The 57671-nt window shown below is 35.6% G+C and carries 49 protein-coding genes and 1 tRNA gene (2 of these 50 only partly in view); 20 read left to right on the top strand and 30 right to left on the bottom strand.

The features are described from left to right. Positions 1–1456, top strand: partial view of an acetyl-CoA carboxylase biotin carboxylase subunit gene (locus IPJ53_11805; GenBank protein ID MBK7799788.1) — the 3' portion only. It extends 20 nt beyond the left edge of the window; only the last 1456 of its 1476 coding nucleotides appear in the window; its start codon lies off the left edge, out of view; the stop codon is at positions 1454–1456. Between the two features lie 36 nt (positions 1457–1492). Then, a complete protein-coding gene (gene scpA, locus IPJ53_11800; protein MBK7799787.1) occupies positions 1493–3586 on the top strand; it encodes a methylmalonyl-CoA mutase in 2094 nt (697 codons plus the stop codon). On the opposite strand, the gene IPJ53_11795 is transcribed toward scpA, so the two are convergent. Next, complete coding sequence (locus IPJ53_11795; protein ID MBK7799786.1) at positions 3579–5348, bottom strand: T9SS type A sorting domain-containing protein; 1770 nt, start codon at positions 5346–5348, stop codon at positions 3579–3581. The genes scpA and IPJ53_11795 overlap by 8 nt on opposite strands. Positions 5349–5469: 121 nt before the next feature. After that, positions 5470–6648 carry an acetyl-CoA C-acyltransferase gene (locus IPJ53_11790; protein ID MBK7799785.1) on the bottom strand — a complete coding sequence of 393 codons (1179 nt, stop codon included), beginning with the start codon at positions 6646–6648 and terminating at the stop codon, positions 5470–5472. 1295 nt (positions 6649–7943) lie between these two features. Between IPJ53_11790 and IPJ53_11785 the strand changes: the two genes are divergently transcribed. The 4 genes from IPJ53_11785 to typA all read left to right on the top strand — a co-directional run bounded on the left by IPJ53_11785 (position 7944) and on the right by typA (position 13157). Beyond that, the gene (locus tag IPJ53_11785) at positions 7944–10013 is read left to right on the top strand and encodes a tungsten formylmethanofuran dehydrogenase (protein ID MBK7799784.1); all 2070 of its coding nucleotides are present in this window, start codon (positions 7944–7946) and stop codon (positions 10011–10013) included. An 8-nt stretch (positions 10014–10021) separates the two neighbouring features. Then, the gene (locus tag IPJ53_11780; protein ID MBK7799783.1) at positions 10022–10915 is read left to right on the top strand and encodes a sterol desaturase family protein; all 894 of its coding nucleotides are present in this window, start codon (positions 10022–10024) and stop codon (positions 10913–10915) included. Continuing rightward, the gene (locus IPJ53_11775; protein MBK7799782.1) at positions 10908–11129 is read left to right on the top strand and encodes a hypothetical protein; all 222 of its coding nucleotides are present in this window, start codon (positions 10908–10910) and stop codon (positions 11127–11129) included. Before IPJ53_11780 ends, IPJ53_11775 begins: the two co-directional genes overlap by 8 nt. 213 nt (positions 11130–11342) lie before the next feature. Then, positions 11343–13157 carry a translational GTPase TypA gene (typA, locus tag IPJ53_11770; protein ID MBK7799781.1) on the top strand — a complete coding sequence of 605 codons (1815 nt, stop codon included), beginning with the start codon at positions 11343–11345 and terminating at the stop codon, positions 13155–13157. Positions 13158–13183: 26 nt separating this feature from the next. Here typA and IPJ53_11765 read toward each other — a convergent pair whose 3' ends face one another. The 11 genes from IPJ53_11765 to trxA form a co-directional block, all read right to left on the bottom strand. Beyond that, positions 13184–13951 (bottom strand): class I SAM-dependent methyltransferase, encoded by a 768-nt coding sequence (locus IPJ53_11765; GenBank protein MBK7799780.1) that lies wholly within the window; start codon positions 13949–13951, stop codon positions 13184–13186. A 1-nt stretch (position 13952) separates the two neighbouring features. After that, on the bottom strand, positions 13953–14846 hold the full coding sequence (locus tag IPJ53_11760) for a class I SAM-dependent methyltransferase (GenBank protein MBK7799779.1): 894 nt from the start codon (positions 14844–14846) through the stop codon (positions 13953–13955). A gap of 103 nt (positions 14847–14949) precedes the next feature. Further along, on the bottom strand, positions 14950–16737 hold the full coding sequence (locus IPJ53_11755) for an OmpA family protein (protein MBK7799778.1): 1788 nt from the start codon (positions 16735–16737) through the stop codon (positions 14950–14952). A gap of 116 nt (positions 16738–16853) precedes the next feature. Further along, the gene (locus tag IPJ53_11750) at positions 16854–17234 is read right to left on the bottom strand and encodes a LysM peptidoglycan-binding domain-containing protein (GenBank protein MBK7799777.1); all 381 of its coding nucleotides are present in this window, start codon (positions 17232–17234) and stop codon (positions 16854–16856) included. A 217-nt stretch (positions 17235–17451) separates the two neighbouring features. Then, positions 17452–19113, bottom strand: a complete 1662-nt coding sequence (locus tag IPJ53_11745; protein MBK7799776.1) for a L,D-transpeptidase family protein — start codon at positions 19111–19113, stop codon at positions 17452–17454. A 65-nt stretch (positions 19114–19178) separates the two neighbouring features. Beyond that, positions 19179–19838, bottom strand: coding sequence for a murein L,D-transpeptidase catalytic domain family protein (locus tag IPJ53_11740; GenBank protein ID MBK7799775.1), 660 nt, complete (start codon positions 19836–19838; stop codon positions 19179–19181). A 63-nt stretch (positions 19839–19901) separates the two neighbouring features. After that, positions 19902–19975: transfer RNA gene (locus IPJ53_11735), tRNA-Ala, on the bottom strand. A gap of 89 nt (positions 19976–20064) precedes the next feature. After that, positions 20065–20463, bottom strand: coding sequence for an RNA-binding S4 domain-containing protein (locus IPJ53_11730; protein ID MBK7799774.1), 399 nt, complete (start codon positions 20461–20463; stop codon positions 20065–20067). Next, entirely contained in the window at positions 20460–21209 is a 750-nt protein-coding gene (locus IPJ53_11725; GenBank protein MBK7799773.1) for a polyphosphate kinase, read from the bottom strand. The genes IPJ53_11730 and IPJ53_11725 overlap by 4 nt, the downstream gene beginning before the upstream one ends. Positions 21210–21236: 27 nt before the next feature. Continuing rightward, a complete protein-coding gene (locus IPJ53_11720; GenBank protein MBK7799772.1) occupies positions 21237–22163 on the bottom strand; it encodes a DUF58 domain-containing protein in 927 nt (308 codons plus the stop codon). Between the two features lie 70 nt (positions 22164–22233). Next, the gene (trxA, locus tag IPJ53_11715; GenBank protein ID MBK7799771.1) at positions 22234–22551 is read right to left on the bottom strand and encodes a thioredoxin; all 318 of its coding nucleotides are present in this window, start codon (positions 22549–22551) and stop codon (positions 22234–22236) included. A gap of 84 nt (positions 22552–22635) precedes the next feature. On the opposite strand from trxA, the gene IPJ53_11710 reads away from it, so the two are divergent. Further along, on the top strand, positions 22636–23700 hold the full coding sequence (locus tag IPJ53_11710) for a DUF3810 family protein (protein ID MBK7799770.1): 1065 nt from the start codon (positions 22636–22638) through the stop codon (positions 23698–23700). 51 nt (positions 23701–23751) lie between these two features. Here IPJ53_11710 and IPJ53_11705 read toward each other — a convergent pair whose 3' ends face one another. From IPJ53_11705 to IPJ53_11695, 3 genes are all read right to left on the bottom strand, one after another. Continuing rightward, positions 23752–24003 (bottom strand): DNA-binding protein, encoded by a 252-nt coding sequence (locus tag IPJ53_11705; protein ID MBK7799769.1) that lies wholly within the window; start codon positions 24001–24003, stop codon positions 23752–23754. Positions 24004–24089: 86 nt separating this feature from the next. Next, on the bottom strand, positions 24090–25202 hold the full coding sequence (gene ald / locus IPJ53_11700) for an alanine dehydrogenase (GenBank protein MBK7799768.1): 1113 nt from the start codon (positions 25200–25202) through the stop codon (positions 24090–24092). Positions 25203–25693: 491 nt separating this feature from the next. Then, on the bottom strand, positions 25694–26539 hold the full coding sequence (locus tag IPJ53_11695; protein MBK7799767.1) for a 1,4-dihydroxy-6-naphthoate synthase: 846 nt from the start codon (positions 26537–26539) through the stop codon (positions 25694–25696). On the opposite strand from IPJ53_11695, the gene IPJ53_11690 reads away from it, so the two are divergent. Then, entirely contained in the window at positions 26538–27230 is a 693-nt protein-coding gene (locus tag IPJ53_11690; GenBank protein MBK7799766.1) for an RNA pseudouridine synthase, read from the top strand. The two genes, IPJ53_11695 and IPJ53_11690, sit on opposite strands and share 2 nt — an antisense overlap. A 135-nt stretch (positions 27231–27365) precedes the next feature. Further along, positions 27366–28028, top strand: coding sequence for a fructose-6-phosphate aldolase (fsa, locus tag IPJ53_11685; protein MBK7799765.1), 663 nt, complete (start codon positions 27366–27368; stop codon positions 28026–28028). On the opposite strand, the gene ribB is transcribed toward fsa, so the two are convergent. The 3 genes from ribB to IPJ53_11670 all read right to left on the bottom strand — a co-directional run bounded on the left by ribB (position 28029) and on the right by IPJ53_11670 (position 31574). Continuing rightward, positions 28029–29126, bottom strand: coding sequence for a 3,4-dihydroxy-2-butanone-4-phosphate synthase (gene ribB, locus IPJ53_11680; GenBank protein ID MBK7799764.1), 1098 nt, complete (start codon positions 29124–29126; stop codon positions 28029–28031). After that, complete coding sequence (locus IPJ53_11675) at positions 29127–30254, bottom strand: glycosyltransferase (protein ID MBK7799763.1); 1128 nt, start codon at positions 30252–30254, stop codon at positions 29127–29129. A gap of 99 nt (positions 30255–30353) precedes the next feature. Next, entirely contained in the window at positions 30354–31574 is a 1221-nt protein-coding gene (locus IPJ53_11670; GenBank protein MBK7799762.1) for a glycosyltransferase, read from the bottom strand. Positions 31575–31785: 211 nt separating this feature from the next. On the opposite strand from IPJ53_11670, the gene IPJ53_11665 reads away from it, so the two are divergent. Next, positions 31786–32439: an ABC transporter ATP-binding protein gene (locus IPJ53_11665; protein ID MBK7799761.1), complete on the top strand. Its 654-nt coding sequence runs from the start codon at positions 31786–31788 to the stop codon at positions 32437–32439. Here the strand turns inward: IPJ53_11665 and IPJ53_11660 are convergent. Genes IPJ53_11660 through IPJ53_11645 form a run of 4 tightly spaced genes read right to left on the bottom strand, consistent with a single transcriptional unit; the run spans position 32411 to position 35696 of the window. Then, positions 32411–32779 carry a divalent-cation tolerance protein CutA gene (locus tag IPJ53_11660; GenBank protein MBK7799760.1) on the bottom strand — a complete coding sequence of 123 codons (369 nt, stop codon included), beginning with the start codon at positions 32777–32779 and terminating at the stop codon, positions 32411–32413. The two genes, IPJ53_11665 and IPJ53_11660, sit on opposite strands and share 29 nt — an antisense overlap. A 6-nt stretch (positions 32780–32785) precedes the next feature. Then, positions 32786–34867: a polyphosphate kinase 1 gene (ppk1, locus tag IPJ53_11655; GenBank protein ID MBK7799759.1), complete on the bottom strand. Its 2082-nt coding sequence runs from the start codon at positions 34865–34867 to the stop codon at positions 32786–32788. After that, positions 34860–35207 carry a DUF72 domain-containing protein gene (locus IPJ53_11650; protein ID MBK7799758.1) on the bottom strand — a complete coding sequence of 116 codons (348 nt, stop codon included), beginning with the start codon at positions 35205–35207 and terminating at the stop codon, positions 34860–34862. Before IPJ53_11650 ends, ppk1 begins: the two co-directional genes overlap by 8 nt. Before the next feature lie 45 nt (positions 35208–35252). Further along, positions 35253–35696 carry a DUF72 domain-containing protein gene (locus tag IPJ53_11645; protein ID MBK7799757.1) on the bottom strand — a complete coding sequence of 148 codons (444 nt, stop codon included), beginning with the start codon at positions 35694–35696 and terminating at the stop codon, positions 35253–35255. Positions 35697–35753: 57 nt separating this feature from the next. Here IPJ53_11645 and IPJ53_11640 point away from each other — a divergent pair, with 57 nt between their 5' ends. The 7 genes from IPJ53_11640 (at position 35754) to IPJ53_11610 (ending at position 42382) form a co-directional block, all read left to right on the top strand. Beyond that, positions 35754–36515 (top strand): triose-phosphate isomerase, encoded by a 762-nt coding sequence (locus IPJ53_11640; protein ID MBK7799756.1) that lies wholly within the window; start codon positions 35754–35756, stop codon positions 36513–36515. A 189-nt stretch (positions 36516–36704) separates the two neighbouring features. Beyond that, positions 36705–37514, top strand: coding sequence for an outer membrane protein assembly factor BamD (gene bamD, locus IPJ53_11635; GenBank protein MBK7799755.1), 810 nt, complete (start codon positions 36705–36707; stop codon positions 37512–37514). Next, a complete protein-coding gene (locus IPJ53_11630) occupies positions 37501–37845 on the top strand; it encodes a DNA-directed RNA polymerase subunit omega (GenBank protein ID MBK7799754.1) in 345 nt (114 codons plus the stop codon). The genes bamD and IPJ53_11630 overlap by 14 nt, the downstream gene beginning before the upstream one ends. Before the next feature lie 31 nt (positions 37846–37876). Then, positions 37877–39073 carry a bifunctional phosphopantothenoylcysteine decarboxylase/phosphopantothenate--cysteine ligase CoaBC gene (gene coaBC / locus IPJ53_11625; protein MBK7799753.1) on the top strand — a complete coding sequence of 399 codons (1197 nt, stop codon included), beginning with the start codon at positions 37877–37879 and terminating at the stop codon, positions 39071–39073. A 10-nt stretch (positions 39074–39083) separates the two neighbouring features. Further along, entirely contained in the window at positions 39084–39992 is a 909-nt protein-coding gene (locus IPJ53_11620; GenBank protein ID MBK7799752.1) for a DUF4835 family protein, read from the top strand. A 27-nt stretch (positions 39993–40019) separates the two neighbouring features. Next, a complete protein-coding gene (locus IPJ53_11615; GenBank protein ID MBK7799751.1) occupies positions 40020–40604 on the top strand; it encodes a phosphoribosylglycinamide formyltransferase in 585 nt (194 codons plus the stop codon). A 23-nt stretch (positions 40605–40627) separates the two neighbouring features. Further along, the gene (locus IPJ53_11610; GenBank protein ID MBK7799750.1) at positions 40628–42382 is read left to right on the top strand and encodes a dynamin family protein; all 1755 of its coding nucleotides are present in this window, start codon (positions 40628–40630) and stop codon (positions 42380–42382) included. 23 nt (positions 42383–42405) lie between these two features. On the opposite strand, the gene priA is transcribed toward IPJ53_11610, so the two are convergent. Continuing rightward, positions 42406–44850 carry a primosomal protein N' gene (gene priA, locus IPJ53_11605; protein MBK7799749.1) on the bottom strand — a complete coding sequence of 815 codons (2445 nt, stop codon included), beginning with the start codon at positions 44848–44850 and terminating at the stop codon, positions 42406–42408. Between the two features lie 12 nt (positions 44851–44862). Then, positions 44863–45231, bottom strand: coding sequence for a DMT family protein (locus IPJ53_11600; protein ID MBK7799748.1), 369 nt, complete (start codon positions 45229–45231; stop codon positions 44863–44865). 138 nt (positions 45232–45369) lie between these two features. Here IPJ53_11600 and IPJ53_11595 point away from each other — a divergent pair, with 138 nt between their 5' ends. Then, a complete protein-coding gene (locus IPJ53_11595) occupies positions 45370–48636 on the top strand; it encodes a gliding motility-associated C-terminal domain-containing protein (GenBank protein MBK7799747.1) in 3267 nt (1088 codons plus the stop codon). Here the strand turns inward: IPJ53_11595 and IPJ53_11590 are convergent. Continuing rightward, entirely contained in the window at positions 48629–49384 is a 756-nt protein-coding gene (locus IPJ53_11590) for a hypothetical protein (protein ID MBK7799746.1), read from the bottom strand. The genes IPJ53_11595 and IPJ53_11590 overlap by 8 nt on opposite strands. 13 nt (positions 49385–49397) lie before the next feature. Further along, a complete protein-coding gene (gene lpdA, locus IPJ53_11585) occupies positions 49398–50795 on the bottom strand; it encodes a dihydrolipoyl dehydrogenase (protein MBK7799745.1) in 1398 nt (465 codons plus the stop codon). 88 nt (positions 50796–50883) lie between these two features. Here lpdA and IPJ53_11580 point away from each other — a divergent pair, with 88 nt between their 5' ends. Beyond that, a complete protein-coding gene (locus IPJ53_11580) occupies positions 50884–51402 on the top strand; it encodes a hypothetical protein (GenBank protein ID MBK7799744.1) in 519 nt (172 codons plus the stop codon). Here IPJ53_11580 and IPJ53_11575 read toward each other — a convergent pair. Together IPJ53_11575 and IPJ53_11570 are read right to left on the bottom strand one after the other, a co-directional pair. Continuing rightward, positions 51394–51879 (bottom strand): acyl-CoA thioesterase, encoded by a 486-nt coding sequence (locus tag IPJ53_11575; GenBank protein MBK7799743.1) that lies wholly within the window; start codon positions 51877–51879, stop codon positions 51394–51396. The genes IPJ53_11580 and IPJ53_11575 overlap by 9 nt on opposite strands. 12 nt (positions 51880–51891) lie before the next feature. Next, the gene (locus IPJ53_11570; protein MBK7799742.1) at positions 51892–53355 is read right to left on the bottom strand and encodes a hypothetical protein; all 1464 of its coding nucleotides are present in this window, start codon (positions 53353–53355) and stop codon (positions 51892–51894) included. 904 nt (positions 53356–54259) lie between these two features. On the opposite strand from IPJ53_11570, the gene IPJ53_11565 reads away from it, so the two are divergent. Further along, positions 54260–56740, top strand: coding sequence for a T9SS type A sorting domain-containing protein (locus IPJ53_11565; protein ID MBK7799741.1), 2481 nt, complete (start codon positions 54260–54262; stop codon positions 56738–56740). Between the two features lie 671 nt (positions 56741–57411). Here the strand turns inward: IPJ53_11565 and IPJ53_11560 are convergent. Beyond that, positions 57412–57671, bottom strand: the final stretch of a protein-coding gene (locus IPJ53_11560) for a phosphatidylserine decarboxylase family protein (protein MBK7799740.1). Its footprint extends 397 nt past the window's final position; only the last 260 of its 657 coding nucleotides appear in the window; its start codon lies beyond the right edge, outside the window; it ends in the stop codon at positions 57412–57414.

Genomic DNA, 57671 nt, shown 5'->3' with positions numbered 1-57671 from the left:
TGCAAATAGAGGAGAAATTGCACTGCGTATTATGCGAACAGCTAAGTCAATGGGTATTGTCACTGTGGCAGTCTATAGTGAAGCTGATAAAGTTGCTCCTCATGTATTGTTTGCAGATGAAGCGATTTGTATTGGCCCAGCACCATCTAGAGACTCTTACCTAAGGATGGATAAAATTATTGAAGCAGCAATCCATTCTAAGTGTGATGCCATCCATCCTGGTTATGGATTTTTAAGTGAGAATTCTGATTTTGTAAAACTTGTTCATCAGCAGGGTTTAATTTTTATTGGTCCACCTGCATCCGCTATGGAGCAAATGGGTTCTAAAATTGCCGCCAAGCAGACTGCAACAAGAATCGGAGTACCTCTTGTGCCTGGAACAGACAGGGCAATAGTTTCCTTGGATGAAGCTAAAAAAATTGCTTTAAAAATTGGGTTTCCACTTTTAATTAAAGCCAGTGCCGGAGGGGGAGGGAAGGGAATGCGTTTGGTTAAACATGAGGAAGAATTAGGAGAGCAAATGCGTCAGGCTTCAAGTGAAGCTTTGGCATCTTTCGGAGATGGCGCTGTGTTTATTGAAAAATATGTGGTTAAGCCAAGGCATATTGAAATTCAAATCTTTTGTGACAAATTCGGAAATGGATTATATTTATTTGAAAGAGAATGTAGCATTCAGCGTCGCCATCAAAAGATAGTAGAGGAAGCTCCTTCATCATGCTTAACCTCCGAAATACGAAAAAAAATGGGTGAAGATGCCATAAAATTGGCTTTGGCTTGTGGTTATGTTGGAGCAGGAACTGTTGAATTTTTAGTTGACGACTCTTTAAATTATTATTTTTTAGAAATGAATACTCGGCTTCAGGTAGAGCATACTGTTACCGAAATGATTACTGGACTTGATTTAGTAGAGATGCAAATAAGAGTTGCTGAAGGACATCCATTAGCTATTTCGCAACAGGATTTATTAATCAATGGTCATTCGATTGAAGTTAGGGTTTGTGCGGAGGATCCAAAAAATCACTTTTTCCCAAGCATTGGCACTTTGGAGGAATATGAGCCTCCCCGTGGGGTGCATATACGCGTGGATGATAGTTATACAAAAGGGATGGAAATTCCAATTCATTATGATCCAATGATCGGCAAGTTAATAGTCCATGGTAAAGATCGTGAGGATGCCATTAAAAAAATGTTAGATGCCATCTCTAAATTTAGAATAAAAGGAGTAGAAACTACCTTGCCGTTTTGTGAATTTGTTTTGAACCACTCAGATTTTCGTAAAGGAAATTTTGATACAGGATTTGTGGAGGTGTATTATGAAGACTACCTAAACTTTAAGTTTGCTTCAATTGAAGAAGAAGCTGCCTGTCTTTTTGGACTATACGGTTTCCTTAAAGAAAGAACCATCGTGCATGGATTTAAAAATAATGGTGTTAATTGGGTTCAAAACAGAAAATAATGATACCAAGTATTGTGAACTATCAATTTTTCCTTTATGTCTGACATCAAATGGGTTAGTCCCGAGGGTATTAATATTAAAGAGGAATATTTTCACTCGGAAAGAGTAAAGGATTTAGAAGGATTTGTGTCAGGACTTCCTCCTTTTCTACGAGGTCCTTATGGTTCAATGTTTGTATCGCAACCATGGACCATAAGGCAATATGCAGGATTTTCCAATGCTTATGACAGTAATGCGTTTTATTTAAAAAATCTTGCTCAAGGACAGAAGGGATTGTCAGTAGCTTTTGATCTTGCCACCCATCGAGGATATGATTCAGATCATCCACGTGTAGAAGGTGATGTCGGAAAGGCGGGTGTTGCCATTGACACTGTGGAAGATATGAAAATTCTTTTTAATCAAATTCCACTGAATGAAATTTCCGTCTCAATGACCATGAATGGAGCAGTGATTCCCATTCTTGCATTTTATATTGTTGCAGCAGAAGAACAGGGTGTGATTCCGTCACAACTTTCTGGAACTATTCAGAATGATATTCTCAAGGAGTTTATGGTTAGGAATACATACATCTATCCACCAGAGCCTTCCATGCAATTGATCTCAGATATTTTTGCATTTTGTTCAGAACACATGCCTAAATTCAACTGCATAAGTGTGAGTGGTTATCATATGCATGAGGCAGGTGCTCCAGCTGATTTAGAATTAGCATATACACTATCTGATGGGGTAGAATATCTAAGGGCAGGAATTAATGCAGGACTCAATATTGACAATTTTGCACCTAGAATTTCTTTTTTTTGGGGAATAGGTATGAATTTTTTTATGGAAGTTGCAAAAATGCGTGCAGCACGTGTTTTATGGGCTGATTTAGTTCAAAAATTCAATCCTAAGAATTCAAAATCTTTGGCATTGAGAACACATTGCCAAACTTCAGGATGGAGTTTAACTGAGCAAGAACCGTACAATAATATTACGCGTACGGCAATTGAAGCGATGGCTGCTGTCATGGGTGGTACACAATCCCTCCATACGAATGCCTTGGACGAAGCTATAGCTCTTCCAACTGATTTTTCAGCAAAAATTGCCCGGGACACTCAATTGTTTATCATGAATGAATCCGGTATTACTAAAACTGTTGATCCATTTGGAGGTTCCTATTATTTGGAAGAATTAACTTCTGAGTTAATTGAAAAAACTAAGAAGCATATTGAGGAAATTGAATCCCATGGAGGAATGGTTAAAGCCATTGAAATGGGTTATCCTAAATTGGGAATTGAAGAAGCTGCGACAAGAAAACAAGCAAGAATAGATTCAGGTTTAGATAAGATCATTGGCGTTAACGTATTTCGATCTGAATCTTCATTAAACTTCGATTTGCTGGAAGTTGATAACTTGGCTGTACGTAAAGAGCAAATTGATCGATTGGAATTAATAAAGTCAACCAGAAATCAAACTAAGGTAGACTATTGGCTTGGCAGATTAACTAATGCGGCAAAGGATAAATCTGAGAATCTTTTACAACTGGCAATTGAAGCGGCCAGGGAACGGGCTACTTTAGGTGAAATTAGTTTTGCATTGGAATTAGTTTATGGAAGATACCAAGCAAATCATAAATTTGTATCAGGTGTGTATAATAAAACAACAGGCAATTCTGAAGCAATAAAGAGAGTCAAAATGCTTTCAGATATGTTTTCCAAATTGGATGGAAGGCGTCCGCGCATTCTAATTGCAAAGTTAGGTCAAGATGGTCATGATCGGGGTGCTCATATTGTTGCTACAGGTTTTGCCGATTTTGGCTTTGATGTTGATATTGCACCTTTGTTTCAGACTCCGGAAGAAGCAGCTTTTCAAGCTTTTGACAATGATGTTCACGTGCTTGGAATTTCTTCACTTGCTGCTGGACATAAAACCCTTGTCCCAAAGGCTATTCAGAAATTAAAAGAATTAGGCAGGGAAGATATTCTTGTAGTAGTAGGCGGTGTTATTCCAGAAAAAGATTATGACTTTCTTTATGAACAGGGAGTTGCTGCAGTTTTTGGTCCAGGGACAGCATTGCCTGAGTCCGCAAAAGTAGTTCTTGAAAAAATGTTTACTCGATTTTATCCCCAACATTCTATAGAAGTTAATTAATTAGAATTTTAAAACATTCAGAGCCAGTGTTCCTACTCAGTTGAACATAATAGATAGCGGGAGGTAAGTTAGAAGTGTCTAGTAAATCTAGTTTAAGAGAATTATCTGCAGGATCAATTTTTCCGCTCTTATAAATTTCTCCACTCATACTAATTATTTTATAAGCAATTGCTTCCTTAATTATCTGATTAGTCAAAAAATAAATTTTGTTTGTATGCCAATCATGAAAAACAAAATACTTTTGATCGGATGGTTTATAAATGCTTATGATGTTAAAAAATTCATGTTGTCTATCGTAATCTGTCTGTTTTAATCGATAGTAGTTTATCCCTTCAAAAGGATTTTTGTCTAAGTGTTTGTAAGATATAGCAGAGGAAGAATTCTTGCTTCCCTTAATAATGGCAATTTCTTCGAAATTTCTTCCATCTTTTGACCTTTCCACAGTAAAAAAGGCATTGTTCCTTTCTGAAGCGGTTTCCCATCTAAGTTCAATATTATTATTAATATACTCCCCTTCAAAACTTAAAAGATTAATGGGTGCAGGCGGGATAGGGTAGGTATAGTTTAAACATTCAATGTCAAGATTCTGAATGGCAATGCAACAAGTTGGATTCATATTAGCAGTACCATTACCACTAATATGACCGATGCCAAGAGAATGAGTAAGTTCATGCGTAATCATTCTTTTATACTGTGTGGCGGTAAGACAGGCGCCTGTTGAATCGTTTACGATGACATAGCCATAGGCTCCACTCCACCAGGATGTACCATCAAAACTATGCATGCCTGAACCATATAATCCACCGACTGCAAGTATACCCGAACAGTTGGTTAAATCAGTAATTTCATCACACGGGTCATTGTAAATTACCAGTGCATTTCTACTTGAACCATAAGTATTTAAAATGTAACTAATAAAATTACCACCGGCGGCAGAACCTGTTGTGCAATCAGGAATATATCCATGGGTATTTCCATTGGCCAAATTGATTCCTGTATAGTTGGAGTTAAGATCAACCAAGGCGTTTTCTACTTGAGTATTGGCTCCACCAAAGTAGTTGTCACCAACGGAATCATATCTAACAGGCAAGGCAGTGCCTTTAAATCCGGTCCATCTAAATCTAATGCCATTTGCAACCAGAAATGTGCAATGTGCAGGTGCTGCTCTCTCTTTAATTCTGAAGTCTTCTATTTTTAAATTGGTTGAAATCATGGATTCATCCCAAATGTATTTATTATTTAAATAGCCATTCAGCAATCTGATTAATGCATCTTTAGGGTATACCTTGAGTGGAGTGTAGTCGTTTTTTTCGGCTATCTGAAATTCGTTGGAGGCCTCTATTGGGACTAAGTAGGAACTACCCTTCTTGAATTGGGTTTCAAATACTCCCCAAGCCATCATTTGTAATCTCCAACCTCTAGGGCCATTATCCAAAAAAACAAAATATTCCTGCCCAACAACAAATTCAGGTTCCCCCAAGACTAAAAAGTCCATTTCTTCTGTATGATATCCAAGTGAATTAAGAGTAATTTCTCGCTCCTTATTAAAAGAACCTTTGAGACATTGAGAAATTTTGAGCGTGTATTGATCGAAACTCTTACCTCTGTCTTGTATATGTCCGCTGGCTGTACAAGTAACAAGTACTACGGCATCTGCATTGTTTGCTAGAATTCCTAAATTGTCCGGGGGAATTATTGTTGTTGCAGAAAGAATAGAAACATTGAGATAAAAGAATAGAATACTTAAGAAAATCTTAATCATATACCCGATATTAGAGAAAACCACCCTAATTGTTAAAGAATTTTAATCTTCTAAAACTAGGACAATTTGACTCCGCAAAAGCCGAGCCAATTTCATATATGGGAAATATTTTATTTGTAAACTAAACTTTTTCAATGATTAAGGCAGATCCACCGCCTCCTCCGTTGCAAATTGTTGCCAAACCGTACTGGCCGTTATTTTGATGTAAAATTTGACTTAGAGCCGACACGATACGAGCCCCTGATGCGCCAAGGGGGTGACCTAATGAAATTGCGCCACCATTGACATTAAGTTTGTTTTGATCCACTCCAATTTCTTGGGCAAAAACTAAAGGAACTACTGAAAAGGCCTCATTCACTTCCCAAAAATCTATTTGTTGAGGCTTCAATCCAGCTCGCTTGAGTGCCAATGGAGCAACAACTGTGGGGGTTGAAGCAAATAGTCTTGGGGCTTGTTCAGCATCCGCATATGCAACTATTCTTGCTATGGGGGTTAAATTTAATTCTTTCACTTTTTCTCCACTCATGAGCACTAAAGCAGCAGCGCCATCATTCATTGTGGAGGCGTTCGCAGCCGTAACGGTTCCATTTGGAGTAAAAACAGGCTTTAAACCAGGTATTTTACTAAAATCTACTTTCCGAAACTCTTCGTCTTCATTCATTATGATAGGATCACCTTTTTTCTGAGGGATTACTACCGGTACGATTTCAGCTTTAAGGCGACCTTCTTTGGTAGCTTCAGCCGATCTTTGATATGATTGGATGGCATATGCATCCTGAGCTTCCCTGGATATTCCAAATTGCAATGCAGTTTCATCTCCACAAACACCCATTGCAATATTGTCATAAACATCAACCAAACCATCCTTTTGTAATCCATCCACAAGTTCCCCGGCACCATATTTTAGTCCCCACCTAGCTTGTGGAAGATAATATGGGATATTGCTCATGCTTTCCATCCCACCGGCAACTACGATGTCAGCTTGTCCAAGTTGAATGCATTGACTGGCTATCATGATAGATTTCATCCCGGAGGCACATACTTTATTGATGGTAGTGCAATTTGTATGATTGGAGAGCCCACCCCATAATGCTGCTTGTCTGGCTGGAGCCTGTCCTAAATTTGAAGAAACTACGTTGCCAAAATAAACATCTTCAACAAGCGATGGATCAATTCCAGCTTTGCTAATTGCCTCCTTGATTGCAAAAGCACCCAATTTTGTAGCACTAAACCCAGCTAAAGCCCCCCCAAATGATCCAATTGGTGTTCTTGCAATGGAAACAATAAAAACCTCTTTCATAATGTAACGCTTTATAAATGTGTTGATTAACGCACACCGCTCTTTAAATGATCAATGTGCCTAATTAATTAATGTCTGACACCTTGAAAAGTTTTGCAAAGGAATAAAAAATCCTTAAAATTCAAGGATTAACTCATCATTTATTAAAATTAAATGTCTAAATTTTGGATATGGCTCTTTTGGAATGGCATAGATCCCAAAAAATACTTTATTTCCGGATTTTTTAAAGCCGACTAAGTCTTCAAAGGTTACTAGCCAAATTTGGAAGTCATAGGTTTTAAATTGGTCATGATACTTCCGTATTGCATCAAAGCTCAAATTCTCTATTCTGAAACCTCGTAACTGATCTTTAGTGAAGTACTTTAATCCTGAAATTAAAAATTTGACATGAATATCTTTGGATCAATAATGTTTTTGCTAATTGATTCAACTTGCCTTACAGAATCTAGATTAACTAAATGAATAGAAATGTCATCTGAAAAGTAAATGAGAAATTCAACTTCCTAAAATTGTCCATTTCTAATTCGTGATTCTTTTATTCTTTTTACCAGTAACACTTTGAGGCATAGAAAATCACTTAACTATTACGATCTAAATATAATACCGGTCGAAGCTAAACATTTAGGGCCCCAAATCTATACTCTCTTGGTTTTACCAGGCACTAGATCCACATTTAATTTACATCCATAAGATTCATTTCTTTGATCTAAAACAAAATACCCTTCCTAATGTAAGGCTAATCTTATCAAGTTTAATGCTGGCATTTCTCATTGGGTAACGAAAGTTCCATCTGACTTCACAATCATCCATTCTCTGTCAAATATTTAATCCTTCTAGGAAAAGACATAATGGCGACTGTAATCAAAGGCAATAAAAGATTTAACTGGAAAAACTGTTGTTTTCTTAAGCTTAACCAATCAGGGTAAAATTTGATTTTTATCTATCCTATATGGCAAAATGTTATTAATTTAAACAATAGTCAGAATTAGTTTTTGTAGTCTTGGATGATATCTAATTAAAAATTAAATGACAAAACCAGGGTATTAAATCGGTCTCTATATTTCAGTTCTTTAGAAATGTATAAACCAGATGTTTTACTTTAGATTATTTAGTAATAATTGCATACCATATTGAAATTACAAGCGACAATTACCAAACATTGTGTTAAACTTGAAAGTGGAGTAATTAAAAATTGAAATATAATCTACCTATTATTCAGTTTTGTGGATACTTTTAAATTGAATTTAAACAAATCCAAGCTTTTTTACCAACTTTGCTTACCAATAGAATCCTGTATGTCATTAAACTTGAACGAGAAAAAATCAGAAATACTTAGCAAAGCATTTGGCTTCATGGCTACCGCAAAAAGTTTGACAGATATTTATGAAAGCAATTTTAAGTTTGTGTCAAAGTATGTTCATGCCACCTCAAGAGGACATGAAGCGATCCAAATTGCGTTGGGTATGCAATTGCAATCTCAAGACTTTCTTTCAGCATATTACCGTGATGATAGCCTTTTGCTGGCCATTGGAATGCGACCTTATGAACTTATGCTTCAATTGATGGCAAAAAGGGCAGATCCTTTTTCAGGTGGCAGGACGTATTATGCCCACCCAAGTTTGAAGGATCCGGATAAGCCGAAAATTCCCCACCAATCATCGGCAACAGGAATGCAAGCAATTCCGACTACTGGAATTGCTCTTGGTATGCAATACAGAGAAATAATCGGTATGCAAGATAAAATCGGGGACATGCCGCTTGTTGTTTGCTCATTAGGAGATGCCTGCATAACAGAAGGGGAGGTTTCCGAAGCTTTTCATATGGCAGCTTTAAAACAACTACCGATCCTTTACTTGGTTCAGGACAATGATTGGGACATTTCTGCGCACAGCAGAGAAATCCGAATGGGAAATGCGTTTGATTATGCCAAAGGGTTTCCTGGTCTTGAAGCAATCAGTATTGATGGAACGGATTTTGAACTCTGTTATAATACAATAGAAAGTGTATTTCAGGTAATTAGGAATGAAAGAAGACCTTTTCTTATACATGCCAGGGTGCCATTGTTAAACCATCATACTTCTGGAGTTAGAAAAGAATGGTACAGGGATGATTTAGATATCCAATCCCTTCGAGACCCATACCCAAAGTTCAAAGATTATTTGGTAAATAATGGATTTCTAACCTCCGACCTTGAAGAAATTGAATCTACATCTTACCAAATTGCGCTAGACGATTTCAATTTAGCGAAATCTGCTGAGGATCCCCATCCCTCTGATCTTTATTTGCATGATTTCGCTCCTACAACAATAGTAAAAGAACAAGGAAATCGAACTCCAGCTGATGGCTCAGAAAAAGTGATGGTTGATTGTGCACTTTTTGCCATTGATGAACTCATGCGAAAACACCAGGAATGTTTGCTTTATGGGCAAGATGTAGGCAGGAGATTAGGGGGTGTGTTTAGAGAAGCGGCAACCCTGGCTGAAAAGTTTGGAGATCATAGAGTGTTTAATACCCCTATTCAAGAAGCCTTTATAGTTGGCAGCACAGTTGGGATGTCCGCCATTGGATTAAAGCCAATTGTGGAGGTTCAATTTGCAGATTATATCTGGCCGGGACTTAATCAGTTATTTACGGAGGTTGCAAGATCTTGTTTTTTAACAAATGGAAAGTACCCTGTAAGTATGATTTTAAGAGTGCCAATTGGAGCATATGGAAGTGGAGGGCCTTATCATTCTTCCAGCGTTGAATCGGTGGTATGCAATATTAAGGGGATCAAAGTGGTCTACCCATCCAATGGTGCAGATTTAAAAGGATTGATCAAAGGAGCATATTATGATCCTAATCCAGTTATTATTTTTGAACATAAGGGATTGTATTGGTCAAAGGTGCCAGGAACAGAAGCTGCAAGGTGCATCATGCCGGATGAAGATTATATACTGCCTTTAGGTAAAGCTAATTTAGTAATTGAAGCTGAAATGGCATTGCAAAGTAAAGAATCTGCGGTTTGTATTATAACATATGGAATGGGTGTTCATTGGTCTATTAATGCAGCAAAAAATTTTCCTGGAAAAGTCACGATTGTTGATTTAAGAACATTGGTCCCATTGGATGAAGAAATGATTTATCAGCAAGTAAAATTACATCATCGTTGTTTGGTAGTAACGGAGGAAACTTTGGAAAATAGTTTTGCACAAAGTTTAGCTGGCAGAATAGCTGATAATTGTTTCGAGTTTCTTGACGCACCGGTTAAAATGATTGGTGCAAAAAATTTACCGGCAATTCCATTGAATTCTATATTGGAAATGGAAATGCTCCCGAATGCCGAAATAGTGGCTAAGAGTTTGGAATATTTATTGAACTATTAAAATATTGAATGGAAGACTATTTTGAAATTATAAAAAATTCCTACATCGGTTATTGGAATTACCTAAAGAATGAAATGTGCATGCATTCATCTGGGCAACCATGGTACAAAAATTATTTTTATGCCTTGATTTTATTATCCTTACTTACATGGGTCATTGAAATTTTATTTCCCTGGAGGAAAAATCAAAATATTTTTAGGAAGGACTTTTTTTTGGATGCCTTTTACATGTTTTTTAATTTTTTCCTCTTTTCATTGATTGCATATAATGCATTGTCAAATGTTTTTGTTGAATTATTCAATAACGGACTTGCAATTTTTGGGATCACAAATCTTGTAGCCTTAGAATTAAGTCAGCTGCCATGGTGGAGTCAATTTTTAATTCAGTTTATTTTGGCTGATTTCATCCAATGGAATGTACACAGAATGCTTCATCGTTTTCCAGTTTTGTGGGAATTTCATAAAGTTCACCACAGTGTTGAGCAAATGGGTTTTGCGGCACATCTGAGATTTCATTTTATGGAAACTATAATCTACAAATCGATACAATATTTACCTTTAGCCATGTTGGGTTTTGGAATTAAGGATTTTTTTATTGTACACATGATTGCTTTACTGATTGGACATATCAATCATGCAAATCTTAAAATCAGTTATGGGCCACTCAAATACATTCTAAATAATCCCGTAATGCACATCTGGCATCATGCAAAAATATTGCCAGCTGGAACCTATGGGGTTAATTATGGAATAAGTCTAAGTATTTGGGACTACTTATTTAAAACCGCCTACATTCCATCTGATGGGAGAGATATTGCCTTGGGATTTGAAGATTCTGAAAATTATCCTTCTGGATTTATTTCCCAAATTGTCAAGCCATTTAAACAGGGCGACCATGTTTAAAAATTTCAATCCACTTGCTTTCGCTATTTTTTTATGCCTTACTTTAGGTCTGACACCTTATTTTCCCGAACCCCATGTTTATGGTAAAATAAAATGGATTTTGGGTGGTGCTCATGGAATGAAATACCTAGATTGGTTTGATTTTCTAATGCATGCATCACCTTGGGGATATTTAATCTTTATAGTGCTAAAGCTTGCCTTGAAAAAAAAATAGCATAAGACCATAACGGGTCTTATTTCCAAAATATATTAAATATTTAATTCTGGCATTGATTCGATCCATTGGAGAAAGCTTTCATTTTTATATAATATTAAGAATAAATTAATATATAATCATCAGATTATTATTGTAAATTATTTGTTATTCTAGACTTTTAACATCTTTAGCTGACGCTTTAAGCTTAATTTTGCGTAATTAATAGTGAATATGACTCAGATACGTAACATTGCAATCATTGCACACGTTGACCATGGCAAGACTACCTTGGTTGATAAAATTCTTCACCAGACAAAACTTTTTAGGGAAAATCAGGAAACTGGTGAACTAATTTTAGATAATAATGAGTTGGAGCGAGAAAGAGGAATAACCATATTGGCTAAAAATGTTTCTGTAAGATACAAAGATGTAAAAATCAACATCATAGATACACCAGGTCACGCTGATTTTGGCGGTGAGGTGGAGCGTGTGCTCAATATGGCAGATGGGGTATTGTTATTAGTAGATGCCTTTGAAGGCGCTATGCCTCAGACAAGATTTGTCTTGCAAAAGGCTTTGGCCATGGGTAAAAAGCCTATTGTGGTGATTAATAAAGTCGATAAGCCTAATTGTAGGCCAGATGAGGTTCATGATCAGGTATTTGAGCTATTTTTTAATTTGGATGCAACAGAAGAACAACTTGATTTTCCAACAGTCTATGGATCATCCAAACAAGGATGGATGGGACCAGATTATAAAACTCCTACATCTGACATTACTTACCTGTTAGATATGATTATCGAGCATATTCCTACTCCAAAGATTGATGTAGGAAGCCTTCAAGTAATGATTTCTTCCTTGGATTACTCTTCATTCATAGGAAGAATTGCCATCGGTCGTGTTAAAAGAGGAGCTGTTAAAGTCAATCAACCTGTTTCATTAGTAAAGCGCGACGGATCCATTCTTAAATCCAGAGTTAAGGAGTTATTTACTTTCGAAGGTTTGGGTAAAATTAAAGTTGAAGAGGTTGTTGCAGGTGATATTTGTGGGGTTTTTGGCATTGAGAATTTTGAAATTGGAGATACGATAGCTGAGTTTGAAAACCCGGAAGGAATGGTTCCAATTCAAGTGGATGAACCTACGATGTGTATGTTATTCACGATCAACAATTCACCTTTCTTTGGTAAGGAGGGCAAATTTGTAACCTCCAGGCACATCAGAGAGAGATTGGAGAAGGAATTGGAGAAAAATTTGGCCATGAAAATGGAAGATACAAATTCTCCGGATGCTTTTCTTGTATACGGTAGAGGAATCCTGCATCTTTCAATACTTATAGAGACCATGAGAAGAGAAGGATATGAATTACAAGTAGGTCAACCACGGGTAATTGTAAAAGAAATTGATGGGGTGAGATGTGAGCCAATTGAGCTGTTAACAATAGATGTGCCTGAAGCTTTCAGCGGAAAGGTTATTGAGTTAATCAGCCAGCGTAAAGGAGAAATGACCGTAATGGAACAGAAGGGTGATTTGACCCATATTGAATTTAATATTCCTTCCAGAGGGTTAATCGGTTTAAGAAATATGTTACTAACTGCCTCTGCAGGTGAAGCTATTATTGCTCATAGATTTAAAGATTTTGAACCTTGGAAAGGACCGATTCCTTCAAGAGTTATGGGTGTTTTCGTTTCTAAAGAAATGGGGGCATGCACTGCTTATTCTATTGGTAATTTACAGGATCGTGGCTCCTTTTTTATAGATCCAGGTGACCAGATTTATGTAGGTCAAGTAATTGGTGAGCATATTCGACCAGGAGATTTGGTAGTCAATGTAATCACAGGAAAGAAACTCACAAACATGAGAGCCTCAGGTAGTGATGGAACTACTCAAATTACTCCCAAAAGAAATTTCTCATTAGAAGAAGCTTTGGAATATATACAGGAGGACGAATATTTGGAGGCAACTCCAAAATCTCTCAGACTAAGAAAAGTTATCTTGGATGAGAATGAAAGAAAGAAAGCATCCAGACAAGTTGAAATGGCTGAATAGTTCACAAATAAACCTTGATCCAAGGTTTATTTAGTTGCAACAAAAAATAGGTCCAGACTTTCGTTATTTTGGACACCAACATAGAAGTCGTCCACTTTTATGGAAGAGCTTAATTCAGTGAATCCTTTTGCAATCATTTTGCGATTCATTCTATTGAAAAAATCATAGGGGATCTGTAACAATTTTCTGGGAAGTTTATATTGAAGATTAAAGATGTCGAATTTGGTTATCTTTTTGACAGAAGCTTTGTTGGTCTCAATATACTCTTGAACTTTTTGATTTCCAAAGGTTCCCAACTTTTCAACAGAATTGAAACCCTGATTCAACAATAGAAGTTCTAGTTCGGAGCCAAGATATTCCCTTACATGCCAAGGATTCCGACTTAATGATTGAATACGGTTAGGAGTGGTCAAAATCGCTTTTCCTCCCTTTTTTAGAACCCTTTGAATTTCACTTACGAATAAAGCATCCTTTTCCAAATGTTCGATCACCTGAAAAGAAATTACAAAATCAAAGGAATTATCTTCAAATCCAACAAATGGAGGAATTTCCATTTGGATAAATTGGACATTTGGATAAATTGAAAAATCAATTTTGTTGGAATACTTATCTACAGTTATAAATTCTTTGCAATGTGAAGCCATTAACTCTATTCCCAGGCCGCTTCCGGTTCCAATCTCAAGTACTCTGCCAGATATTCTTTTTACAGCTTCATGATAGGCAAATAAACATCGTTGATATACATAATTGTCAGTTCTGTCTTGATTCGATACGCGTTCTGCTGTTCCGATCATTTTATATTTTTTTGAAAACATATAATATTGAACTTGTCCTTTTGAGGTTAAACAAGCTCACAATCTGTGATTTAAGTCCATTTAACAAACCTGCGAATACAAAAAAGCGGTTTCCTTTATAGCTTTCACTTAATAATGAAACATAATAGGCATCAAAGGGCAACCTGTGCAAGGAAACTAATTTAAAACCGACGCCTTCTACTAGATTTGTAACAGTTGAAGCATCAAAATGCCATAAATGCCTAGGAACGTCATAACCTGCCCAAAATTGACGATAATATTCTGCATCATATGATTTGTAATTTGGAACGGCAACAAAGAGATAAGATTCATCCTTAAGAATTTTATGAATTGCTTTTAGGTATTTATGAGGATCGTATAGATGCTCTAATACATGCCACATTGTCGCCAGTTCAAATTTTTCTTGAACCAAATCATCAAACAAATATTCAGGGGATACAACATCCAAACCAAAATTATCAATACAAAATCTTCTTGCTTCTGGACTTCGTTCAACTCCTTTGGTCGTATATCCATTACTGTGCATTTGATTTAGAAAATATCCTGTTCCACAACCTATGTCTATTAATTTTCTTGAAGTGCTGACACCCGCTATTATTTTCCTTTTCTTCCTCAACATGTAAACTCTTACGATATGATATAGGTAATTGATTACACCTTTGGTCGAATTGGAGTGAGAAATGTATCGCTCACTTTTATAATAAGCACCTGAGTTTAACTCATCCGGGGGGTTCTGTGTAAATAATTGACCACAATCATCACAACTTGCAAGTTGAAACAATTCTTGTGAGATTTTATGATCTTTAAGTTCTATTCCTTTGGTAATCAAATCTGAACCACAAATTGGACATTTATTTAAATTCAAATTTGACATATCCGATATGGTTATTCTATTAATAACAAATTAAGCACAAATATATATAAATATGTAATATATATTGAATCCGAATCAATTCAATCATATTAAATAAATCAGCCTATTTGGCCAAACTGATAATTTTCATTTCTACACGTTGGTTTTTTTGCCTTCCTGATAAGGTTTCATTAGAAGCAATAGGTACACGTTTTCCATAACCTCTATGGGATATTTGATCAAATGGAATCCCTTTTTCATAAAGGTAATTTGCTACATTTTTTGCTCTTTGTGCAGAAAGCTTATCACAATATTCATGTGGTGGAATCCCATTGGTATGTCCGCCGATTTCAATTACAATGTCTTTGTTTTTAGAAAGGAATTCAAAGATTTCATCAATGACTGGGTAAGACTCACTTGAAATTATAGAAGAATCAGCTGTGAAATAGAGTTCATTAATCCTTAAGGTTTGGCCTACAGCTAATTTTTCTCTTTCTAATTCCGGAATTGCCCTTGGTGCTTCTATGTAAAGGTTTGCGGATTGGAAACATTGATTTTGGTCATAAATTTTTACAATGTGTTTTCCTGCAGATAAATTTGTAACAGATGCGCCGGTTCGACCATTATCCCATATAATTCTATATGGAGCAGAGCCTCCTGAAACCTTTATATTCGCTTTGCCATCCTTTCTGTTTATTTCGGACACCCTTTGTTTTGATAAAATTTCAACTGATATAGATTCAGGTTCCTTGATCTGTACAGCTGTCACAAATTCCTCGCCTTCAGCATCTGTTACGGTGACAGAATACTGCCCGGCTCCTACTGAATCAGCTTTACTCCCTGAAAGTTCTGGTACGTTCCATTGGTAGCTGTAAGGTGTTTTCCCCCCTCGTGTTATAACGGTTATGGAGGCAGTTTTTGCTCCGGGGCATTTAATTTCTCCCTTGGAAAAGGCAACTACCGACAATTCTTCAACTTCTCCTTCAATAATATCAATCCTAAATAAGCCTCTGTCTGCAGTTCCCACCCATAAATCATCATTTTTATCACAAGCTAACGACAGAGTTTGAGCGGATACAAATCCATAATCTTTATCAATTTGAAGACTTTTATCAGTGTAGGGATCGAATTTAACAAGAATTTCAGAAGCTACATAAATTTGACCTTTACTATCAGCGACGATAGCTCTAACGGGCCCTGAACTTAAACCTCTTTTTACAGCAGCATCCTGCCACCGGTCTCGTCCTTCTTCTTTGTATATTAACCACATTTTCTTTTCTGCCAAGAGCCAAATTCCTTCTTTTGTAGCTACGGCTCCGGTTATTTTATGCTCTTTTTCATAAGCATCCCAATCATTTTTTTCAATAATAACAACCCCATTATCGGTGCCTACCCATAGTTTCCCTTCTGGATCAGCAAAGAGCATGTTTATTTGATTTGATTTAAGTTTGGAGTTACTGGTTTTATGATGTTGCAATACTTTACCCTGATCATCAGAAACTCTGAATAGACCTTGGTCAGTGCCTACCCAAATATCCCCTTTGTAGTAAGTCATGCAGCTTATTTTTGCATTTGTGGCACCCAGTGTGATGGTTTGGTTGTGATCCTCAGTGTTCAATTGCTGTGATCGATTGCCATACCAAACCATTTCCTTCTTATCCTCGGTTAATCCTGTAATGGAGTCTGCACTGATTAATTCAGGATCTGAATCCATGCTGATGAGTCGGTATAACCCTTTGTCTGTGCCAAGCCATTTATAATTCTGTTTATCAATTAGGATCGCACGTACCGCTTCACCTGGATCAAGTTTGGAGTAATTTTCTACGACTGCATTTGTTTCGGTATTTTGGGAGGAAAGGATGGCTAATGTAGAAAAATAACAGCCTATGAAAAATATCCTAGTTCGAAGCATTGAATTTAGTTTTAGGCAAATAACGATAATTGGAACAAATTAGTTTTACGGTTTGGGTAATTGAAAAAAAAAGGCCCTGGAATTACGCCAAGGCCTTTTCATAAAGCAAAGATATCTTAAAGGTTTGGAATCACTAATTCCTGACCTGGATGTATTAAATCTGGATCTTTTAAAATATTTGTATTCGCCTCAAAAATAGCCTTGTATTTCATAGGATCTTTGAAGTATTTTTTGGCAATCAAACTCAAACTTTCTCCTTTTGCAACAGTATGCTTGGTATAATATGAGGTATCACTGACTTTGATGTCAGCGACTAAATCACCGGGATTTTCGCCACCGATAGACTTTATTTTATCCCAAATTTGATCTTTTTGGTATTGGGTAGCAGCAACTCCTCCCATTTTTAACACGCCATTTTCCTCTTGAACAAATCCGTCCTTAATTCCTAATTCTGTACCAAGATCCAAAACTGACTTATACTTATCTTGTAAACTCATAAAACAAATTTAATTGTGAAATAATGCTACTACAACATATATCAAGAAAAAATAGTTCCTTAAAATTCAATATTTAGTAAATTGATACAAAAACCTAGACTTAGCAACTTAATCGTAATCGTTTTTTGCTAAATCTTCAATTAGGCTAATCCAAATTGGTTATATTACATTTTTTTGATTAGAATCGTTTGTGGAAAATTAGATCTTGGGTACAAATTTATCTTGTTTCACCAAAGATTTCATGCTCCAACTTTAAATCGTGATTATAAATATCTTCTCTAAAATTAAGGTTTCCATTGATGTCAACCCAAGATGTAAAATAACAGATTAGCACTGGGATTGGCTTTGGAAGTACGACCCATGTTTCTTTAGATGAGGCATAAAGCTTTTTTATCTCATTGGAAGTATAATTTCGATTGTAACTTAATAAGTATTCTGCGAGTTTAAAGGGCTCTTCTAATCTTATACATCCATGACTAAATCCTCTTCTTTGCTCTTTGAACAGCGACTTCGCAGGGGTATCATGAAGGTAAATATTGAAATTGTTGGGGAATATAAATTTGATTTTTCCCAATGCATTTTTCGAACCGGGTTTTTGGCGAATAGTAAATGGAGTCCTATCCTTGTACCTGCTCCAATTAATTCGATTTGCATTTATTATTTTATCTCCTTGCAATACCTCCATTTCATTTCGGCTGATGTAATTCAGATCTTTTTTGAGAGATGGAAGAATTTCATTTTTTATAATGCTTGTAGGTACAACCCAATAGGGATTAAATACGATGTATTGCATATTTCCGGCAAAAATGTTTGTGGCATGAATGTTTTTGCCAACTACAACATTCATTTCCCATTGGTATTTGGAAGAGTCAAAGACGAATAATTTGTAGTCTGGGATATTGACCAAGATGAGACGATCGGGAATAGTGTCAGATAGCCATCTCAAACGCTCCATGTTAACAATTATTTTTTTTAATATTTGGTCGGGAGGAATCTTTAACAATGCCATAGTAAAACTGTCCAGCTGACCTGATGTATTTATTCCATGCCTTCTTTGATAATTTTGAATGGAAGTTTGAAATAAGGGACAGTCATATTTGTTAAAAGAATAATCTCCTAATAATTTTAAATATTTAACAATTGTTTCGGGGATGGAGTCTACAGTCAGATTATAAAATTGCAGTGTTTGGATTTCCTTGTTAAGTTCTTCAAGTTGTAAAAAAACTGAATTTAAATAAATTAGTTTTGCTTTGAGGTCCTGATAAAATGGATTTATTGGTTCGTATTTTGAAAAATCCTTGTCTTTTTTAACAATGCTCTCTAACAATTGGCCATAGTTTTTCTTCTTTCTGGGTATGTACCATTCAAGATCCTTTGGGCTTTTATTTATTCCAAAATATACTTTATGTGCATATTCGAAAAATGATTTGGTAAGAAAAAATTCGACATGATTAATCTCGTCGGGATGTTTGAAAAAGTAATTAGAATCAAGGCTTAATTTTTCATAAACTTGATCTAATAAATCCAACTTTATGGTACTGTCACCAAATTGAAGTTTGAACAAATCTACCAGGCTTCTAAAATTAAAAGCAGCTTCTGAAATTCCATTTTCAGTAAACCAGGCAAGCTGGTTATTTCTCCTATCATAAAATGATATAATTTCTTTACAAATATTCGAATCTAGAAAGGCACTGTCTAATTGTTCAGCAAATTTTACTTGATCAAGTGTTAAATTTGTAAAATTGGTCCGAGAGTAAATGGTGGTGTCTTGAATAAGCAGACTGACACTCCCTTTTTGTTGGCCACAGGAAGTGCTGAAGAGAAACTGGCTACCTAGCAATACTAATATTAAATAGAGAAAAGCTTGTTTAGAGATCATTCCCGACAAGCATTTTTTTGTCAGCCTTGGATAGGTGACTATCCAATCCTATAATGAGACAGGCATTAGGATTTTGGATTCTGTTGACCATGAATATAAAGCAAACTGCCATTTCTGATGGTAGGTAAAATTGAGTTTAAAATTGCCTCAGGTAATGCTGGACAACCAAAACTCCTTCCCAATTTACCATTTCTTTCAATAAAATCTTTACTTACATAATCAGCAGCATGAATTATAATTTCTCTATTCCTGGCTTGATCATTAACACCTTTTTCTAATCCTTCCAGTAATAAAGCGTCCCCATGCTTGGGGCTAATAATTTTTTGTCCAACAATATAAAACCCTAAACTGGATTGCAAAGAATTTGGCTTATTTGAAAATGAATTTGCCATTATAAGCCCTGAATTTTTTCCATGGGCAACTAAGCTTGTAGTTACTAATTTTGCCTTTTCCAAATCAATTACAAAAAAACGCTCTTTGAAAGAGGGTAGGGTGAAGTCACAAATTGAAATAATTTTCTTTTTAGGATGGAATTTTTGGATACCGGCAACTGCTTTTGAAAACACATCAAAACTTAACATCCCACTTAATTCGCACTTTTGGTACAGATTTACTAAATTGTCTTCATCTGTAATATGGCATACTTTGGTATGAGGAGTTATTGAGTGATTGGTTAAAACAAAGAAAATTAATAGGGAAGATATTAAGAAAAATAATCTTAGCATAATTTCTCATTTATTATTAAATCAAAATAATGTATCAAAAGGTTCCCTTAGTTAAAAAAAAAGTGGAGGTTATCGGAGTCGAACCGACGACCTCTTGCATGCCATGCAAGCGCTCTAGCCAGCTGAGCTAAACCCCCAAGACTAATTTTATAGTGAAAACTCCCTAACTTTAAGGGATTTTAGCAACTTAACGCAAAGGTAATATCTTTTTATTAAAATTTATTCATTAGTCTTCAAAATCCGGCCATTCGTTTGATTCTAAATGATGCAATTCTATTTCACGCCTTTCTTTTTTAGTTGGACGTCCTGCACCTTTTTCTCTCACAACAAAATAGGATGATTCGCGGTAAGCTTCATTATATTTATTTAATTCCTCTGGTGGAGTCAGGTTTGAAAAGGCGAGACTGGCAAGGGGAGCGCTTGTTCTCTTTTCGGGTAAACCTAAAGCTTGGTACTTTAGAAAAAACCCATTCTTTTTAATTTCTATAATATCACCGATTTTTATTGAACTTGAAGACTTAGCCTCATGCCCATTTATTTTAACCTTTGAAGATTTGCATGACAAAGCTGCTAATGTTCTGGATTTGTAAAAACGGACAGCCCAAAGCCATTTATCTATTCTCATTTTATACTATCTATCCTTGGGTATTCGGGATTCAAATTTTTCAAAGTATCGAAAACTTTTTTTGCTACAAAATAATTGCGATACCATCTTTGGTCTGAAGGTACTATTATCCAGGGAACTTCACTGCCGTTGATGGCTGATTCATAATATCTCATATATTTATCCCATAACTTGCTTTCCTCAAAGTCCTGAGGATTGTATTTCCATTGTTTATCGATGGCAGTTCTTCTTTCTTCTATTTTTTCTAGTTGTTTTTTATGAGATAGATGCAGATAAAATTTCAATATGGTCGTGTTGTTATCTTCTTGTAGTATTTTTTCGAAGTTGTTAATGGCCTCCAGTCTCATGTGGGCACGATCGTCATTTATCCAATTATGAACTCTTTGGATTAAAATGTCTTCGTAATGGGATCTTATAAATATTTTAATCTGACCTTTTGCAGGGACAAACTTGTGAACCCTCCAAAGAAAATCGTGCTGCATTTCTTCTTCTGATGGTTTTTTAAAAGGATGAGCATCAACCACTAAAGGGGCACAATAGGTAAATACACTTTTTGCAACCCCATCCTTTCCACTTGCATCCATCCCTTGCAGAACCACTAGCAAACTATGCTTTTTTTCTGCATAAAATTTGTCAGCAAATTCTCCAATTTGCTTGGCAAGTTTTTGAGTTTCTTTTACTAATTTTTCTTTTTCCGCCTTGGCAGGGGCGTCAGTAGAAATTTTACTTAGAATTATTTTACTCATAAAATTTAATTAAATAAATTAAAAGACTTATTGCATTTTCTTCCTTTTACCAAGAAATGATTGCAGAATATAATCGTAACCCTGATTGATGTCTGCTTCATGATAATCAATTCTGTACTGAATGCATTTGTTTTTTATGGAATTATGATATTCTTGCATCTTTTCTACATATCGGTCTTTTATTTGATGCGCTTGTAAACGAACCTTTTCTCCGGTTTCCATATCAACAAATTGATATGGCCTGTTTTCAAAATCAAAATCAATCTCCAGTTTCTTATCTACAACATGGAAGAGCAAAACTTCATGCTTGTTATGTTTAAGATGCTGAAGAGCTCCAAACAAATCATCTGTTTTATCAGTATCATCAAACATATCACTAAAGATTACAACCATCGATCTTTTATGAATTTGATCTGCAATTTCATGCAATGCCTGTGCTGTAGAACTTTTCCTGTTTAAGTCGAAGTCATGGATCCATTTTTCAAGAAAACTCAGCAGCAACTGATAGTGTGTTGTGCTTGATTTAGTTTGTGATTGAAAATTTAGTTTTTCATCAAAAAGACTTATGCCGAAAGCATCCCGCTGTTTGCGTAGAATATTCATAATGCAGGCTGCTCCAAGTGCAGAAAACTTCAGTTTATTAAGAACCAGGCCATTATTTAATTTTTCTTCTGGAAAGTACATAGAAGAGGAAGTGTCTATGACAATTTGACATCTGAGATTTGTCTCTTCCTCAAATTTCTTAATAAATAATTTATCGGTTCTAGCATAAACTTTCCAATCCAGGTCTTTGGTGGTTTCGCCAATGTTGTAAAGTCTGTGTTCGGCAAATTCTACACTAAAACCATGAAATGGAGATTTATGCTTACCTATAATGAACCCTTCTACCACCTGGTTGGCTAAAAGCTCTAGATGATTAAATGCCTGTACAGGAAACTGATCAAAAAAATTCATACATATTAAAATAAATAAGCCCCTACCGTAACAAAGATAAGGGCTTGTTTATTGCCTTGGTTCTTGAAAGTTAAACCAGGGCATCAATTTTTTGCTTGAGAGTTGCCTTTGTAGCAGTCCCGACATGTTTTTCAACAATTTGGCCTTCTTTTATGAAAAGTATGGTTGGAATTGATCGTACACCAAACTGCATGGAAACCTGTGGATTATGGTCTACGTTTAGTTTACCAATCGTTACCTTACCTTCATACTCTTTTGAAAGCTCATCAATAATGGGTCCAACTAATCGGCAAGGACCACACCATTCTGCCCAGAAATCAACAACGGCTACACCGTCTTTTGCCAAAGCACTTTCCTGAAAGTTGCTGTCTGTAAATTCAAATGCCATCTTTAATTATTTTAACTGAGAAAACAAGATTTATTGTCAATTGGTTCAACTGTTAAATATAGACATTAATTTTGAAGAGTTTATATGAAGTTTAAATTAGATAAGTTTTTGTTAATAAGTATCATTATCTTATGCCTCTGCCTGGTGTATGGAGTGATTTTGTATTCACTTCCGCCGGAAAAAATGGAAAAATATTATGTAACTACTGTTTATTCATCAATCCGATATATATGGGGTAATTTGTCATTTTTCAGTGTATTCCCTTTGTCATATTACTGGATTCTCTTTCAATTAATTTTTATTTTAATTCTAATCTACCTTCATGTGTTTGGGGATCTTTCATTTTGGAAGGGATTTCAAAAATGCTTGGGTTTGTTAATCCTGCATCTTTCTTTTTTTTATTATTTATGGGGGTTTAACTATTTAAGGGTTCCTTTGAATGAGCGCTTGTCATTGGATCATGAGATTGAACGAAAGGATTTTGAAAGAGAGATAAATAATACAACCCAAGATTTATGTCATTTAAGAGCTGGTTTAGAGGCTGACTCAATGATCCTGGATTTTCAAGCAGTAGAAGAGCATCTTCGAAGTTTAGTTAAAAGTACTTTTAAGGAACTTTTAGTGGTGGGACTAGATCGAGTAAGAGTTCGTGTTTTACGCCCTGAAGGATGTCTGCTTGTTTTCGGAACTGCTGGTATCTACTGGCCATTTTCAGGGGAGGGATATGTTGATGCAGGGCTTGATTCACTGATAATTCCCTTTACCATGGCACATGAATTAGCCCATGGATTTGGATGGACTGATGAAGGGGAATGCAATTTTGTAGCTTTACTGGCTTGTAGAAAAAGTAATAGTAAAATGATCCGATACAGTGCAGAATTGAGCTATTGGAAATATCTTATGAATAATGCATCTAGGTTGGATCCGAAGCTATTCCACAGGTACTCAGAAGAGATTTCAAATTCAATCAAGTTTGATCTGAAATCGATAGACAATCATGCCGATAAATTTCCGGAAATACTACCTGCACTGAGGGATTGGCTGTATGATACCTACCTAAAACTTAATGGAGTGGAGGGAGGAAGTAATAGTTACAGCGGAATGGTAAAATGGGTGATTAATTATCAAAATAAAGGTAATTATAAATAAAAAAAAAGGCCTGACAATTCAGGCCCAGAAATGAATTGGATATTTTTTTAGTTAATTGGAATGTGCAATATTCTCTTCATCTAATATTTTTTTTGCCAAATTGAGAATTTCCATATTCTCTATCTGCACAATCCCACCGTTCGGACCAGCCTGCAAGTGGTTACCTGAATTCTCCAAATGATTCGCTCCAAAATAATTTCTAACTGCTTGTTCGTCAATGTTTAACTCATCAGCTATGCGCTTGATACTGCCACTGGGCAATAGATGCTTAATTTGACGAAGTTCTTCCAAAGTAATATACATATTTTATAAGTTTGAAATGTGAACAATGAAATAACACCTTAAGTTATGATGATTTTACCATAGGTACCAAATTTTTTATCAAAATTTTAAATTACATCTTCAACTTTTGTGTAGGTCAAATTGAACGCCTTGGCAACTCCCTCATAAACAACCTTTCCACCAACAACATTTAATCCCAGCATAAGGGATTTATTTTCCGAACAGGCTTTTCTCCATCCTTTATCAGCTAATTGAATGGCATAAGGAAGTGTGGCATTTGTTAGTGCCACTGTGGATGTGTAAGGAACGGCACCAGGCATATTCGCAACACAATAATGCACGACCTCATCAATAATGTAAATCGGATCATCGTGTGTGGTAGGTTTAGAGGTCTCTATGCACCCACCCTGATCTATGGCCACATCCACCAAAACGGTTCCAGGGTGCATAGTTGACAGCATATCTCTGGTGACCAAACTTGGAGCTTTTGCTCCAGGAATTAAAACTGCTCCGACTATTAAGTCATGGCTCCTTACTAATTCTCTAATCGTTAATTCATTCGAAAACATTGTATGTACGTTTGCCGGCATCACATCTGCCAAATAGCGTAACCGATTAAGGCTAATGTCCATTAAAGTTACTTGTGCACCTAATCCGGCAGCCATTTTAGCAGCTTGCGTACCCACAACCCCCCCGCCAAGTACCAGAACTTTAGCAGGAGGCACACCAGGCACTCCCCCCAATAGAATTCCTTTACCCTTTTGAGGCTTTTCAAGATATTTTGCTCCTTCTTGGATAGCCATACGGCCTGCGACTTCAGACATAGGGATTAACAGTGGGAGGCTTCTGTCAGGTAATTCAACGGTTTCGTATGCAAGACATACCGCGCCACTTTGAATCATAGCATTAGTGAGAGGCTCATAAGAAGCAAAATGGAAGTAAGTAAACAGCAATTGGTCTTTTTTAATGAGCTTATATTCTGACTCAATAGGTTCCTTGACTTTAATAATCATATCCGCGATATGATATATTTCTTCAATGCTATTCAATATTTTGGCACCTGCACTGATGTAATTTTCATTGGTGAATCCACTGCCAACACCTGCAGTACTTTGCACGTAAACTTGATGCCCACGTTTCGTGAGTTCAAGGGCTCCGGCGGGGGTTAAAGCAACTCTGTTTTCGTTTGATTTGATTTCTTTTGGAACTCCTATAATCATGGTTGATTGTTTTAATCCCGCGAAATTACGATTTTGAGTGAACAGGGAGGGAATTCTCATAAAAAAAGAATGCCCGCATACGTTATACGGGCAAATCTTCATTTAATAACCAAAACTCAAAACTCGATTAAGATGTATCCAATTATCATGCCAATTCTATCAGAACTTCGAAAAAATATCAGTCATTAAAAAAAAATGGTATTCAATATTGAGTTTGGCGGTGTTCTGTGATCTTTTAAAAATATTCAAATTAGATTTTTGAGAACCTAGACTAGGTATTAAAGTGAAAAGCTTAAATTAAAGTAAGAAATTGGCATAAAAAAAGTGTCCATGACATTTCATGGACACTTAACAATTTTTACAATTAATAACCAAAACTTACACAGTGTAAAGATAATATGCATTGTGCAAATATTTAATATGTAACACATTAAATTATAGGTGTATTGAATATAATTATTAAATTTAATTTATATTTTATTGATTATCTGCTAAATAAAATTTATTGTTGAAGTTGTTTTAGCTGCTTGAGCAGATTTAAATAATTCATTTACAGCAGACTTACCAGTGTCACCCAGGTCATGGCTGAATTCATTCACATAGAGGTCAATGTGTTGAAATATGACTTCTTTGTCTAATTCCTGAGCATGTGATTTAATATAAGAGAATATTTGATCGACATGTTCAGTTGCATAGGCAAGGGATGAAACGATTTGATCTTTAATTTTAATTTTTAAATTGATGTCCAACTCTTTTTTTACACCAATTAAGCCTAGTGGAATTGGAAAACCAGTCTCTTGATTCCAATATTCACCTAAATCCAGGATTTTGACCAATCCTTTGGACTGATAAGTAAACCTGTTTTCATGGATTATGACCCCATATGGATAAACTTCTTTCTGAACCAAATCCTCAATTTCTGAAAATGTTCCAAAAAATAGTGACTTAGCCTCGGGAAAGGCGAATTCAAACAAAAATCGGGCGGTTGTATTTTTGCCAGGTAGTATTACAGACCTAGTATTAATTGGGGCACTATCAATTTCATTTTTTGTTATGAGTAAAGGCCCGCAGTTCAGCCCCATAGCCCCACCGCAAGTAAAAAAATCATAATGATCAGAAATCGAAAGTGCATGCGCAGCACTCACCTTGATGATATCATATTTATGAAAGAGTGCTAACTCATTAAGAGTCTGAATGTCAAAATAATCTGTCTGAATGTCCGTTTTTGTTAAACCATATTGTTGGTCTGTTAAACCTAGGATCATCGGTCCAAAAATAAAGGTATCATTTGGACAAGGTGAAATCGCTAGCTTAATCCTATTTTTGCCTCCAGACATGCTTCCCAAAATAATTTACGAAGATAACCATATAATAGTCCTGGAGAAATATCCTGGACTTTTATCCCAAGGTGATGAGACAGGACACCCAAACTTAATTGACATCATCAAAAATTATTTGAAGGTCAAGTACCATAAACCAGGAGAAGTTTATCTTGGATTGCTTCAAAGGATTGACAGACCAGTGGGAGGATTATTGATTTTGGCCAAAACTTCTAAAGCCTTTACCAGACTGCATGACCAAATTAAAGCACGTACTGTAGACAAATATTACCTGGCAATAAGCGATTGTAGACCTCCAAAGGATGAAGATCAATTAATTCATTACATGGTGAAAGATGAGAAGATTAATCTTTCAAAGGTTTATGAGAAGGAAGTGCCTGGGTCAAAGGACGCAAGGCTAAACTACAAATTGATTGGGAGTAAGGATGGCAAGTTTTTGTTTCAGATCAAACTTATTACCGGTCGTTCACATCAAATCAGGGCCCAAATGGCCTATATCGGCTGTCCCTTATTGGGGGATGTCAAATACGGCAAAAGTCTTCCAAAACCCTCCTATGAACTCTGCCTCTATGCTTATAAAGTTGCAATTACCCATCCGGTGCTCAAAGAAAGGATGGTCTGGACTCATTTTCCTAATCCAACTGGGTATTGGAAAGGAATGGACGAATTTTTTCCATTGTTAAATTAGAAAAATCTATTTTTGCATCCGGTAAGGGTTCACGACCAGCTCCTTCTAATCCCCCAGGGCAGAAATGCAGCAAGGGTATGAGGTCGAGCGGTGCGATGGACTCTTACTTTTTTTTTACATCAATCTCACAAGTCCATGAAATTTTTTATTGACACAGCCAATCTTGCACAGATCGCTGAAGCAAAAGCACTCGGTATTCTTGATGGTGTTACAACCAATCCCAGCCTGATGGCTAAAGAAGGAATAACTGGAAAACAAAATATTTATACTCATTACAAAAAGATTTGTGATTTAGTGGATGGCGATGTAAGTGCAGAAGTCATTTCTACAGATTTGGAAGGCATGTTAAGGGAGGGAAAAGAATTGGCAGAAATTGCTGATAATATTGTTGTGAAAATTCCTATGATTAAAGAAGGCATCAAAGCAATTTGTGAGTTCAACACTTTAGGTATAAAGACTAACTGTACTTTAGTCTTTAGTGCAGGACAGGCGATATTGGCAGCCAAAGCTGGAGCTACTTATTTATCTCCTTTTATTGGCCGCATAGATGATTCAAATTGGGATGGAATTCAGTTAATTTCTGATATTTTCGAAATTTATACTCTTCAAGGTTACGAAACAGAAATTTTAGCTGCTTCTATCCGTACCTCCAGACAAATTGTAGAAGCTGCTAAAGCAGGGGCAGATGTTGTGACATGTCCACTCGATGCTATTTTGGGGCTTTTAAAGCATCCCCTAACAGATATTGGCCTGGAAAAATTTTTAGATGACCACAAAAAAGCTCAGAAACTTAGCTGATCAAAAAGCAACATACCCTTCTAAATTTAGTCCATAAGCTTCCAAAGCTATATTTTTCTTAGGTTTATTGCTAAGGAGTTTCATGTTTCTGATACCAAGATCTCTAAGTATTTGACTACCAATCCCAATTTCCCTTTGATCTTGTTCTGGTCTAATAATCTTTGGCTTATCCGAAAAAAGCTTTGACATTGGGTCTTTCTCTTTGCTTTCGTTGGTGATTAATAGCAAGACTCCACATTCACTCTCTTCAATTTTTTTAAATGCTTTGGACAACAGGCTTTGATCTTTATGAATTAATAGATCGATAATTTCAGCTAGACTGTCGCAGTATTGAGCTCGGACCAATACAGTTTGTTCTGGATTTATTTTACCTTTTACTAGGGCTATGTGCTTTTCCCCTGAATTTACCTGACCGTATTGGATAATTTCAAAATCAGACCCCATAATTTGTTGAGACCATCTGTCTTCAGATTTTACAAGGCGCTCACTTCTAAGCCTGTATTCAATTAAATCACTGATTGATATTATTTTGAGGTCAAATTTTTGTGCTTTCTCAACCAGCTGTGGGAGTCTGGCCATGCTTCCATCTTCATTAAGAATTTCAATTAATGCACCGACCGGCTGCATGCCAGCCATTCTGGCTAAATCAATGGTTGCTTCCGTATGCCCAGCCCTTTGTAATACGCCACCATATTTTGCCCTTAATGGGAATATGTGCCCGGGTCTTGCAAAGTCGCTGGCAATAAAATTTGGATCCGCAAGGCCTTTCAAAGTCAGAGCACGGTCATATGCAGAAATTCCTGTACTGCACCCATGCCCGATTAAATCGACCGAAACTGTAAAGGCGGTTTCGTGCAAGGAGGTGTTTGAACGGACCATCAATGGTAAATTTAATTCATCAGCCCTGCTTTCAGTGAAAGGGGCACAAATTAAACCTCTTCCATGAGTAGCCATAAAGTTTACAATTTCAGGGGTAATGGTTTCTGCTGCACAAATAAAGTCCCCTTCATTTTCACGATCTTCATTATCTACCACTATCAAGATTTTTCCCTTCTTAAAATCTGTGATGGCATCTTCGATAGAATTAAACTTTACCATTTAGCTGACAGTTCTTTTTGGTGGTTGCCAGGCACTGTTTTCAATGCCTTTAATAAATTTTATAAACCCATTTAATAGAGCAAAGTTCATCAAAATAAAATATCTGATCCCTCGCAAAATTTTAATATGTATCCCTATTTTACTCATCAACCAGTCTGTAAGTGGTATGATAAAGTAAAACAAATTAATAATTATAAAAATACTGAGATAAGGCCAAGGATTACTAAATGATAGGCCTAGGGCAGAAAGCCAAATTAAAATTAACAGGAATGGACCAATCCATCTCAAAACTTTGTGTGAAAAGAATACATAAGCTCTGGAAAAAGGCCTAGAAATTAAAAAATGATAGAAAACTGTCAGGTTCTGAAAATTACCGGCAGAAATTCTTGTTTTCCTCCTGAATTCTTCTTGGATTTGATTTGGGATACCTTCATAACAAATAGCTTCTAAGTCATTAATGCACTTGCCTCCCAAACCCAATGCGGACATAGAAATATAAAAATCATCCATCAAAAAATTTTCAGGAACTTTACTGGTGTAGTTTGATCGAATACTAAAGCAACCGCCAAAAGCTCCCATCATGGTACCCCAAATTTCACCTTCTAGATTCTTGATCCTGATTTCAAGATTCATGTATTTATTTTCCGATTTTGAAATACCATCTTTCCTAAGGTTTTCAGGAATGATTCTGGAATCCACCAAAACAACTTTTTCATCTTTAAAATTTCTAATCAATTTTCTAATGGTGTTTTTGGATAGAATCACATTTGCGTCATTGTATAATATTACATGTCTGGAAGATTTGGGATTTAAATTCAATGCCTCATCCAATAAATCGTTAATTACAGAAGCTTTTCCTCTTCTTTGAGTGAATTGGAAAAATTTGAGATTTGGGTATCTTAAAGTAAGTTTCTTAATAATTTCATCAGAACCATCCACTGAACTATCAGAACCTACAAATACATTTAATTTGCTTTGAGGATAATCTGATTCCAGCAAAGAAATCAACTTTAATTCAATTATCGAAGATTCATTATACACTGAAGTTATGCTGGAAACAATCGGCAAGTCATCATCTTCATCTAGTTCAGCCTTGGGGAATTTTTTCTTTTTAAATAAGTTTATCATTTCCAACGAGACAGGATAGAAGAAGTAACTGTGCAAAAACAGGGAAATACTTAAAATGAATATTATTTTATAGAAGACCTCCATCAGTACCTAACACAGTTAAAGGTGGCTTGGAGAATCAATAACATTTTGATAAGCGGTCAATAATTTTTCTGCTAGCTTAGAGCTGTCAAAATTGTTGTGAACAAAATTTCTGGCTGATTGTCCCAGGTTCAAAAGATTAATTTTTCCATCGTAGCACATTTGAATGCTATGGATATAGTCTTCTGCAGAATTGGCCAGGATAACTTGATCTAAGTGTTTGGCAGGAATGCCCTCTAAGCCAATTGAACTGGTGATCACAACCCTTCCAAGGGCCATCGCTTCAAGAATTTTAACTCTAATTCCTGAACCCGCAAATATGGGCACTATTAAAATTGGATATTCAAGCATGAAATCCTTGCTGTCAGAGACATCTTTATGGAAAATAACTCCGGGTAATTGTATGTTAGCAAGATCTTTTGGAGCATTTCTACCTGCAAAATGAAACTTTAAATTTGGAAATTTGGAATGCAGTAACGGCCAGACCTCGCTCAAAAACCATCTAAGTCCTTCAATATTTGGCATCCAATCCAAAGATCCAATAAATGATAGATTAAGCTCTTTTTTAAAAGCGGAATATTCAGGTTGATATTCTTTAAGATCAAAGCCTACAGGAGTTGCCAAACAGCCATTCTTATAACCCAAGGATTTAAACATTTCTAAATCTCTTTCTGTAATCGCAACTAAAAAATCGTATTCATTTAATTTTTCAATTTCAAACTTCTTAAGCTTTTTTGCCAAATAGTTCAAATATATTTTTTTTGGAATAAATTTGATTTGATCAGAAATCCTATGCCATATTTCATGTTCAATATTGTGTGCACGCATAACAACAATGGCCTCTGAATTGTCTTTGATGAATTTCAAATAAGGAGCTAAATAAAGCGTTTCAAGCTGGACGATGTCAAATTGGTTTTCTTTTAAAACACAAGTAAGTTTCTGTGCAAATTCCTCTGAGACAAAACGAGAAATATGATAAGATTCTGTTGTGAAGAGGTTCTTGAATGCCCCCCAGGGAGTGATTTGATTGTCCACATCCACTGTGTGAATTTCTTTAAAGTGGCTAAGCTCTTTTGGAAGGGAGCCATTGCCTTTGTAATGATGCCTGCTTGTATTCATAGCTAAAAGCGTTACTTCACATCCATTTTCAGTCAATGACTTGCTTAATTGGTTCACTGCAATAGCTTCACCATCCTTTAAAGGGTAGGGAAATTTTTTACAGAGAAGCAGAATTTTCATAAGTTATCGATGGTGTGTGAAAGGCTTTTAGTCAGAATCTTATAAAAGTGATCAAATGTAGAACGTAAGAGTATTAAATAATGTGGCTTCTGATGGAATAATTTTAATAAACAGGGCAAATTTAGATATTTGTCCTGATTTTGCATAGTCCAAAGGTCATACATTGTGATTATTTTGGAATGGGGCATATTTTATAACCATTAGAGAGTCAATGATTTGTTGTGAAGGAATCGAAAAAAGCTATCAAAAGCTTCCTGTGCTAAAGGGGGTCAATTTGAATATTAAAGAAGGTGAGCTTACCAGCATTGTGGGTTCATCCGGTGCTGGAAAAAGCACTTTGCTCCATATTATTGGTACATTGGACCGGGCTGATCGGGGAAACCTATTGTTAAATGGCGAAAGCACCTCAAAGTGGTCAGAAAAGGATCTTTCGAATTTTCGAAATAGAAATATTGGTTTTATTTTTCAATTTCATCATTTACTTGCGGAGTTAACGGCATTGGAAAATGTCTGCTTGCCTGGTTTTATTGCGGGTGATCCTGAGCAATCTATACTCAATTATGGGAAAGAATTGTTGGATTATTTGGGTTTAAATGAACGAATGTCTCATAAGCCAGGTCAATTGTCTGGCGGAGAACAACAAAGGGTCGCCCTGGCGAGGGCATTGCTTAACCATCCAAAGATTCTTCTGGCTGACGAGCCTACAGGAAATCTGGATCAGGAAAATTCTTCAGAAGTACTTAAGTTACTTTTTAAATTGAGAGATGAACTAAATATGACCATGTTAATTGTCACTCATGATCCATCGATAGCTTCAAAAACGCAAAAGACCTATGTTATGAAGGATGGTTTGATCGTTTCTTAGTGATTTTAATGGGGGGCTTTTTTACTTGCTGCTTAACCCATTCATAGTAGGAGGCGTTACAGCTTCCTTTAATCTTGAGTATACATGGGATGTCGTAATGGTGTTTTTTCGCAATAAAAGATTCTAGTAGGTCAGATTTTTTTTTGGTTGTTTTTAGTATTAAAAGGTGTTCATTTTCTTTATTTACTTTTCCTTGCCATTCGAAAATTGAAGTAATAGGGAAAATATGTGCGCAGGCCGCCAACCTATTTTGAACGCTCAAATCTCCTAGTTTATCAGCACTAATTTTATCAGGGCATGGAACATGAAAGTATATCAGGCGGTGTTTGATTTTTTTCATTTTAATTTAGATAAAATCAACATTACGTTTTTTTAAGTATTTGTACGTTTCCAATTGTGATCTCATTTTTCGTCCGGAATTATTTTTTCTAAATTGATTAATCGTTAAGTGATTTAAACTTCTGGCTTTTATATTGTCCTCTAATTGTATTTTAAGTATTTCAATAATCATCTTTTTATGTTCAGGTGTGTAAATAGGAAAAGCTGTTTCTATTCTAAAATGCAGATTTCTGACCATCCAGTCTGCTGAAGAAAGCAACACCTTTTCTTCTCCACCATTTAAAAAATAGTATACACGAGCGTGTTCCAAAAAACGATCCAATATACTAATACCTTCTATGTGGTCACTAAGTCCTGGTTTTCCTGGAATTAGGCAGCAGATTCCTCTTATTATAAGTTTTATATCAACTCCTGCCAAACCTGCATCATAAAGAAGATCTATCATTTCAGGATCCTGAATACTATTCATCTTCAATATGATTCCTGAAGGAAGTCCTTTTAGAGCTTGTTCTTTTTCAAAAGCTATTAAAACTTTCAGTTCATCATTTAAATTAAACTGTCCTACCAGTAGATGTTTAAAGGAAACTGTGGGCAATTTAACATTTTCCAAGAAACCAAAAATCCTGTTTACTTCTTGAGTTAATCTTGGGTCTGATGTGAAAAGCCCAAAATCACTATATGCCTTTGCAGTTCCTTCATGGAAATTACCGGTACTTAAATAGGCATAGTTTTTTGTTTCATTTTCTGATTTTTTTGTAATAATTGCTGCCTTTGAATGTACTTTAAGGCCTGGAAAACTATACCTTACTTTAATTCCGTTTTTTTCCATTTCTTCTCCCCAGTTGAGATTTGCAGCTTCATCAAATCGGGCCTTAACTTCGATGAAGACAAAAACACTTTTACCTGCCGATGCTGCATTAATCAATGCATCCATAATTCTGGATTTTTTAGCGACCCGATATTGTGTAATTTTGATTTGGGTGACGTCAGGATCTCTGGCGGCTTCTTCGAAAAAACGGATGACCGGCTCATATTCGTGGTAAGGAAAATTCAATAGATGATCTTTCTCGTCTATTGCTGAAAACAGATTAGTGTTTTGATGAAATGGCAGGTATACAAGTGGTTTGAGTACTTTGTTTCTTAAGTGTTTTTTGCCAAAATCTGGAAAATTGAAAAAGTCAAAATTATTATGATATCTTCCTTCCGGAGTTAAGTCAGATTTCTGTATTTCTAATAAATCAAGAAAAAATTTAAGCATCTCTTTTGGCATGGCCTGATCATAAACCAATCTAGATGCTGGACCTATGTTTCGTTTTAAAAGTCCCTTCTTTATTTTTTCCAGTAAGTCACCGCTAAACTCATCTTCAATATACAGTTCTGCATCACGCGTAAGTTTTATTGAGTAAGAATGTATAATATCGTATCCAGGAAAAAGCCATTTTAATGAAAATCGTACAATTTCATCCAAAAGTATAACATTGTGCCTGTCCGTTTCTGATGGGAGTATTATAAATCTCTTCAAATGATCAGAAGGAATTTTAACAATTCCATATTGCTCAGGGGATTCGGGCTCATCTTTTGATTTTAGAATAATAGTCAGATACAATTCTGAGTTATTCAGAAAGGGCTTGATTTTATTACCAATCAATAATACCGGTTGAACAAATGGGAGTAAATTTTCTTTAAAAAACGATTCAATGAAAAGCTCCTGCTGTTGGCTTAACTCGCGGTGTGAGAGCAGAAATATATTTTCCTTGCAGAGTGCCGGTAGGATTTGATTGTCAAAAATATCATTAAATTCATCTAATTGTTGATTGACAATTTTATACAATTCTTTTAACAAGGTTCCTGGGCTGTATTCCAATTGACTTTTGGTTTTTTTACCAAGCATCTTTATATTTCTATGGTGAGCTACCCTGATCCTAAAAAATTCACCTAGATTTGATGAATAAATCGCTAGAAATTTAATACGTTCAATTAAAGGAACTGTAGGGTCCTTTGCTTCTTGTAAGACACGATAATTGAAATCCAACCAACTGATATCCCGGTCAATATACTCGTAATGATGTTTAAGTTGCAGATTATTCATTTATTCGATACTCAATATTTTTTCGCAAACAGTCGGCATATCTGACCATTTGTGTTGGATTTGGGAGGTGAAGGTAAAAATGGAACTCCTTAATTCCAACATTTCTTATGTTAAGAAATTGTTCGATCCAGGAATTTATCCGCTTTTCGTCATTTCTGACATTTCCATCTGAGAGGTACCTAATTAATAAAATGGGACTACAAACTTCCATATGACAGGCATCTCTTCTACCCGGAGTGTCAGTAATTACCAAGCCTATATCCAAATGTCCCAACCACGCACATAAATCTTCCAATTCATGTTTGTCTTTAAACCAACTTTCGTGCCTTAATTCAATCAAAAAGTTATATGGAAGTGGCTTTGAATCTAAAATTTGATAAAGAATCTACTTTTTGGAAACGTCAAAATGTCTTGGTAGTTGAAGAAAAGCTGGTCCCCTGTGATTTTCAAGCAGTGTGAGGAATTTTTCAAATTTTTGCCAAATGAAAGGATCGCCAAGATTTCTACTGTTGGAGATGCTTAGAGGGAATTTGGGGCAAAATTTAAAGTGCTCTGGAATTTGACTTTTCCAAAAAAACACTTTTTCATCATCTGGTATTTTGTAATAACTTCCGTTAAATTCAATTCCGTTGAATAATCTGCTGTAGTAGTATAAGTATTCGTTTGATTTGCAGGTTTTAGGATATAAAGTTCCTCTGAAGGAAGGATTGCTGTATCCGGTGCCACCAGAAAAAATGTCTGTCGACTGAGGGTCAGATTCTATCCAGATTCTTGGTTTGGATAGTACAAATTCCTTATTTATTGCATGACTTTCTTTGCCAAATTTCATTCGGTTCGTTATTATTTGTTACAAAGCAATACTTTTGGCTAATAAAATTGATCCTCAATGAAACCTTTACGTAAACCTTTGGTTGCAGCAAACTGGAAAATGAATATGTTGCCTACCAAAGCGGTGTCCTTTATAGAAGAATTTCTTATTCATTCAGATCCATCTCATGATTATGTCATCGCTCCACCTTTTACCCATTTATCTGAATTAGGCCAATTTTTACGAAAAGGATTAAAATTGGGAGCACAGAATTGTCACGAGGAGCTTTCAGGACCCTATACTGGTGAGGTTTCAGCGAGCATGCTTGTTGATCTTGGGGTAAGTTATGTTATTCTTGGTCATAGTGAAAGGAGAGAAATGAATTTACGGGAAAATATGCTCGTGTCAAAAAAAATTAGAACTGCACTTTCCCAAGGTTTAAAGGTTATTTATTGTTGTGGTGAATCTTATGAGTTAAGATCAGAAGGGATTCATTTAGAGCATATTATAAATCAATTGGAAGAAGATATAGGAGTTGAATTGGGTGAAAATTTAAAAAATGTAACCATAGCGTATGAACCAATTTGGGCGATCGGAACAGGATCATCCGCAACCCCCGCGCAAGCTCAAGAAATGCATAAACATATTAGGCAATGGATAGCCGATCAATATGGCTCAGAATTTAAGGAATCGATAAGAATTTTATACGGAGGCAGTGTAAAAGCCTCTAATGCGCTGGCTTTGTCAAGTCAACCTGATATTGATGGAGCTTTGGTTGGGGGAGCAAGTCTGGATATTCAAGAATTTGTTTCAATCGGACAGGCTTTTAATACAGTGTAGTCGGTCACGAGCAAAATAAAGCCTAATTTTCAGGATATACATTAATTATATCTGTAATGTGTAATTTGCAGATATATATATAAATATAAAAATATTGTGTCTTTTGTATGAAGGAGATAATACAATCTCTTTTTCAGGGCAACATCTTATGCAACAACACGTTAAATGTCGTACCTTTGCTGTCTTCAAATGAGAAATTTTTACATCACGATTTTTGGACTTTTCCTACTGGTAAGTTCTTGTAAGTCAACTTATGAGAAGGTAAGGACTAGTGGAGATCCCGATTTAATCTTAAAAAATGCCAATCAATATTATTCTCAGAAAGAGTATTTGAAGGCACAGACTCTATTTGAATTGGTAATAAGTTCTTTTCGGGGCCAAAAACAAGCCGAAGATTTGTACTTCAAATACGCCTACACGCACTATTATCTTTCCGATTTTGAAACTGCCAGTCAGTATTTTAAAAATTTTGCAAATACCTTTGTCACGAGTAAATACAAGGAAGAAGCTGAATTTATGGCTGTCTATGCGATTTACAGGACATCTCCGGATATAAAACTTGATCAAACTTCCACCCAGAAGGCAATTGATGGATTTCAATCTTTTGTGAATGTTTACCCTGAATCTGATAGACTTACTGAATGCAACAAGTTAATTGATCAGCTGAGGCTTAAATTGGAAACAAAAGCATATCAGCAAGCATTACTATACTACGATTTGAAATCCTTTCAAGCCTGTTTGACTAGCCTTGAAAATCTACTTACCGATTTTCCGGAAACTAAGAATGAGCGGGAAATTCGATATCTTCAAGTGAAATCTGCTTACGAGTGGGCCATAAACAGTGTATTTGAAAAACAAAAGGAGCGATTTGGAAAAACAATAGAGCTTTGCAATTATTATCTTTTGAAGTTTCCATCCGGAAAAGTATCTCAGGAGGTAAAGCAAATAAAAAATCTGGCAAATATTAAATTCAACAACCCAATTTATGATGGATATTAAAACACAAGTTCAAGGAATCAACCCAAACGTTCAGGCAAGGGACATTAAGGCACTCGCAGCTGTTACTGGTAATATTTATGAAACCATAAATGTTATTGCAAAGAGAGCCAATCAATTATCCAATGATTTGAAAACTGAACTTCACGACAAATTGGAAGAATTTGCTTCTCATTCAGATACGATTGAGGAAGTGCATGAAAATAAGGAACAGATTGAAATTTCTAAGTTTTACGAGAAATTACCAAATCCGGTTCTTATTGCAATTGAAGAGTTCATTAATGGACAAATTGATTATACGCTAAGAAATCAGGAGCCATCAGATTCTGAATAATTTTCATCCCTAAGATTATAAAAGATAATGCATGAACGCATTAGCTGGTAAAAAGATAATCCTCGGGGTAACTGGAAGTATATCCGCTTATAAATCGTTGATTTTGTTGCGTTTGTTGACTAAGGCCGGTGCTGAAGTCAGGATTGTAATGACAGACTCAGCGATGGATTTTGTTGGTCCTTTAAGTTTTTCTACACTTTCTGGCCATCAGGTATTTAGCAAACTCACGGATGGACAAGACTGGCAAAATCATGTTCATTTGGGTTTGTGGGCGGATTTGTTTTTAGTCGCCCCAGTCAGTGCACAATCAATGGCAAAGTTTTCCATTGGGATGGTTGACAATCTTTTGACTGCAGTTTATCTTTCTGCTAAATGCCCTGTAATGATAGCCCCAGCCATGGATCTGGATATGTGGATTCATCCTTCCACCCAATATAATTTAGAAGTTTTAAAGAATAGGGGGGTCATGATTATTCCTGTTGAGGATGGAAGTTTGGCAAGCGGTTTAAGTGGTCTTGGAAGGTTGGCGGAACCAGATAAAATTATGGAGCATGTTTTATCTTTTTTCGTCGATTCAGCATTATTTAAAAATAAGAAAATATTAATAACTGCCGGACCAACCTATGAATCAATTGATCCAGTGAGATTTATCGGAAATTACTCATCCGGGAAAATGGGTATTCGTCTCGCGGAAGTTGCAGCTTCTATGGGAGCCGAAGTAACCATTGTCCTGGGCCCCACCCATCTTAAACCAAATGCTGATAAACGCATAAGTCTTCATAATGTGGTATCTGCTGAAGAAATGCTGAGAGTAGTGGAGTCAAAATTAGCTCAATTTGATTATTTTATTCTGGCAGCTGCGGTTGCAGATTACAGACCTGAAAGTCCGTCTCTTGAAAAAATCAAAAAATCTGAAGAAATTCTCAATCTAAAACTTATTAAAAATCCTGACATAGCGGCATTTATTGGAAAAAATAAACAATCTCACCAAAAGCTTATTGGGTTTGCCCTTGAGACTCAAAATATTATCGGAAATGCCCAAGCTAAATTGAATAAGAAAAGCATGGATATGATCGTTATCAATTCACCAAAAGATGAAGGGGCGGGCTTTGGATTTGATACGAATAAAATCAAGATTTTAAAAAAATCAGGAGAATTGATATCTTTCGAACTTAAATCAAAAGAAGAGGTTGCTAGAGATATTTTGGAGGAAGTTATTAAACTTTGATTTTTAAAATATGCACAAGAGATTAATCCTGTTAGGTTTTGCCTTGTTAGCGTTGATACACATCAGTGCACAGGAGTTGGACATGACTATAAAAGTGATCGCACCTAATTTAGGAACAAGTGATAAGGCTGTAGTGGGGCAGATGGAAAAACTTGTCAAGGAGTTCATGAACAACCAAAAGTGGACGGGAGATAAGTTCGAATTGTACGAGCGAATTAAGAGTAGCATTCAGATTACCATTAGGGAAGATCGTGGAAATAATTCTTTTGTTTGTGATTTTGCTATTCAAGCATCCAGACCAGTTTATCAGTCAACTTATGAAACACCCATTCTCATATTAAATGAGAAGGATGTTCCCATTAATTTTGATCCTTTTAAGCCACTTGAAAACAGTAAAGAAACTTTTTTCGATAATTTGTCAAGCGTATTAACGTTTTATGCATATTTTATAATTAGCCTTGATTATGACAGTTTTAGTTTGGAAGGTGGAGAGACCTACGTAAATATTTTACAAAATATGGTCAATACAATTCCTTCCGGAGCCCGTGGATTTGATCAAAGTTGGAGTTCTGCTTCAGGAAAAAAAAACAGTCGGTATTTTTTGATGGAGAATTTGATAAATCCGCGAATGAAAGCTTTTAGAAGAGCATTTTATGAATACCATAGGTTGTGCTTGGATCAAAGTACTAAAGATATGAATGCTGCCCGTAGAGACATGGTAACTGCGATCAATGCGATTGCTCAAACAGACAGGTCGTATCCAAATACTTACCTGATGCAGATTTTTATTAATTCCAAAAGCGGAGAAATTATAGAGATTTTTAAAAAAGGAACCACTCAGGAAAAAGAGGAAGTCTATAGAGCAATGACAGCAATAGATCCTTCTAATTCAAGTCAATATAAGGTGCTAAAATCATAATCCAACCCACATACTCTAACGAAGCATATGAAGAAAAAGAAAATTGCCATTTTCGCCTCGGGCCAGGGAAGTAATGCTAGCCAATTAATCAAGCATTTTAAGAATCATCCCAGTATTCAGGTAGTATTGATTATTTCAAATTCATCAAAAGCAAATGTCATTAAAGTTGCAGATGAAAATGGAATTCAATATTCTGTTGTGAATAAATCTCTCCTTAGCAACAACAGCTACATGACCTCACTGCTTAATTTGTATGATGTCGATTTCATAGTCTTGGCTGGTTTTTTAATGTTGGTCCCGCCATTTTTGGTAAAAATTTATGATCAAAGGATGATTAATATTCATCCAGCTCTGCTGCCTAAATTTGGAGGAAAGGGTATGTATGGACTCGGGGTCCATCAGGCTGTGATTTCCTCAGGGGATACAGAATCAGGCATGACCATTCATTATGTGAATGAAATGTATGACAAGGGTAAGATCATATTTCAGGCTAAATGTAAGGTTGATAAAAAAGACAATGCCGAGAAACTCTCCAAAAAGGTTCAGGAACTTGAGCATAAATATCTCCCGGAGTGGACTGAAAAACTTATTACACAAATGAGATATTTTTAATATTCCTAAGATAAAACTAATTTATGTCACAAAGTGCCCTCATAGAGAAAGACCTACAAGGGCCTTATCTGTTATTTGAAGAAATAGCAAAAGATTTGCATGCGCTCACCATTTCCATTGATAACCAATCATTGGTGGATACGGTAAGTGATTTGCGAAATCGGATCAGAGACCCTTTTATGTTTGTTATAGTGGGTGAAGTTAAAGTTGGAAAGAGCAGCTTTATAAATGCTTTGCTCCAGACAACAACTGAAATATGTAAGGTAGCTCCCAGTCCAATGACGGACACCATTCAACAAATAGTATATGGCCCGGAATATATGGAGATCGCCATAAGTCCTGTGTTGAAAAGAATTACTTATCCTGAAGAAATCTTAAAGGAAATTGCAATTGTTGATACACCGGGTACTAATACAATTATTCAACACCATCAGGAAATTACAGAAAAGTTCATTCCGGTTTCAGATTTAGTCTTATTTGTTTTTGAAGCCAAAAATCCATACAGACAATCAGCCTGGGATCTTTTTACCTTCATCAAGGAAGATTGGAGAAAGAAGATCATTTTTGTGCTTCAACAAAAAGATTTAATGTCTGAGAATGATCTTCTTGTAAATATAAATGGATTGAGACAATTTGCGATACAAAAAGGTATTGAAGAGCCTATGATTTTTCCAGTTTCTGCAAAAATGGAGTTAGAGGGTCAAACAGAATCAAGTGGTTTCAACGGCTTAAGAAATTTTATAAAGGAGAACATTACTGGAGGCAAGGCAGCTTTTCTTAAACTTTTAAATAACATTGACAATTGCAACAATATTAGTCAGAAACTTCAATCTGGAATTCAGCTTAGAAAAGATCAATACGATTATGATGTAGAATTTAGAGATGACATAAGTAAGACTTTAAAGGAACATGAGCGCATCTCCTTCAATAATGTCAATCTCTTAATTGAAAATCTGGTAGCAGCTTATCAAACCAGTTCCTCAAGCTACAGAAAGGAGTTGGAAAATGGATTAGGCTTTCTCAATGTTATAAAAAAAGGAATCACAGGTATTTTTAATAAAGAGAATAATTTGCATAATTGGCTGGATGATTTTAAATCACGATTTGAGTCCACTTTAAAGCAAAATTTAAGGGAAAAGCTGGAGTTAAATGTTCAGGACATTTCAGATTCTATCATGCAGATGGCCCAAATAGTTAGCCTAAAGATTAAGGGTAGCAGGACAGTTTTAAAAAATGATCATGAAATATTTTCTGAGATTGCTGATAAGCGCGCTGGCGTTATGAGTGATTTGCAACAAACATTTAATGATTTTATTAAGAATTCTGAAAATTATTACAGCAGTGAATTATTAAAATCTGAAAGTAAATTAGCACCAAATGTGGCTACAGGAACTGGAATCGCAATCATCGGTACCATCATAACAGCATTGACGCATGGGGCTGTTTTCGATATTACCGGAGGAGTGCTGACCTCCTTGGGATTGCTTTTTGCTGGAATTACATTAGGCTTCAACCGACGTAGAATTCTTCAAAAATTTGATCTGGAGTTAATTCAGGGAAAAAATGGCCTAGAGGAGGAACTTAGACACAAATTGGGTTTTTACATCACTGAAATAAAAACAAAAATTGATCATAATTTTTCCAAGTTTGATAATCATTTAATCAATGAAAAGATAGCGATAGTAGAATTAAACCAAAAGCACAGCAGCATACTTGAACGATTGGTTGAGATTAAAGTGATTATTGAAAGGATGTATGCTCGTACTATTAAAACTTGACAAATTTTGAACTTCACTTAAATTTAATAGGGATCTACATCAATAATTACTCTTACAGAGCTCCAGCTATCCTCCGATTTTAACTTTTGGGTATATTCTTTTACCAATTTTTTTCCCTTTTGTATAATTTCATTTTTCCGCTCTAGCTTAAGATATATTTCTCTTGCATAGGATCCCTTGATCCGGGCCACATTGGGTTCACTTGGTCCTAAAACTCTTTTTCCTAAAAATTTAGTCAAGCGGTTTACCAACCAAATGGCTGCCTGATCTGCAATATCTGGCTTTTTATGTCTTAATTCTATTCTTATCAAACGAACAAAAGGGGGAAAATTAAATCTCTTTCGTTCCAATAGTTCTCGCTCAATAAAATTAGTGAAATCATGGTTCATCACATCCTGAATTACTGGATGCATAGTAGCATAGGCTTGTATGATGACCTGACCTAAATCTTCTCTTCTCCCGGATCTTCCGCTGACCTGTGTCATGAGTTGAAAGGCCCTCTCCTGTGAACGAAAATCAGGATAGTGCAATATTTGATCTGCCTGGAGAATAGCGACCAATCCAACATGGTCAAAGTCTAATCCTTTTGTGATCATTTGAGTCCCAACCAAAATATCAATTTCTTTTTCTTGAAAAGACTCCAATATCTCTGTTTGGATAGTTTTACTTCGGGCAATTTCTTGGTCAAATCTTTTAATGGCTAATTCAGGAAAATGTTCTTTTAGTTCTTCTTCTATTTTTTCCGTTCCAAATCCCATAAATTTCAGAGTGTGCTGTTCGCAGCGAGGACATTTGGTAGGAATATTTTTTTTTGAACCACAAATATGGCATTTTAATTTCTGCTGATATTTATGAAGGGTAAGGTGGATGTCACATTGATCACAAAATGCTTCCCAATTGCAATTTCCACATTGTAGCAACGGACTGTAACCACGTCTGTTTCTAAAAATGAGAACTTGTTTTTTATGATCTATCTGGGATTTAATAGCTTCTAAGAGTTCATCTGTGAAGTGACCCTTTAATTTTCCGAATTGGCTTGCTTCTTTTAGTGAAACCAATTTTATTTCTGGTAACTGACTTTCGCCATATCTTTGATCCAAGACAACTGATCCAAATCTCTCACTGATTGCATTTGAATAAGATTCAAGAGATGGAGTGGCAGAACCTAATATAATTTTGGCGTTATGATCCTGCGCTAGAATTAGTGCGCAATCTCTAGCATTGTATCTTGGAGACGGGTCATTTTGCTTGTATGATGGATCGTGTTCCTCATCCACAATAATCAATCCAAGTTTTTGATAGGGTAGGAATAAGGACGATCTTGCTCCAACAATTAATGGATGATTTGATTTACATGCTTCCCAAACCGCCATGCGATCTTTTTGAGAAAGTCCTGAGTGATATTCGATTAATTGCGTTCCAAAAAATTTTTTAATCCTTTGTACCAATTGAGAGGTTAAGGCAATTTCTGGTACCAAATACAATACTTGTTTGCCAAGGAGTATATTTTCCTTGATCAATTCCATATAAATTTGCGTCTTGCCACTGCCTGTAATTCCCCTAAGCAAAACAGCAGATTTTTCTGTCCAAATATTTTTTATTTCATCTAGGCAAGTCTGTTGTAATCCAGTAAGTTTAAACTGGATAACAGAATTATTGGAATCAGGGTAAGAATATTTTTCTAAGTCTAGGATTTCGAAAATTCCTTTTTGTAATAGAGAATTTGAAACAGCAGTAGTACATCCGCTAATGTTGAGAAGTTCTTTAAGTTTGATCCAACCTTTATCTCTCCTTTCATTAAGATAGCACATTACCAAACGACTTTGATTTTGGGATTTTTGAATAGAAATTAGAGACTTGTTCATCTCTTCATTATCTTGAGTAAGCTTGGGATTCAATCGAACCCATTTTATTTTTGGTATTTTTTCCTGATCAGATAGTCGTTCTGTAACCAAAATTAGCCCATCGTCAATTAATTTTTTAATGATATTAAGTATGGATTTTTTTTGAAGTATATTTCTTATATCAAGCACACTTAATTCATTTCTTATATCCAATGCTTCAAGAATAAGATATTCATCATTACTTAAATTGTAATCTAAATAATTTAGGTTTTCCTTTTTTAAGAACAGTGTTTCACTGGCAAGTCGATACGCAGTTGGAAGTGCAGCACTCATTACATCCCCAATGCTACACAAATAATATTCACTGATCCACAACCAGAATTCCAATTGAATTTTATCCACTATGGGCTCTTCGTCTAATACATCCAAAATTGGCTTCGGGTTTGGCCAATTTGACTCAATAGGTAGACTTTTGACAATTCCGGCATAATGCTTTCGTTTGCCAAATTCAACCTCAACCCTCTTTCCGATAGAAATTCGACTGATCAATTCCTCCGGCACTACATAGGTGAAGCAACCCTCGGCAGCCAGTGGCACAATAACTTCTGCATAGAAAATTTCCATTTACCTAAAGGGTTATTTCTTGAAAGCAAAATAGACTGCAGCAATGATACAAATAAAACTAATCATATAATTTTTAGTGAAGGTCTCTGTCTTAAAGAATAATAAGGCAAACAAAACAAAAACACTTAAGGTGATGATTTCCTGGATTATTTTTAATTGAAACAATGAAAATGGTCCACCATTACCATCATATCCAATTTTATTAGCAGGTACTTGAAGGCAATACTCAAAAAAGGCAATCCCCCAGGAAAACAGAATCAGACCTGAGAGACCCCATTTTTGTAAAGTTGTTACATCATTTAGTCTCAAATGGCCATACCAGGCTAAGGTCATAAAGACATTGGCCATGGCCAGAAGTAAAATGGTATATAATGATTTCATTTAATCTATAATTAGTTCAAAATTAATACTTAGTGTTTAATTTGTATAAAATAAGATCTCTTCATTTAATTTTATGGTTGTTTTATGTGAATAATATTTAATTTTATAGTCAGTCACTATAATGGCTGAGCAAAAGGAATGTTATTCTCATTTTTTTATTATTCAATATTTTCCATTTTTTTAACCTCACAAGGGCAATTTTTAATTCCGGAGATTTGCGATAATGCTTTGGATGATGATGGAGATGGGCTTATAGACTTAAACGATCCGGATTGCAAGTGTTATGGTATTGTGGATACTATTTTTATACCTTCCTCATTGATTCCCAATCCTTCCTTTGAAGATTATATTAATTGTCCAGATACAGTCGCGCAGTTAGACCGTTGCCGCTCATGGATTCAGGCTTCTTCCGCGACTTCTGATTATTACCATACATGTGGATTTACCTCTGATGTGGTGCGTGGAAAGCCACCACAGCCTCTTCCTGCAGGAAACGGGTATGTTGGTTTTCTCGACATTCAGGACTTTGCCGGACGGGGACGGTATAAAGAATATGTTGGTGCGTGTCTAACCACTCCGATGTTACCCGGTAAAGAGTATACCTTAAGTTTTTGGATTGGTTTTGGAACTCCGGGAACGCAAGCTCTAGGAAATGTTTTTGTAGGTCCCAGGAGAACTTTTAATATGGGCATTTTTGCAAGCAGTGACTGCACGAATTTACCATTTGGCGGCCCCTTTGGAAATTGGCTCTGTCCAACTGCATATCCGGGTTGGTTTGAAATGACCAGAGTTAGCCTCACCGGAAGAAATGCATGGATCAAAACTACCGTTAAATTGAGGCCAAGTGTTAAAGTCGAAACTCTTGTACTTGGACCAGCTTGCGCAGCAACTGATGGAACCTATTATTATTGGTTAGATGAGTTGATTTTGGAGGAATCCACCAAATTTGATTCACTGTATTTTGCAATTAGCGGGAATCCATGTTCTGATACCGTGATATTAAAATCCAATAGCGTTAAATTGCCAAAAATTACGCACCAATGGTATAAGGACGGGGTAGCAATTCCAGGTGCCAATGAAGTTGATTTAGCTATCCCCAAAGGAGAAGAAGGTAGGTATCTGTTGAGGGCTTTTGACGGTAAAGATTGTGAACTCAGTAATTATTATGATTATGAAGTGGACACGTCCTTTACCTTTCTTGACTCAACGATTTGTGCGGGTAATTCTGTGAAGGTTGCAGCTTATGAGTTTGATACTAATGGAGTTTATAAGGTTGTACTCCCTAATTATAGGGGTTGTGACAGCATCATAGAATTAAACCTTAAAGTAAATAATACAGCTTATGGTAAATTAGATACTGCTATTTGCATAGGTAGTTATTTGGAAATTCAAGGAGAAAGATACGATCAATCAGGGTCATATGGAATACCATTAATCTCACATAATTTATGTGACAGTGTACTTGTTCTGAACTTGAAGGTCGTTAATCAATTTAATGCAACATTGGATACTTTAATTTGTGAAGGGGAAGGTGTATTGATTGATGGAGTAAATTATAATAAAGAAGGCAACTACCAGATAAAACTTTTGTCCGTCAGTGGATGTGATAGTCTAATAGATCTAAACATTAGAATTAAGACACTCAAATTTACAAATGTAAATTACCAGATTTGTTCAGGAGATTCACTGACTGTAAATAATGAAGTAATAAAAATGACCGGACTCTATCAGTATGTTTTTGATTCATATTTAGGGTGCGACAGTATAGTCAATATTTCCGTCGTCGTGAATTCCAATAGTTATTGGAAGATTGACACCAACTTGTGTTCAGGAGAATTAATCAGAATTGGAGGAATCGATTATGGTTCTGGAGGAAATTATTTAATTCATTTAAGAAATAGTAAAGAATGTGATAGTTTGATTGAATTGAATTTAACCGTCCGACCTATGGAAACTATTAATTTGGATACTGGAATCTGTGAAGGAAGTTTTCTTGCGATTGGAAATAAAAATTTTAGTCAGCCTGGGATTTATAGAATTAATTTATTTAATCAATTTGGTTGCGACAGTACTATTAATCTTAACTTGACTCTATTTAGTAAGACAGTATCTGATTTTGAAAAAAATATATGCAGAGGGGAAACTCTTAGTATCTGGTCCCGTCAATTCTTCTTACCTGGAATCTATCAGATTAAATTAACAAATTCTTTGGGTTGTGACAGTTTGATAAATTTTACATTATATGAAGCATACCCAATAAATGTACATATAGATACGGTCATTTGTTATGGTACAGGATTAAAAATCGGCAATCAGTATTTTGATAAAAGTGAATCCTATTATTATCAGGGCAAAAGTTACCGAGGTTGCGATTCAACTTTTAGTTTGAAATTGGAAGTATTAAACAAAATTAGCATTCTTGATTCCTTGCACAATAATTTATGCCAGGGAGATTCAAGTGGAAGAATTTTGTTGACTGTAGCTGGAGGAAAACCACCTTATAATTATTACTGGAATGATGGAAGCAAAATAAGTGATAGACAGGCCCTCAAAGCCGGTCAATACAAGGTGACAATCACGGATGCGGTTGGTTGTGAAATATTGAAGGAAATTGAATTGCGCGATCCTGAATGCTTTTGTTTTAATATTTCCACGGAAGATGGCAATTGCGAAAATTTCTCAAAGGGTAACTTGTCAATTGTGAAGCTAGGCGGTGGAAAAGAACCGTTGAATTATTTTCTCAATTCAGAGCCAAGTAATCTCCTTAATAATAGAATTATTGATCTTAAATCCGGGTCATATCAATTAGACATTGTGGATGCTAATGGGTGTAGCTTTAGTAAAGATTTTAAGATCGACTACGATAATAATAGCCGAAAGAAATTTCCAGAAGACAGTGTATGGGTTTTTGTTGGGGATAGTATATTTCCCGAATTTTATTATCTGGATACCAACGGAATTGATTTCCAATGGAGTGGAAATGGATTAATGCACTGTAGAGACTGTAAGAGAACCTCTTTAATAGCACAACCTGGTATAAATGAGTATCATGTCGTAGCTGTGGATGAAAATGGTTGTGAATACGAATACAGTCTGATAGTTTCGGCTAAGCAAAATTTCTTTGTCCCTAATGTATTTAGTCCAAATGGTGATCTTCAAAACGACTATTTTAATCTGTACAGTGACCCAAGTATCGAATTGATAGACCTATTACAAATATATGACCGATGGGGTGGGAGGATTTTTGAAAGTCGAGGAGGACATCCTAATAGTCCAAATGGTGCGTGGTTCGGAGAATCCCAGGAATTACCTGTTAATCCGGGAGTTTATGTCTATTTGTTGAAATTCAGAGATAAGACTGGGAAGGTATATTTGTTGTCTGGAGATGTCACGCTTGTCAGATAATCTGATTGTTTTCTGATAAATCCAAAATCATAATTTTCTGCCAAATTTTGTTGGAAAGGTTTTGTGTTATATTTTCAACATCGTTTACACTGTTAAGAATTCGTTCATCTTCCATGTATTGAGCATAAATAACAGATAATTTCCCAACCAAAGCCAAAATTTCAGAACAATAATCCAGATACCTGACCATTTCAAATTTTGTAAAACTTCTTTCGGGAGAAGAGCTTGTCTTATTGACATTTAAGAGTACAGAAGGATCCTTTGTAAGTTGGTGCATGTCCACAACATGAGCTAAACTTCTGAATTGATGAAGAGATTTGAGTGCGAGATTTCGTTTGAATTTAGCCTCGAGACTAAATAAAAAATACGATATAATTCCAATTAATATTAATTCGTTGGTGCCACTTTCCACTCCTTGCATCAATTCCGTAATATTCTCTATCCCTAAAGTAAAATTGTTGATGATTAATAGCATCCCATAAGAAAGAAGAGTAAGGAAAAAGATTAAACACAAATAAGAACTTATCCGCAACCACCAGATAGGTCTTTTGATTTCCCTTATCTGGTTTTCAGTTTGACGAGATATTGTGAGCAATTCTTGAGAAATTCTAAACAAACCCGAATCAGGAAAACGGTCACCAATCCTAAGACTCAATTTGTGAGCTGTGGCTTCAATTTTGTGAAGGTCTAATTTGGTAAAACTCATTCCAACATCCTGTTGAAATTTTGGAAAAAGTTTATGGAACATGTAGGTGCTAAATTTATAGATGGATCACTTCTCCATACGCTGCAGCGGCGGCTTCCATAACAGCTTCTGACATGGTAGGGTGGGGATGAATTGATTTAATAATTTCATGCCCGGTGGTCTCTAGCTTTCTGGCAACTACTACCTCGGCGATCATTTCAGTAACATTCATTCCTATCATGTGTGCCCCTAGAAATTCCCCATACTTTTTGTCAAAAATTACTTTTACGAAACCATCCTTAGCACCTGCTGCACTGGCCTTACCTGAGGCAGAAAAAGGGAATTTGCCAATTCTAATTTCATACCCTGCCGCAAGGGCAGTAGCTTCTGTGTGGCCAACAGATGCAATTTCAGGAGAACAGTAGGTGCATCCAGGAATGTTGTTATAGTCAATAGGCTCAGGGTGGTGTCCACAAATGGCTTCGACACATGTGATGCCTTCTGCGCTGGCAACATGCGCAAGCGCAGGACCAGGGACAATATCCCCTATGGCATAGATCCCTGGAACATTTGTGCGATAGAAAGCATCTACTTTAACCATTCCCTTTTCAATCAAAACACCAGCTTCCTCCAATCCAATGTTTTCTATGTTGGGAGTAACTCCAGCCGCAGACAACACGATGTCACAATCAAGAATTTGCTCTTTCCCGTCCTTCCGATCTTTTGCGTAAACGCTAACACCTGCCTTGTTTTTTTCAATTTTTTCAACAGAAGTATTGGCTAAAACCTGAATCCCTTTCTTCTTAAATATTTTGCCAAGTTCCTTGCTGATATCTGCATCCTCTCGAGGAACCAGCCCCTGTTCCATAAATTCAACGATGGTCACATCTGTTCCTAGGCTTTTATAGAAATAAGCAAATTCTACCCCTATTGCACCAGCCCCAACTACAACCATTTTTTTAGGTAAAGAATCTAGACTCATGGCTTTCCGATATTCAATTACATGAGTGCCATCAATTGGAAGGTTTGGCAATTGTTTTGCACGTCCTCCAGTCGCCAAAATGATGTGATCAGCGGAGTAAGAAGTAATTTTACCGGTCTCGTCTTTTACTTCTACCTCTTTATTTTTAGTGAGTTTGGCATTTCCCATGATGACCGTAATCTTATTTTTTTTCATCAGAAATTGAATACCCTTACTCATACCTTCAGCAACTCCTCTACTTCGCTTAACGATTTGGCCAAAATCTGCTGTTGCCTCGGCGATTTTAATTCCATAATCGGAAGCATGATTGATGTATTCAAACACTTGAGCAGATTTTAAAAGCGCTTTAGTAGGAATACAACCCCAGTTTAGACAAATTCCACCAAGCGACTCGCGTTCCACAATTCCAACATTTTTTCCCAATTGTGCAGCCCTTATTGCAGCAACATATCCTCCTGGTCCTGAGCCAATTACCAATACATCAAATTTCATGATTTTTCTTTAATTTCTGCAAAGATAGCAGTTTCAAATTGGATTTTTTAAAGGATAATATACGGGCATTTAATACGTTATTGGAAGAATGAAATTATTGACTTTAATCCTGTGTTTAGCTTTTTCATTTTTTGAGTGGTTTATTCTCCGAGATACAAATGCAGGCTACCAAGTAAAGCTGCCATCCACACCAAAAATATCAAAAGACAGCTTAGAAACGGATCTGGGTTTGATTTATTTGGATTCCTATATGGTATCAGAGGGCGAGGACAATCAATCCATAATTTACCTGGTAAATCATACACAATATCCCTCAGATATTGACTTCAATGATGAAAGTGATTCAAGTTCATTTTTTATCTGCCAGACGATAGAAGATCAGTTGACAGAACAACTCCATGGAGAGAAAGTCTATAGTAGTGCTTCTCAAATGGGGGGAGTACCTTCAAGAATTTTTCTAATCCGCTATGGTGAAGACAGCTCAGTTGTAAAAATGGCGGTTATTCCATTCAAAAACCATCTAGTTAGTCTCCAATATTTTTCAAACTACCATCAAAGGCTCAGTAATGATGCCGAACGCTTTTTTAATTCATTCAGTTTACTTTGATAAGTGCGAAGTGCGCAAATATTTTGCCCTTTCTTCAAAATCCAATTGGTCTATTTTCATATTGATGCCTGCTAATTTATGCATCATATCTTCACCATGAGGACTCACCTTTTTAGTCCTGAGGTCAATGTGAAGAAATCGGGTCCACATCAGTGATTTAATTTCGGTTAATTCATCATCCCACATTTGATATTCATTCAGTACCGTTTTTTGATCATAATAAATCATGGCAGAACGAATTTTGACAAACTCATTCCTTTTGGCTTCTCTAAAATAGGAAATTTGATGACCCACTACTACCCATGCTAATCCCTTAACATTGGCGTATTCCTCGAGGTTTAGGTCGTAATAATCTATCACATGGTCTTCACGTGCCTCCAACATGTATTCAAGGAAGCGCGTATTGTACAAATGACCTAGTGGATCACAATCTTTGAAGCGCACGCGTACGCGACTTTCCGGATGGAGTAATTGCATTTATTGATGATTTTATCGGTTAGATTTTCTGGTGGAAACGCGGAAAGATAACCTCAATTCTTCTACTTTTTCAAGAAGCCAAGGTTTTCCAACCGTACTTTCATTAAGGATATCATTTTTTAATTTTTCCAGTTTTATTTCATTGTTTAAGTTGGTATCAATCAATTTTTTAGTAAACTTAACTAAATTCAAATAAGACAATTTTCGACTTTGATTTAAACTCTTGTCCCTGCTCAAAAAATTTTTAAAACTTTCTAAAAAGGATGTTAATACTTGAATCTCATCTAACTCAAAATATGTGGAAATCATAATAGCTTTTGAATCCAAACCATAAAATAACTCTTCATATTCGACTTTTTGCAATAATGGAATAACCTTATTGAAATCTTTTTTATGATAATATAAAAGGGCCATGTTGTAATTGACCGAATTCTCCTTGTACAGCGGGTTGAGTCTCTCTGAATAATCTTGTATAAATTGTTCCGTCCAATCAAATTCTTTTAATCGTAATGTAAGCGTTATGATGTTTTTAAATGTCCATGGTGAAATTTCATTATTTACAAAAATGATTTCCTTCTCCAATGATTTTTTATACAATGCAAATAACTCAATTTGAAAATCTACACTTTTGTTTAAATTTCGAATGTTATAATTGATGGCTGATTCAATAATTTCTTTTGCTTCGTCTAATGGAAACAGATCAAGATGGTTTTCAATCAATTCTTTAAGTTCCCAGTAATTGTTGATATTATCATTGTCAATAAAAGTGTCGTATATTTTTAAGTATATGGCAATGGGGGGAATTTCCTTAAATTCATCTTTTCTGGCAATTTCAATTATTTCATTTATAAACAAAAGTTTGGAATCAAGAGCTGAAATTCTGTTCCAGCTTAACAAACTACAATAGTATTTAAGTTTCTCGGAAATGTAAAAGTAATCGAGATTGTTTACTATATCTGCAAGATTTATTTTACTGATGGTTCCTTTATGCACCCTGGTGGTTTCCAGATTATTTAGTTTGTATAGATTTTTTTCAATTTCATAGAGGTAATAGTAATGTGAAGAACCCTTATTTAATTGTTTTTTTGCCAGAGAAATGGCTTTGGTTTGAGAGCTGTTGAATAATTTTTCTATTTGTTTTTGATGAACAGCTTGTAATAAGTAATTGGCTTGATGTACCGGGTTTTCGTCGTAAACTTGTTGGGCAAGGAATGCTTCTCCTAAATCCAAAAGTTCAGAGCAATGCTTCCTGAATTTTTCATCCTGATAGTTTTCATTCGGATATATAAGCTCCCAGATTTCCTTTTTACTTAAATCACCAACGGCACCTTCACGAATGAAAGCCTCCACCCTGTAATAGATTTTCAATAATTTTTCATTTCGATTAAAATAGGGAGACTCTAAATAACGTGTCAATCGATTTAGCTGGACAGCAGTCAAACTGCTTAAGAAAAGATAAATTTTTGTTTCCTTCATGTTGGGGGAGGAGAAGACAAATTTAGGAAAAAAAGCCTACTTCAAGCCATATACACTTTCCACCAAAATTATTATACCACACGTGGGTAGATGCTATTTCGCCTTAAATTCGTTAAAAACGATCAAATAGTTAGCAAAATCCAACAGATCAATTCAAATTGTGAAAAGTATAATATTCAGTGATTATCTGGGATTTTCCATAATTGCTCCAGGCATATTATTTATTCAACTTATATAAAGTAGGACTTTGAAAAGAAATTAAATTCTTAGTTGCGTACCAAAATATTTTGGATAGACCGACTTTGAATATTTCAGTTATTGTGTCGATAGTCCAAATTGAGTTTGAAATGACTTTAGGATACTCAGCGAAAGTGTTCAGGTAATTAATTGAAAGATAAAGAATTAACTTTTTTTGTTTTACATTTTAATAGTTTTACCCATGAACTTTTTTCAACTTTAAATAATGATCGATTATATATAAACATTGTGTTTAAATATATTGAAAATCAATGGAATGGACAGTCTATTTAAACCTTAAGTGTAATTTTTTTTAATTAAAATTTATATGTTTATGCATTAAATTATAATCATATATATAAAATATTAATAAACAAGATTATAAGATTACAATATTTATTTAATACTTAAAATGTTAATAATTAGTTTGTTGAAACCATAAATTGCATGGATCTTGATGAGATTTGTTATTTAAACGGTAAATTGACCGGAAAAGGCGTAAGATATTGGAAACTATATATTAAGAATATATACAATATTTAATTATCTGTTTATCAATTTAAAAGATAATATATTGAAAATTATTGTTATATTAAATAAAAAAATATGAATATAATATTTGGAAATATGAAATCCTGAGTTAAATTTGCACTCAAACAATTAGTTCATGCCAAAAGCCTTGCCTATTGTATTTGCACTGTTCTTTTCAGCGGGGCAATTGCTATTGGGTCAAGGCGTGTACAAGCACATCAAAGAACTTAAAAATTCAGATCATTCAGAAATTATTTCTTGGTGTTATTTACCTTCTGTATTGGATTCCTCAGCACATGGGCAGCTGAGTTTGATTAAGATAGGTTCTTCTTACGAAGTGTTTTATGATCCTGAATTGAATTTTATCGGCAATGATACGGTGGTGATTGAGTATTCAGATGGTCCTGGACAAGGGGCTAAGAAGCAGTGGAAATCATACATTTATACCTACGTAAACTCTTATCTTGAGGTCAGGCCTGATTTTTATACAGTTTATAAGAATCAGTCCAATATTGACATTCAGCCAATGGGGAATGATTCTACCAGCATACCGGGAAATAACAGAATTGTGGTGTCAGGAATTTCGAGTACTAAATTTTTGACTTCCTGTACTCAACTGAATGATTCAGTGATTCGGTTTACACCTACAGCAGATTATACCGGCCCCGCTACAATAGTTCATAAAGTATGCGATACTTTTGGCTTATGTGAAAGCAATACGATATTCATATCCGTCATTGATACCAATCAATTGCCAGTTATAGATACGCTTTCATTGGGAACACCTGAAGATCAGGCTGTACAGAAGTCTTTGCCAAAAGACGGTTTTAGTATAAATCAAAACCCGAAAAATGGGTCTGTTAAAATTGATGGGGCATCCTTCATTTATAAGCCTTTTAATAATTTCAATGGAAAGGATACCTTTAATTTAATAAATGGGAATCTCAGCCGTAAAGTATTTATGCGTGTATACCCAATGGCTGAGCCCAATAGTATACTTGTTCCGGATGTTGTTTATACCCCAGTAAACAAAGAGATTACATTTAATGTCGCCTTAAACGATGTGCAGAGCATTGTCTCTAAATTTTCAATTCTTAAAGATAAAGACCCTACGAGAGGAACCTTGACCAAATTGGATAATATAGGTAATTTCAAATACATTCCTGAAACAGATTATAAAGGTGTTCAAAGCTTTACCTACAAGGTTTGCCCTCAAAGCTGTGAGACTGCTGAAGTGCGCCTTTTTATAGGTGATTATGAGCCTCAGACTTTAAATACCTATCAGATCGCTACTCCACGAAACACGCCTATATTGTTGAATTACCAGGTTCCAGTAAACGCCTATAATTTTTCTTCCAGTTCAGATTCAGTTAAATTTTATCCGGGATGGGATACTGTCAGCATAAACTATAACAATAGTTGTCAAAGTCTGGTAATTGGTTATAACAGTCTCATTTATTACCCAAAACTGAATGACGTATCTCCTGATAATTTTACAATAGATTATTGTATTAATGGTACCAATCGATGTGTAACGGCGGATTTTGATGTGGATGTTTATTACGAGGCGAAAAATTGTCCTAAACAGTGTGTTGGTGATTGTGTGTGGCCTGGTGATGTGGATCAAAGCGGATGTGTTGATATGAAGGATTTACTGCACATCGGTTATGAATTGGGTCAATCTGGTCCGGTAAGGTCCTATCAGGGTTCCACTTTTCGTTCCTACAGTGGTAATAATTGGGGCAAGGAACTTGTAGGACGGTCCATTGACATCAAAAATGCCGACACCAATGGTGATGGTAAAGTTTCAGCTTCGGATACTGTGGCTATATCAAGTTCTTATCATAAGACCCACTCATTAATCTCTAAAGAAGTCTTTTCTAAAGGTGATTTTCCTTTTCTATTAGAAAATCTTACCGGTCAGGTAGATTCTGGAGATTGGATGATGATTGAAGTTCAATTGGGTGAAGATGCAAACCCCGCAATAAACTTAGCTGGTTATTCCTATGTGTTAAACTACAATAAAGATGTGGTAAACGAATCATCTTTATATGTTGACTTTTACAATGATGGATGGTTTGCTTCTTCCTGTAACACGCTCAATATGTTTAAAAAGCCTTTTGATGGCAGGCTTGAAAGTGGATTTGTTAGGGCAAATGGTAAAAAAGTCAGTGGGCATGGTGGAACGGAAGTTCTTGTTTTTATTGTGGAAGACAATATTGATCCCTTCCGTGATGATGATGGAATTATTGAAGTTCCTTTCTACTTCCAGGAAATTATCATTCAGGATGGAGAAGGAAATTTGAAGCAATTAGAGGATAGAACCCTGGTTCTTAAAATTGACAAAAGAAAAAATAAAGAAGTTGTATTGGATCCAGCCCAGTTACTGGTATTTCCAAATCCCGCTTCTGACCATCTTATTATGCATCTCAATGGAAAGAATGGCATGGTTTCTTACAGCGTAATTAGTATGGATGGAAAGGAAATGTTCAAAAAATCTGCAATTGACCCTAAGCACGAGTTGATTGATTTGTCAGGGTTGGCAAATGGTTTGTATTTAATTAAAACTGAAACATTACTTGGGCCAATTACTAAAAAAATACTTGTTCAAAATTAAAATTTGCTGAGGCTAACTAGTTGTACTAAATAATATAAAATATAGAAGTTAAAGAATTAATCCCTGTTTTATTATAACCCGTTTTATTCTGATTAATGTTAGATAAATGAGCCGCGTAAAGCGGCTTATTTATTTTTATTGTGTGGGAAATGAGATGGTAATTATACACAGTACTGGTCATTGCATTTTAAGTGGAGTTTTAAGGATGTGGATACTTTTTTAAGAATAATTAATTTGTAATCGGAAGCTACATTGCATTTTTTTAACTACGCACAAAGGGAGAGTTAAATATTTATAGATGGTTACAAATATTAAATTCTCTATATCTAAATATTGACTCATAGGTCTTAAGCCATACATAAATCTAATTTTTAAAAGATCAGCGTGGTATTATAAATCAGGATTTATTTTTTAACACAAAATCTAATACCCCATTATCTATAAATGTAAAAGAAGGAGTGTATTTAATTTTCTTAATATTTGCGTGATATACAATAGGAATCAAATATCCCTATATTAAATCTTGTTTGACAGCAAGTACAGCAATAATAATCATTTAAAATGCAATTTTGAAACCAGGAAGATTTTTTTGTCGTGCAGGCTGCTGAGAATTCAAAAGACCTTAATAATAATGGTTAACTCGTCATTCTAAAACACTCAAATAATGGGGATTACCCAATAATTTCTGCAAGAATATCCAGATTTCCTTCTACTTTTTGGTTTATATCAACTAAGATTTTGGAATTCAGAGGTAAGTACAAATCAACTCTTGATCCAAATTTTATAAATCCCATATCTCCCCCTTGTTCTGCCTGATCTCCTTCTTTCGCATAGTTGCATATTCTTTTAGCCAAGGCTCCTGCAATTTGCCTCATTAGGATTTCTGTACCATCTGCTCGTTTAATTACTACGGTGGTCCTTTCATTCTCAG

It is taken from the genome of Candidatus Vicinibacter affinis (assembly GCA_016714365.1).
Lineage (GTDB): Bacteria > Bacteroidota > Bacteroidia > Chitinophagales > Saprospiraceae > Vicinibacter > Vicinibacter affinis.
The sequence above is the reverse complement of the archived record's forward strand: the minus strand, read 5'-3'. Positions and strand labels throughout refer to the sequence as shown.

Excerpts from the sequence above, each read along its gene's own strand:
- IPJ53_11580 (MBK7799744.1), top strand. The coding sequence starts at position 50,884 with ATGAAATTATTGACTTTAATCCTGTGTTTAGCTTTTTCATTTTTTGAG.
- IPJ53_11570 (MBK7799742.1), bottom strand. The coding sequence starts at position 53,355 with ATGAAGGAAACAAAAATTTATCTTTTCTTAAGCAGTTTGACTGCTGTC.
- IPJ53_11645 (MBK7799757.1), bottom strand. The coding sequence starts at position 35,696 with ATGAAATTTGGCAAAGAAAGTCATGCAATAAATAAGGAATTTGTACTA.
- IPJ53_11705 (MBK7799769.1), bottom strand. The coding sequence starts at position 24,003 with ATGTATATTACTTTGGAAGAACTTCGTCAAATTAAGCATCTATTGCCC.
- IPJ53_11595 (MBK7799747.1), top strand. The coding sequence starts at position 45,370 with ATGTTATTCTCATTTTTTTATTATTCAATATTTTCCATTTTTTTAACC.
- lpdA (MBK7799745.1), bottom strand. The coding sequence starts at position 50,795 with ATGAAATTTGATGTATTGGTAATTGGCTCAGGACCAGGAGGATATGTT.
- IPJ53_11675 (MBK7799763.1), bottom strand. The coding sequence starts at position 30,254 with ATGATAAACTTATTTAAAAAGAAAAAATTCCCCAAGGCTGAACTAGAT.
- ald (MBK7799768.1), bottom strand. The coding sequence starts at position 25,202 with ATGATTATAGGAGTTCCAAAAGAAATCAAATCAAACGAAAACAGAGTT.
- IPJ53_11765 (MBK7799780.1), bottom strand. The coding sequence starts at position 13,951 with ATGATCGGAACAGCAGAACGCGTATCGAATCAAGACAGAACTGACAAT.
- IPJ53_11790 (MBK7799785.1), bottom strand. The coding sequence starts at position 6,648 with ATGAAAGAGGTTTTTATTGTTTCCATTGCAAGAACACCAATTGGATCA.
- IPJ53_11750 (MBK7799777.1), bottom strand. The coding sequence starts at position 17,234 with ATGAGTTTACAAGATAAGTATAAGTCAGTTTTGGATCTTGGTACAGAA.
- IPJ53_11630 (MBK7799754.1), top strand. The coding sequence starts at position 37,501 with ATGATGGATATTAAAACACAAGTTCAAGGAATCAACCCAAACGTTCAG.
- IPJ53_11620 (MBK7799752.1), top strand. The coding sequence starts at position 39,084 with ATGCACAAGAGATTAATCCTGTTAGGTTTTGCCTTGTTAGCGTTGATA.
- priA (MBK7799749.1), bottom strand. The coding sequence starts at position 44,850 with ATGGAAATTTTCTATGCAGAAGTTATTGTGCCACTGGCTGCCGAGGGT.
- ppk1 (MBK7799759.1), bottom strand. The coding sequence starts at position 34,867 with ATGAATAATCTGCAACTTAAACATCATTACGAGTATATTGACCGGGAT.
- IPJ53_11740 (MBK7799775.1), bottom strand. The coding sequence starts at position 19,838 with ATGCTAAGATTATTTTTCTTAATATCTTCCCTATTAATTTTCTTTGTT.
- IPJ53_11710 (MBK7799770.1), top strand. The coding sequence starts at position 22,636 with ATGAAGTTTAAATTAGATAAGTTTTTGTTAATAAGTATCATTATCTTA.
- IPJ53_11600 (MBK7799748.1), bottom strand. The coding sequence starts at position 45,231 with ATGAAATCATTATATACCATTTTACTTCTGGCCATGGCCAATGTCTTT.
- ribB (MBK7799764.1), bottom strand. The coding sequence starts at position 29,126 with ATGGTAAAGTTTAATTCTATCGAAGATGCCATCACAGATTTTAAGAAG.
- fsa (MBK7799765.1), top strand. The coding sequence starts at position 27,366 with ATGAAATTTTTTATTGACACAGCCAATCTTGCACAGATCGCTGAAGCA.
- IPJ53_11660 (MBK7799760.1), bottom strand. The coding sequence starts at position 32,779 with ATGAAAAAAATCAAACACCGCCTGATATACTTTCATGTTCCATGCCCT.
- IPJ53_11575 (MBK7799743.1), bottom strand. The coding sequence starts at position 51,879 with ATGCAATTACTCCATCCGGAAAGTCGCGTACGCGTGCGCTTCAAAGAT.
- IPJ53_11730 (MBK7799774.1), bottom strand. The coding sequence starts at position 20,463 with ATGAGAATAGATAAATGGCTTTGGGCTGTCCGTTTTTACAAATCCAGA.
- IPJ53_11640 (MBK7799756.1), top strand. The coding sequence starts at position 35,754 with ATGAAACCTTTACGTAAACCTTTGGTTGCAGCAAACTGGAAAATGAAT.
- IPJ53_11670 (MBK7799762.1), bottom strand. The coding sequence starts at position 31,574 with ATGAAAATTCTGCTTCTCTGTAAAAAATTTCCCTACCCTTTAAAGGAT.
- scpA (MBK7799787.1), top strand. The coding sequence starts at position 1,493 with ATGTCTGACATCAAATGGGTTAGTCCCGAGGGTATTAATATTAAAGAG.
- typA (MBK7799781.1), top strand. The coding sequence starts at position 11,343 with ATGACTCAGATACGTAACATTGCAATCATTGCACACGTTGACCATGGC.
- IPJ53_11690 (MBK7799766.1), top strand. The coding sequence starts at position 26,538 with ATGCTTCCCAAAATAATTTACGAAGATAACCATATAATAGTCCTGGAG.
- IPJ53_11720 (MBK7799772.1), bottom strand. The coding sequence starts at position 22,163 with ATGAATTTTTTTGATCAGTTTCCTGTACAGGCATTTAATCATCTAGAG.
- IPJ53_11785 (MBK7799784.1), top strand. The coding sequence starts at position 7,944 with ATGTCATTAAACTTGAACGAGAAAAAATCAGAAATACTTAGCAAAGCA.
- coaBC (MBK7799753.1), top strand. The coding sequence starts at position 37,877 with ATGAACGCATTAGCTGGTAAAAAGATAATCCTCGGGGTAACTGGAAGT.
- trxA (MBK7799771.1), bottom strand. The coding sequence starts at position 22,551 with ATGGCATTTGAATTTACAGACAGCAACTTTCAGGAAAGTGCTTTGGCA.
- IPJ53_11775 (MBK7799782.1), top strand. The coding sequence starts at position 10,908 with ATGTTTAAAAATTTCAATCCACTTGCTTTCGCTATTTTTTTATGCCTT.
- IPJ53_11615 (MBK7799751.1), top strand. The coding sequence starts at position 40,020 with ATGAAGAAAAAGAAAATTGCCATTTTCGCCTCGGGCCAGGGAAGTAAT.
- IPJ53_11755 (MBK7799778.1), bottom strand. The coding sequence starts at position 16,737 with ATGCTTCGAACTAGGATATTTTTCATAGGCTGTTATTTTTCTACATTA.
- bamD (MBK7799755.1), top strand. The coding sequence starts at position 36,705 with ATGAGAAATTTTTACATCACGATTTTTGGACTTTTCCTACTGGTAAGT.
- IPJ53_11665 (MBK7799761.1), top strand. The coding sequence starts at position 31,786 with ATGATTTGTTGTGAAGGAATCGAAAAAAGCTATCAAAAGCTTCCTGTG.
- IPJ53_11780 (MBK7799783.1), top strand. The coding sequence starts at position 10,022 with ATGGAAGACTATTTTGAAATTATAAAAAATTCCTACATCGGTTATTGG.
- IPJ53_11695 (MBK7799767.1), bottom strand. The coding sequence starts at position 26,539 with ATGTCTGGAGGCAAAAATAGGATTAAGCTAGCGATTTCACCTTGTCCA.
- IPJ53_11725 (MBK7799773.1), bottom strand. The coding sequence starts at position 21,209 with ATGAGTAAAATAATTCTAAGTAAAATTTCTACTGACGCCCCTGCCAAG.
- IPJ53_11760 (MBK7799779.1), bottom strand. The coding sequence starts at position 14,846 with ATGTCAAATTTGAATTTAAATAAATGTCCAATTTGTGGTTCAGATTTG.
- IPJ53_11565 (MBK7799741.1), top strand. The coding sequence starts at position 54,260 with ATGCCAAAAGCCTTGCCTATTGTATTTGCACTGTTCTTTTCAGCGGGG.
- IPJ53_11795 (MBK7799786.1), bottom strand. The coding sequence starts at position 5,348 with ATGATTAAGATTTTCTTAAGTATTCTATTCTTTTATCTCAATGTTTCT.
- IPJ53_11590 (MBK7799746.1), bottom strand. The coding sequence starts at position 49,384 with ATGTTCCATAAACTTTTTCCAAAATTTCAACAGGATGTTGGAATGAGT.
- IPJ53_11745 (MBK7799776.1), bottom strand. The coding sequence starts at position 19,113 with ATGATCTCTAAACAAGCTTTTCTCTATTTAATATTAGTATTGCTAGGT.
- IPJ53_11610 (MBK7799750.1), top strand. The coding sequence starts at position 40,628 with ATGTCACAAAGTGCCCTCATAGAGAAAGACCTACAAGGGCCTTATCTG.